This is a genomic window from Micromonospora marincola, assembly GCF_056150385.1.
Genome location: NZ_JAXCFT010000006.1, coordinates 56,129 through 113,169, shown reverse-complemented (window position 1 = coordinate 113,169; position 57,041 = coordinate 56,129). Strand labels below are relative to the sequence as shown.

Here is a 57,041-nt window from a genome sequence, read left to right as displayed (position 1 = left end):
CCGATGATGATCGGCTTGGTCCAGCCCGGGACGAGCCGCGGCACGTTCGACATGATGATCGGCTCGCGGAAGACCACGCCGCCGAGGATGTTGCGGATGGTGCCGTTCGGCGACCGCCACATCTTCTTCAGGCCGAACTCCTCCACCCGGGCCTCGTCCGGGGTGATGGTGGCGCACTTGACGCCGACGCCGTGCTCCTTGATGGCGTTCGCGGCGTCGACGGTGACCTGGTCTTCGGTCTCGTCGCGGTACTGGATCGACAGGTCGTAGTAGTGCAGGTCGACGTCGAGGTAGGGCAGGATCAGCTGCTCCCGGATCTGCTTCCAGATGATCCGGGTCATCTCGTCGCCGTCGATCTCCACGACCGGGTTGTTTACCTTGATCTTCGCCATCGGCCGGCGCTCCTCTCGGGGGACACGTGCTCAAGCAGTACGAGCGTACTGGAAACCGCTCGGGGCGCCCCAGCCGGCCTCACCCCGGGAGAACGGGATCACCCGGAACGGGTCGCGATGGCATCCTTCCCGGATGCCGCCGACACACACGCTCGGACCTGTCACGATCACCGCGCTGCTCGACGGGACGGGCCCGTTCTTCCAGCCGCGCCGGGAGGCGTTCCCCGTCGCCACCGAGGCCCAGTGGCGCGAGGCGGACCGCCGGGACCGGAGCTTCCGGCCCGGCTGCTGGGGCCGTTGCGCGCCGCCGGCCGCCTGCGGGTGGTCGACGGCGACACCGGACTCACCCCCGGGGTACGCGTGCTGAGCACGCCCTGTCGACCCTCTCCCCCCTGGCCCTGCGCGGTCGATCATGAACTTGGCGGCAGTTTCGATCTCCGTTACTGCCGTCAACTTCATTATCAACGCGGCACGGCGCGGTGGGACGGGGTGGGACGCCGAAGGGCGGCCGGCGGGACGCCGGCCGCCCTTCGGCGGGTGGTGGTGCCGGGGTGTCAGAGGGAGGAGATGTCACCCTGCTTGGCGCGGACGGCTTCGGCGGCCTCCTTCAAGGCGGCCCGCTCGTCGGCGTCCAGGTCTGTCTCGACGACCCGCTTCACGCCCTCGGCGCCGATCTCGGCCTCGACGCCCAGGTAGACGCCGGAGATGCCGTACTCGCCGTCGACCCACGCGCAGACCGGCATGACGTCGCCGGAGTCCTCGGCCACGGCCTTCGCCATCCGGGCCGCGGCGGCGGACGGGGCGTAGTACGCGGACCCGGTCTTCAGCAGCGCGACGACCTCGGCGCCACCGTTGCGGGTCTTGACGACAAGCTCCTCGATCTGCTCGGCCGGCATGACGTCGCGCAGCGGCTTGCCGTTCACGGTGCTCTTCGACGGCACCGGAACCATGGTGTCGCCGTGCGAGCCGAGGGTCAGGGTCCGCACCGACTTCACCGGCACGCTCAGCGCCTCGGCGACGAAGTTGGTGAACCGGGCGGTGTCGAGCATGCCGGCCTGGCCGAGTACCCGGTTCTTCGGGAACTGCGTGGCGAGCTGGGCCAGCGCGGTCATCTCGTCGAGCGGGTTCGACACCACGATGACAACGGCGTTCGGGGCGTACTTGGCGACGTTCTCGGCGACCTGACGCACGATCTTGGCGTTGGTCTCCAGCAGGTCCATCCGGCTCATGCCCGGCTTGCGGGGCAGGCCGGCGGTGATGACGACGACGTCGGAGCCCTCGATGGCCTCGTACCCCTCGCCGTTCGGCCCGGTGGTGACGCCGACGACTGTGGTTTCGAAGCCCTCGACCGCGCGCGACTGGTTGAGGTCCAGCGCGAGGCCCGCCGGCTTGCCCTCCACGATGTCGGTGATCACGACGGTGTCGAAGATGTCGTACTCGGCCAGACGCTGTGCCGTGGTGGAGCCGTAGAAGCCGGCCCCGACGACAGTGACCTTCTTACCCATGGTCGTCCCACTCCCTGATACCAGTCGGTTTCCCGGACCGTATCAGCCATCCTGGCACCGATCGGGCGAGGGGCGGACGGTTATGACCTGTCTGGGTGGTCAGCCGACCCGCTCGGCCCGCTCCACCACGTTCGTGAGCAGCATGGCCCGGGTCATCGGGCCGACCCCGCCCGGCATCGGCACCACCTTGCCGGCCACCTCGACCACCTCCGGGTCGACGTCGCCGGTGTAGCGGCCCTTGCCGTCGTCGCCGATCACCCGGGTGATGCCGACGTCCACCACCGTCGCGCCGGGGGTGACCATGTCGGCGGTGAGCAGCCCCGGCACCCCGGCGGCGACGATGACGACGTCGGCGGCGCGGGTGTGGGCGGCGAGGTCGAGGGTGCCGGTGTGGCAGAGCGTCACGGTGGCGTTCTCGCTGCGCCGGGTGAGCAGCAGGCCGAGCGGCCGGCCGACGGTGTTGCCACGGCCGACCACCGCGACGTTCGCGCCGCGCAGCGGCACGTCGTGCCGGCGCAGCAGCTCGACGATGCCGCGCGGGGTGCAGGGCAGCGGGGCGTCGTAGCCGAGCACGAGCCGGCCCAGGTTGACCGGGTGCAGGCCGTCGGCGTCCTTGTCCGGGTCGATGGACTCCAGCGCCCGCTGGGTGTCCAGGTGTGCCGGGAGCGGGAGCTGGACGATGTAGCCGTGGCAGGCCGGGTCGGCGTTCAGCTCGGCCAGCGCCGCGTCGAGCTGCTGCTGGCTGGCGTCGGCGGGCAGCGTGACCCGCAGCGAGGCGATGCCGACCTCGGCGCAGTCGCGGTGCTTCCCGTTGACGTACGCCTGGGAGCCGGGGTCCTCCCCGACCAGGACCGTGCCGAGCCCGGGGGTGACGCCGCGCTCCGCGAGCGCCTTGACCCGCGCACGCAGTTCGTCCTTGATCTCCGCCGCGGTGGCCTTGCCGTCCAGGATCGTCGCCGTCACGTCGTGATCGTCTCACGCCCGCGAGCGGGCCGGACGACGACGGCCGGCGATCACGCTCCGCGACGTGGGTTCCGTCACTCAGGGTCACGAGCAGGGACCCAAACGGGACGCCGCGACACACTCCGTTACCAGCTCGGCGTACGCTGGCCGATCTTCCCGCCCACCGCCGGCGCCCAGCCCTCCCTCTGGGCGCTGCTGCTGCCCGGCCTCGTCCTCGGCTCGCTGTCGCTCGCCAGCCGCGCTGCGGCTGACCCGGACGTCGGTGTCGGAGGACCTGCGCGCCGACTACGTGCGCACCGCCCGGTCGAAGGGCCTGGTGCGGCGTCGCATCGTCGGCGTGCACGTGCTGCGCAACTCGCTCATCCCGGTGGTCACCTTCCTCGGCGTCGAACTGGGGAACCTGATGAGCGGCGCGATCATCACCGAGGGCGTGTTCAACATCCCCGGCGTCGGCTTCAACCTGTTCCGCGGCATCCGCACCGAGGACGGGCCGCTCGTGGTGGGCATCGTCAGCGTGCTCGTCGTGGTCTACCTGCTGTCCAACCTCGTGGTGGACGTGCTCTACGCCGTACTCGACCCGAGGATCCGAGATGAGTGACTTCGAGACGGTGGCGGCGACCGAGGACCAGTCGGCGCGGCGCGGCGTCTCCGGCGAACCGGCCACCCCCGACCGGGCCGGCGAGCCGCGCCGCGGCAGGTCTGCGAGAACGAGGTGCCGCACGACCTCGTCCTCGGTGACGGCCGGACCAGCGCGTGCCACTTCGCGCAGGAGGTCCACGATGACCGCTGACCCGGCCAAGGTTCGCGGCGAGACGATCCTCGCGGCCGACGAGCTGGTCAAGCACTTCCCGATCACCAGGGGTGTGCTGTTCAGGCGGCAGATCGGCGCGGTGCGGGCGGTCGACGGGGTGAGCTCGAGCTGCGCCGCGGCGAGACGCTCGGCGTGGTCGGCGAGTCCAGCTGCGGCAAGTCCACGCTGGCCCGGCTGCTGATGCGGCTGGAGACGCCGACCGCCGGGCGGGCCGCCCTGGAGGGGCGAGACCTGTTCCGGGCCGGGGGCGCGGAGCTGCGCCGGGTGCGCGGAGCTGCGCCGGGTGCGGCGGATACGCCCGGACGTCTGAACGGCCCGCCCGGGTGCGTCCGCCGGACGCACCCGGGTCCCGGGCATCAGTGGAAGAAGTGCCGGGTGCCGGTCAGGTACATGGTCACGCCTGCTTCCTTGCAGGCCGCGATCGTCTCCTCGTCGCGGATCGAACCGCCGGGCTGCACGATCGCCCGCACGCCGGCGTCGATGAGGATCTGCGGGCCGTCGGCGAACGGGAAGAACGCGTCCGAGGCGCAGACCGAGCCCCGGGCCCGCTCGTCGCCGGCCCGGCTGACCGCCAGCCGCGCCGAGTCCACCCGGTTGACCTGACCCATCCCCACCCCGACGGTGGCGCCGTCGCGGGCCAGCAGGATCGCGTTGCTCTTCACCGCGCGGACCGCCCGCCAGGCGAACGCGAGATCGCGCAGCATCGCCTCGTCGGCCGGGTCGCCTGTGGCAAGCGCCCAGCCGGCCGGGTCGTCGCCCGGCGCGTCGACCGCGTCCCGCGCCTGCACCAGCACGCCGCCGGTCACCGGCCGCCACTCCGCCGGCCGCGGCGCGAACGCCGGCGCGCGCAGCAGCCGGAGGTTCTTCTTCGCCCGCAGCAGCTCCAGCGCGCCCTCGTCGAAGCCGGGCGCCACAAGCACCTCGGTGAAGATCTCCGCGACCTGCCGGGCCAGCTCCACGCCGACCGGACCGTTCACCGCGATCACGCCACCGAACGCGGAGACCGGGTCGCAGGCGTGCGCCTTGCGGTGCGCCTCGGCCACGTCCGCGCCGACCGCGATGCCGCACGGGTTGGCGTGCTTGATGACCGCCACCGCCGGCTGGCCGGGGAAGTCGTGCACGGCCCGCCAGGCGGCGTCCGCGTCGACGTAGTTGTTGTACGACATCTCCTTGCCATGCAGTTGCTCGGCCTGAGCCAGCCCGGCCGGGGCGCCCGGGTCGGTGTAGAGGGCTGCCGACTGGTGCGGGTTCTCGCCGTACCGCAGCACCGCCCGGCGACGCAGCGCCAGGCCGGCGAACTCCGGCCAGCCGTCCTCGGCCGGCGCCACAGTGCTCGCGAACCAGTCGGCCACCGCCACGTCGTAGTCCGCGATGTCGGCGAACGCCCGGGCCGCGAGCGCCCGGCGGCGGGCCAGCGTGAAACCGCCGTCGGCGAGCGCGGCCACCACCGCCGGGTACGCGGCCGGGTCGGTCACCACCGCCACCGAGGCGTGGTTCTTCGCGGCGGCCCGGACCATCGCCGGACCACCGATGTCGATCTGCTCGACGCACTCGTCCGGAGCCGCGCCGGAGGCGACCGTGGCCTGGAACGGGTAGAGGTTGGAGACCAGCAGGTCGATGCCGGCGATGCCGTGCTCGTCGAGCTGGCCGGCGTGCGCGTTCTTCCGCAGGTCGGCGAGGAGGCCACCGTGGATCTTCGGGTGCAGCGTCTTCACCCGGCCGTCGAGGATCTCCGGGAAGCCGGTGACCTGCTCGACCGCGGTGACAGGCACGCCCGCGCCGGAGATCGTCGACGCGGTGCTGCCGGTCGACACGATCTCCACGCCGGCCTCGTGCAGAGCGCGGGCCAGCTCGACCAGGCCGGTCTTGTCGTAGACGCTTACCAGCGCGCGCCGGATCGGGCGGCGGCCGTCCTCTGTCGTGCTCACGGAATGCTGACCTTTCTGCCGGTGATCGTCCAACCTTCACGGACCAGGCGGCCGACCTGCTCGACGAGCTGGCGCCGCTCGGCGGACTTGATGCGCTCGGTGAGCGTCTCCACGTCGTCGCCGTCGAGCACCGGTACGGCCACCTGGGCGACGATCGGGCCGGTGTCCATCCCGGCGTCGACGAAGAACAGGGTGGCCCCGGTGACCTTCACGCCGTAGGCAAGCGCGTCGCGAGGGCCGTGGATGCCGGGGAACGCCGGCAGCAGGGTGTTGTGCGTGTTGAGGTAACGGTCGCCGAACGCGGTCAGGAACTCCGGCCCGACAAGCTTGAGGAAGCCCGCGCTGACGACCAGGTCGGGCCGGTGCTCGGCGACCCGGGCGGTGAGCGCCTTGTCCCAGTCGCCACGGGTCGGGTGGTCTCCGACCCGCTCGACGAAGGACGGCACGCCGGCCGCGGCGGCCCGGTCCAGGCCGGCGATCCCGTCCCGGTCGGCGCCCACCGCCACCACCCGGGCCCCGTAGCCGGGGTCGGCGGTGGCGTCCAGCAGCGCCTGGAGGTTGCTGCCGGAACCGGAGACGAGGACGACGAGGCGGGCGACGGACGCGGGCTCGGTCACGCGGCAACCCTATCGGGCAGGCCGGCCGGTCCGGCTGGCGGGCGGGACCCGTCGGGTGATCTCCCCGGTGGCGCCGTCGCGGTACGCTGCCGGTCGCCCGGTGTCCGGCGTACGCCCGACCCGCACCAGTCAGAATCGGCACGCCGCCGTGCCGCCGGACCGAGGAGTCACCCCCATGCAGCCCGGATACCCCCAGCAGCAGCCGCCGCAGATCGACAACAACATGACGATGTCCATCGTCATGATCTTCCTGTTCTGGCCGCTCGCGATTCCGGCGATCATCAACGCGTCGAAGGTCAACCCGCTGCTCCAGCAGGGTGACTACGCTGGCGCCCAGGCCGCCGCCGCCGAGTCCAGGAAGTGGTCCAAGTGGGCCCTGATCGTCGGCCTGATCTGGATCGGCATCATTGTGGTGTGCTGCCTGGCCGGTGGCCTGGCGGGTCTGGTCGGCGGCAGCACCGACACGAACTGACCGACAGCCGACCCTAATCTGAGGAGTTCCCTGACATGCAGCCCGGTTACCCCGGACAGGACCCGTACGGCCAGCAGCCGAACCAGGACCCGACCGCCCAGCCGCACGACCCGTACGGCCAGCCGCCGCAGCCCCCGCAGTACGGACAGCAGCCGACCTCGGGCCAGCCGTACGGCCAGCCCACCTCCGGCCAGCCCTACGGCCAGGACCCGTACGCGCAGCAGCAGCCGTACGGCGCCGCGCCGCAGTACCCGGCCGCCGGCTACCCGGCCGGCCCCGGCCAGGGTCAGGGCCAGAACAACACCATGGGCCTGATCGGCATGATCGTCGGCATCGCCTCGATCGTGCTCGGCCTCTGCTGCCCGCTGCTGGGCGTCCCGGCCGGCATCGCCGGCGTGGTGCTCGGCGTGCTCGGCCAGAAGAAGGTCCAGGCGGGCGAGGCCAGCAACCCGGGCCAGGCCAAGGCCGCCCTGATCTGCGGTGGCGTCGGCGTGGTCCTCGGCATCATCAGCGCCATCGCCGGCACCCTGATCAACGCGGGCAACTTCGGCTCCTGACCGCGAATCGGAGGGGCGTCCGGCATCCGCCGGACGCCCCTCGCGCCCGTCGCCTCCCCGCGCCGCGCAGAACGCGGCCTGATGCACGGAAAGAGTGGCCATCCCAGGCGGAATGGCCACTCTTTCCGTGCATCAGCGTGCGGAGTTCAGGGGTGGGGCGGGGCGGGGTCGGGCGGGGGGATCGGGCGGGGGTGAGGGTGGCTCGGGGCGGGGGCGGCGGCGGGGCGGCGGGGTAGGGCGGGCCAGGGTGCGGGTGGCGGCGGCGCCGATCATCGCGCCCACGGCGATCACAAGCGTGGCCACGCCGGCCACCGGCCAGGGCGACGGGCCGATCTCGGCCAGCCGGCCACCGCCGAGCGGCCCGCCGGACGCCGCCGCGGCCAGCCCCAACAGCGCGCCGGCGACCGGGCCGGCGAGCGCGGCCGGGACCAGCAGCTCCGGCCATCCGACCTCGGCGCGTTCCTCGGCCGCCACGCGCAGCAGCCGCCGCGCCAGCAGCCAGCCGGCCGCCATCGCGGCCAGCACCGGCACCGCGAGCAACGCGGCCTCGAGCCCGTCCACCGGGCCGCGCGGCAGGCCGGCCAGCAACGGTACGGCCGGCAGCGCGCCGACCGACACCTCGCTCGTGCGTACCGCGGTGTCGGTGCCGACGGCGAACCCGGGGCCGAGCAGGTAGCTGGCCGACCAGGCGGCGGCGTTCGGCGCGTAGGCCAGGCTGACAAGCGTGATGCCCGCCTGACCGGCCACCCCGGTCCGGTACGCCCCGATCATGTCGGCCGCGTCCCCGCCGCCGGTGGCCACCGCGAGCCCGGCCGCCCCGGCGCTGGCGGCGAGCAGCAGCAGGGCCGCGACGAGCCCGGCGCGCAGCCCGTCGCGGATCACCGGTGGACAACGCCTCGCCAGCAGCGCCCAGACGCCCGTGGTGCGCAGCGCGCCGACAAGTGCGGCCGGGGCGGCGAACGCGGCGAACGTGAGCGCGGCGGTCACCGGCGAGACCCGCAACCCGCCCACCCCGACGGCGAGCGCGGCGAGTGCGCCGAGCAGCGCGTACCCGATGCCGACCGCGACCGCGACGGTGAGTGCCCGCCGGGGTGAGCCGGTGCCGCGGGCGCCCACGGCCCGGCTGACGTGCACCCCGGCGCGGGTGAGCCGCCAGGCGACGAGCACGCTCAGGGCGAGCGGCGCCAGGCCGAGCGGCCCGGCGGCGGTCTGCAGCGGCACCCCGTGCCCGAGCAGCCAGCCGGCCAGGCCGGCGCGCACAGCGCCGGAGAACGAACCGGCGTCCTCGGTGAGCTGGGCGAGGCCGAGCACCACGGTGACCGGCAACCAGGAGGTCACCGCGGCCCAGAGCGCGGCCACGCCGGCGGCGACGGGCAGCGGGGCCCGGCCCCGGGCCGGCTCGCCCGGGCGGGGCGCGGGCACGCGCGCGGCTGGGCGGGCACGGACTCGCGGCCGGGCGCCGGCAGCCGGACCCGCGGCCCGGCGGGGCTGGTCAGGGGTGGCACGTGACATCGCCGTCTACTCTGGCACGCCGCGCGACGGACGGCAGTCCGATACCGGGTCGGGACGGTGGCGAGTTCGCCGAACCTCCGGATCGGCTGGGGTGATCCGGTCTAGCCTCGGCTTCATGGCGCGACCTTTCCGGTCGCGGCACCGACCGCCCGGAGGAAGCCGTGAACGCTCCCTACCCACCGCCCCCGCCGCCACCGGCCGCCGGGCGGGACCGGAGCACGCTCTGGGGCGTCCTCGGCATCGTGCTCGGCCTGCTCTGCTGCGGCATCCTGGGCATCGTCCTCGGCTGGTTGTCGATCCGGGACGCCCGGCGCTTCGGCAAGTCGCCGCTGCTCGGCTGGCTGGCCATCGCGTTCGGCGTCGTCAACATCATCGCCAGCGCGATCGTGCGGGCCCGGGGCAACTTCTACTACCCGTACTGGTACCGCTGACCGACGAGGGGGCCGACCGGAACCGGTCGACCCCCTCGGCACGCACGGGCCGCTCAACGGCCGGACATGATCTCCCGCATCAGGTTGGCGGTCTCGGTCGGGGTCTTGCCGACCTTGACGCCGACCGCCTCCAGCGCCGCCTTCTTGCCGTCGGCGGTGCCGGCCGAGCCGGAGATGATCGCGCCGGCGTGACCCATGGTCTTGCCGGGCGGAGCGGTGAAGCCGGCGATGTAGCCGACCACCGGCTTGGTGACGTTGGCCTTGATGAACTCGGCCGCGCGCTCCTCGGCGTCGCCGCCGATCTCACCGATCATGACGATCGCGTCGGTCTCCGGGTCCGCCTCGAACGCGGCGAGCGCGTCGATGTGGGTGGTGCCGATGATCGGGTCACCACCGATGCCGACGCAGGTGGAGAAGCCGATGTCGCGCAGCTCGTACATCATCTGGTAGGTGAGCGTGCCGCTCTTGCTCACCAGGCCGATCCGGCCGGCGCCGGTGATGTCGGCCGGGATGATGCCGGCGTTCGACGCGCCAGGCGAGGCGATGCCCGGGCAGTTCGGGCCGATGATCCGGGTCCGCTCGCCCTGGGCCACGTTGTACGCCCAGAACGCGGCGGTGTCGTGCACCGGCACGCCCTCGGTGATCACCACGGCCAGGTCGATGCCGGCGTCGATCGCCTCGACCACCGCGGCCTTGGTGAACTGCGGCGGCACGAAGATGACCGTGACGTCGGCGCCGGTCTCCTTCATCGCGTCCGCGACGGAGGCGAAGACCGGCAGCTCGGCGCCGTCGAAGTCGACTGTGGTGCCGGCCTTGCGCGGGTTGACGCCGCCGACCACTGTGGTGCCCGCGGCGAGCATCCGCCGGGTGTGCTTGGAACCCTCCGAACCGGTCATGCCCTGCACGATGACCTTGGAGTCCTTGGTCAGCCAGATAGCCATTGTCAGACCCCCGTAGCTGCCAGCTCGGCGGCCCGCTCGGCCGCGCCGTCCATGGTGTCGACCCGCTGGATGAGCGGGTTCGCCGCGCCGTCGAGGATGGCCCGACCGGCCTCGGCGTTGTTGCCGTCGAGGCGGACCACGAGCGGCTTGGTGGCCTTCTCGCCGCGCTGCTCGAGCAGCGCCAGCGCCTGCACGATGCCGTTGGCGACCGCGTCGCAGGCGGTGATGCCGCCGAAGACGTTGACGAAGACGCTCCGCACCGACGGGTCGGAGAGGACGATCTCCAGGCCGTTCGCCATCACCTCGGCGCTCGCGCCGCCGCCGATGTCGAGGAAGTTGGCCGGCTTGACGCCGCCGTGCCGCTCACCCGCGTACGCGACCACGTCGAGCGTGGACATGACCAGGCCGGCGCCGTTGCCGATGATGCCGACCTCGCCGTCGAGCTTGACGTAGTTGAGGTTCTTCTCCTTGGCCGCCTGCTCCAGCGGGTCCACCGACGCCTGGTCGACCAGGGCCTCGTGGTCCGGGTGCCGGAACCCGGCGTTCTCGTCCAGGGTGACCTTGGCGTCCAGGAGCAGCAGCTTGCCATCCTTGGTGGTGGCCAGCGGGTTCACCTCGACCAGGGTGGCGTCCTCGGCGACGAACGCCTGCCACAGCCCGACCGCGACGTCGACGATCTGGTCGGCGACCTCGGCGGGGAAGCCGGCCGCGGTGACGATCTCGCGGGCCTTTGCCTCGTCCACGCCGGTGTTGGCGTCGATCGGCGCCTTGACGACCTTGTCGGGGGTCTCGGCGGCGACCGCCTCGATGTCCATGCCGCCGGCCACGCTGGCGATGCAGAGGAAGGTGCGGTTCGCCCGGTCGAGCAGGTACGAGAAGTAGTACTCCTCGGCCACGTCCGCGGTCACCGTGATCATGACCTTGTGGACGGTGTGGCCCTTGATGTCCATGCCGAGGATGTCGGTGGCCCGGGCCACCGTCTCCTCCGCGCCCTCGGCCAGCTTCACGCCGCCGGCCTTGCCGCGGCCACCGACCTTCACCTGTGCCTTGACGACCACCCGGCCGCCGAGGCGTTCGGCGATCGCGCGGGCCTCCTCCGGGGTCGTGGCGACGCCGCCGGCCAGCACGGGCAAGCCGTGCCGCTCGAACAGGTCCCGCCCCTGGTACTCGTACAGGTCCACGATTGCGCGTCCCGTCCCGTCTCCGCGGCGCGCCGTCGCGCCGCCACCAGCGTTGGAAAATCAGTTTGACGCCTGTCATCAGAACAGACAGGCCATTTGCCGCAGCCTAACGAGATGGGAACCGGGGGCAACCGAGCGGGTGCGCGGTGTGCGGTAATGCACAGCCTCGCCGGATGCCGGGTCGGCGCGTGGAGTGCGGCGTCAGCCGTCCGGGGGATCTCCCGGCCGGGGCGTAACCCCCGGTCAGGGGCGTCGTTGAGTGTGATGTCGGAGCGCTGGTCAAGCGCGATGACGGGAGCGGCCGATGCCCTGTCGGTCGAGGGGTGGCGGCGGGGCATCGTGCATAGAGGGGCCGGGCGTGTGAGGGGTGCGTCCGGCCCCTCCCCCTGCCCGCGTTCCGGTGCCGGCGCTCAGCCGACCGGCTGGGCCACGTTCTCCCGCACCCAGTCCACGATCGATCCGGTGGTGGCGCCCGGGGTGAAGATCTTCGCGACCCCGAGCCGCTCCAGCTCCGGGATGTCGCCCTCCGGGATGATGCCGCCGCCGAAGACCACGATGTCGGCGGCCTCGCGCGTGGCGAGCAGTTCGAGGACCCGCTTGAAGAGGGTCATGTGGGCGCCGGAGAGCACCGAGAGGCCGACCGCGTCCGCGTCCTCCTGGATCGCCGTCTCGACGATCTGCTCGGGGGTCTGGTGCAGACCGGTGTAGATGACCTCCATGCCCGCGTCCCGCAGGGCACGGGCCACGACCTTCGCGCCCCGGTCGTGGCCGTCCAGGCCGGGCTTCGCGACGACGACCCGGATACGAGAGCTCATCTACGTACACCTTTCACCGGCGGCACTCCTGACCTGAACGAACGGTAACCCGGCCGGGTGGGGTGCCGGAACCCGGGCCGACCCCTACCGCCCGATCACGTACGCCGGAAGCCGGACACCTCCGCCGAATGGTCACCGTCCGCTACGAATGGACGGTGGAGGGGCCATCCGACCAGCGGCACGAAACCTGACAAGGGCGGACGGAAACGGACATAAAGAATCGCCGGTTCGGCGCTTCGGCTTGTGACAGGAGTGGCGGTTGGCTAACGTGTGCACGGTTGTCATCGAGTCCACGGACGGGTGACGACGCGACACCGGAGGTTCGACCGAGCTTCACCGAACGGTCCGAGGTCGCATCGGATCCCCGACAACGGAGGGTGTGCGTGCGCCAGCGCCTGTCGTCTGAGCCCGATAGATATCGCGGCCGTCGCCGCGTACCCACCCCCCCGCGGAGCCGTTACGCGGCGGTCGTCACCACCGCCTTCGTCGGCGCCGGCATCGTCGCCCTCGGCGCGAACGCCCTCCCCGACGCCAAGAGCGTCAGCCCCTCGGTCCTCGACGAGCTCCGGCAGGCCTCGATCGCCAGCCAGGACGCCGCGGCCCGGGCCGACAGCGCCGACCGGGCCACCCGTGACGAACGTTCGAGCGACGCGACCACGGACGCCACCGAGCAGGACCCCTACCTCCTCCCCCTGCACGGCTACGACTTCAAGTCGCCCTACGGCGTGCGCTGGGGCAAGCTGCACACAGGCGTCGACCTGGTCGCCCCGGAGGGCACCCCCTACCAGGCCATCCACTCCGGCACGGTCACCAAGGCCGGCTGGTTCGGCGGCTACGGCTACGCCGTGATCGTCAGGCACGCCGACGGCACCGAGGCCATCTACGGCCACTCCTCCGCCGTGACGGTCAAGGAGGGGCAGCAGGTGAAGGCCGGTGACCAGCTCGGCCTCGTCGGCAACACCGGTCACTCCTACGGCTCGCACCTGCACCTCGAGGTGCATGTCAACGGCCAGCCGCTGGACCCGGTGCCGTGGCTCCAGGAGCGCGGAGTGGACATCAAGCTCGAAACCGAGGCACTCTACGGCGACGTAGCCGCCTCCTGACTCTTCGCACCGCCCGATGACCGCCCGGATCCCGCGATCCGGGCGGTTTCGCGTATCGGCACGTTGACCGCGTCACACCCGTGGATGTGAGCGGGCCCACAGCCCTCGGTGATCGACTCTTCCGGCGAACCACCCACCCGGCGCGAAAGCCGGACACGATCCCGGGACGCCCCCGCCGCCGCCACGAACCCGCCACCGGTCCACCCATGCGCCGACACCAGTATTTCGAGGTCCACCCGCCCCTCGACTGGTGAAGGTTCCCGTGCCGCACATCAGCCCCACCCCCGCCCGGCACCGGCGCACCGGCCGGCGTACCGCGTACCTGGTCACCGCCGCGGTGGCCCTGCTCGGTCTCGGCGTCGGCGGCGCCGCGGTCGTCACCGCCGACGACCCGCCCCCCACCCCGGCCGCGATCGACCTCGACGCGCGGGCGCGCGCCGACGCCGCCGCCCGGGCCGACCGGTCGGCCCGCGAGCCGGCCGCTCCGGTCACCCCGTCCACCGGCCCGGCCAGCCCGTCCCCGAGCCCGAGCCCGAGCCCGAGCGCGACCACCCCGAAGCCGAAGAAGACGGCGAAGGCGACAGCGAAGCCCAAGCCCAAGAAGGCCGCGCCGAAGCCGAGCTGGGTCATCCCGATGAAGGGCGCCGACATCACCTCCTGCTACGGGCAGCGGTGGGGCACCCTGCACGCCGGCATCGACTTCGCCATGCCCGCCGGCACCCCGATCCGGGCCGCCGCGGCCGGCACCGTGGTCAAGGCCGGCGACGTGGGCGACGGGTACGGCAACTCCGTCTTCGTCGACCACCACAACGGCTACCTGACCCACTACGCCCACCAGAGCCGGCTCCTCGTCGACGTCGGCGACCGGGTGACGGCCGGTCAGGTCATCGGCTACGAGGGCGCCACCGGCGACGCCACCGGCCCGCACCTGCACTTCGAGGTGCACAAGGACACCATGTGGAACCAGATCGACCCGGCGCCGTTCCTGCGCGCCCGGGGCATCGACGTGGCCTGCTGACGGCGGGGGCCGGTCCGGCGCGACGCCGGGCCGGCCCCGCGCTCAGAGCTTGTCGATCGGCGCGTGCCGCAGCACCAGCCACATGGTCTGGTCACCGAAGTCGATCTGGGCCCGCGCGCCCGGCCCGGCGCCCTCCACCGCCACCACCCGGCCCAGGCCGTAGCGCTGGTGGTTGACCCGGTCGCCCGCCGAGACCTTCGGGGCCTGCTTCAACTCGCTCGCGGTGGCCAACCGGCTGGCGTCCACACCGAGACGCTTGGCGAGCTGGGTCGCCTTGGGCGTGCCGCCGGTGAAGCCACCCGACGACCGGTCCGCCCGGCCGCCGACACCGGCCCCGCCACCACCCCACGAGGTGTACGACCCCTCGGTGCGCTCCCAGCGCACCAGCTCCGGCGGCAACTCCTCCAGGAACCGCGACGGCGGGTTGTAGGCCGGCGCGCCCCAGGCCGAGCGGGTGACCGCCCGGGACAGATAGAGCCGCTGCCGGGCGCGGGTGATCCCCACGTACGCCAGGCGCCGCTCCTCCTCCAGCTCGCGGGTGTCGCCGAGCGAACGCAGGTGCGGGAAGACGCCGTCCTCCAGGCCGCTCAGGAAGACCACCGGGAACTCCAGCCCCTTGGCGGTGTGCAGCGTCATGAGGGTGACCACGCCCTGGTGGTCGGGATCGTCGGAGGGGATCTGGTCGGCGTCGGCGACAAGCGCCACCTGCTCCAGGAAACCGGCCAGGGTGGCCCGCTCGTCCTCGGCGCCGAGCGCCTCGACCCGCTCGGTGTATTCCCGGGCGACGCTCACCAGCTCCTGGAGGTTGTCCACCCGGCCGGCGTCCTGCGGATCGAGGCTCTCCTCCAGCTCGGCCAGGTAGCCCGAGCGGGTCAGGATCGCCTCCAGGACCTCCTCCGGGGTGCCGGTGGCGGCCAGCTCGCGCGCGGCGTCGAGCAGCGCGACGAACTCGGCGATGCCGTTGGCGGCCCGGCTGGAGATCCCCGGCGCGTCCTTCGCCCGGCGCAGCGCGGCGCCGAACGAGACGCGGTCCCGCCCGGCCAGGGCCTCGACGCACGCCTCGGCCCGCTCGCCGATGCCCCGCCTGGGGGTGTTGAGGATCCGGCGCAGGCTTACCGTGTCGTCGTCGTTGACCACCGCGCGCAGGTAGGCAAGGGCGTCGCGGACCTCCTTGCGCTCGTAGAAGCGCACCCCGCCGACCACCTTGTAGGGCAGGCCGACCCGGATGAACACCTCCTCGAACACCCGGGACATGGCGTTGGTGCGGTAGAAGACGGCCACGTCGCCGGGACGGGTGTCACCGGCGTCGACCAGCCGGTCGATCTCCCGCGCCACCCAGTCCGCCTCGGCGTGCTCGGTGTCGGCGACGTAGCCGACGATCTGCTCGCCGGCGCCGGCGTCGCTCCACAGCCGCTTGGGCTTGCGCGAGGTGTTCCGGTCGATCACCGCGTTGGCCGCGTTGAGGATGGTCTGGGTCGAGCGGTAGTTCTGCTCCAGCAGGATGGTGCGCGCGTCGGTGAAGTCCCGCTCGAACTCCAGGATGTTGCGGATGGTCGCGCCACGGAAGGCGTAGATGGACTGGTCGGCGTCACCGACCACGCACAGCTCGGCCGGCGGGATCCCCTCGGTGCCGGAGACCAGTTCCTTGATCAGCACGTACTGGGCGTGGTTGGTGTCCTGGTATTCGTCCACGAGCACGTGCCGGAACCGGCGACGGTAGCTCTCCGCCACGTGCGGGTGCGACTGGAACAGGTGCACCGTGGTCATGATCAGGTCGTCGAAGTCAAGCGCGTGCGCCTCGCGCAGCCGCCGCTGGTAGAGCGCGTACGCCTCGGCGAGCGCCCGCTCGTTGGGCCCCTTGGCCCGGCCGGCGAACTCCTCCGGGTCGACCAGCTCGTTCTTCAGGTTGGACACCTGGGCGGCCAGGCCCCGGGCCGGGTAGCGCTTCGGGTCGAGGTCCAGCTCGCGGGCCACCATCTGCATAAGCCGCCGCGAGTCGTCGGCGTCGTAGATCGAGAAGGTCGACTTGAGACCGGCGTGCTCGTGCTCGGCACGCAGGATCCGGACGCAGGCCGAGTGGAACGTCGACACCCACATCAGCCGGGCCCGTGGGCCGACAAGCGCGGTCACCCGCTCCTTCATCTCGCCGGCGGCCTTGTTGGTGAAGGTGATCGCGATGATCTCGCCGGGGTGCACGTCCCGGGCGGCGAGCAGGTAGGCGATCCGGTTGGTGAGCACCCGGGTCTTGCCCGAGCCGGCGCCGGCCACGATCAGCAGTGGGGAGCCGGCGTGGGTCACCGCGTCCCGTTGGGGGCCGTTCAGGCCGTCGAGGAGGGCCTGCGGATCCGACCGCGCGCCCGCGGAACGGCGCGGCGGGGTCGGCCGGGACTCCGGCGCGGGCGGGGACGCGGGAATGTCGAAGAGAGGATGCATCGCAGCACGAGTCTATGCCGTCGGCCGGACACTTCCCGACGCCGCAGGTGTCGCGGCGGAGGAACGGCCCTCACCAGGTCGGCTGACAAAGAAGCTCCCCGCTCCCGTACGGGAGCGGGGAGCAACGGCTAGCCAGCGTGATCGGGTTACTTCTTGTTGATCCAGTACCCGCCCAGCTCCTCGCTCGACGTGCAGTGGACCTCGGACGCGCTCCCGTTGGGGGCACGCCACGGGCCCACCCGGGTCCGGCTGGAGGCGCCGTGGTTGTACCAGCAGGTGATGGCGGCCTGGTACTGCCCGGTGCCCGAGCTGCAGTAGGCCCAGTAGCCGTTGCTGACGGCCGTCGAGTTGCCGCAGCCGGACGGCGCAGCCTGGGCGGCGGAGCCGAAACCGGCGACGATACCGCCGGCCAGCATCGCCGTTACCGCCACCGAACGCATGGTGCGTGTCCAGTTCTTGGCCATACAAAATCCCCCGTTCCTGGTGCTCCGACTCCGGAGCGACTTCGACCATCGGCGCATTCAGCCGACGATCTTCAAATAGCTGACGCCACGCTACCGATCATGGCCGCCGCTGTCCATGCCCTGCTTCGGCCGAATTTCAGCCCCTTAGCGGTGGGATCGACCGTGCCCGGTCTCCGCTCCGGCAGCCCCGGGAGATGGAACCGCAACGAACTCCCGTCGCGCCTGCCGGGCAACCACATGGCGGAGTCCTTGCGCGCCGACCGTGGGGCTGGGCATACTCGACGGCGTGTCCGATCAGCGCTTCTACTTTTACGACGGCACCGGGAGTCCGGCAGCCGTGGGTCGCGCCTGATCGTCAGACCTACGAAAAGCCCCGGGCTCCCGAGCCCGGGGCGATTTCGTCCCGGGATCCGGGCACCGGGCCCGATCCTTGAGAGGGACGACGATGATGACTGACGTGGTGGAGTCCAACGGCAGCCTGGCGCGGCACGACCGACCGACCGGCGGCGACCCGACCGGCGCTGCGTCAGCGCGTACCGGCACCGACGACTCGGCGGCAGCCGAGCGGATCGGTGAGATCCGGCGGCGGATCGACGAGATCGACAACACGCTCATCGCGCTCTGGCAGGAGCGGGCCGCGCTCTCCCACGAGGTCGGCGCGACCCGGATGGCCTCCGGCGGGACCCGGCTAGTGCTCTCCCGCGAGCGGGAGATCCTGGAGCGGTTCCGGGCGGAGCTCGGCACCGACGGCACGCAGCTCGCGCTGCTGCTGCTGCGCGCCGGTCGCGGCCCGTTGTGACCCGGGCGGCGCCGGAGACGACGAACCGCCTGCCGGCGTCGAGGTGACGCCGGGCAGGCGGTCCGGTCTGGTTCAGGCCACCCCGTGGGTGACGACGATCTCCCGCTTCTCGGCGAAGTGGCAGGCGCTCGGGTGGTCCGAGCCCCGCCGGATCTCCAACAACGGCACCTCCTGGGCGCAGACGTCCTGCGCCTTCCAGCAGCGGGTGCGGAACCGGCAGCCCGAGGGCGGGCTGACCGGCGAAGGCACGTCGCCCTGGAGCCGGATGATCGCCTTGCTCTCCCGCAGGGTCGGATCCGGCACCGGCACCGCCGACAGCAGCGCCTGGGTGTACGGGTGGGTCGGCCGCTCGTAGATCTCGTCCTCGGTGCCCACCTCCACCATCTTGCCCAGGTACATCACGGCGACCCGGTCCGACAGGTGCCGCACGACCGACAGGTCGTGGGCGATGAAGACGTACGACAGGCCGAGCTCGGCCTGGAGCTTCTCCAGCAGGTTCATCACCTGGGCCTGGATGGAAACGTCCAGGGCCGACACCGGCTCGTCGCAGACGATCACCTCGGGACGCAGCGCCAGCGCCCGGGCGATGCCGATGCGCTGCCGCTGACCGCCGGAGAACTGGTGCGGATAGCGGTTGATGTGCTCCGGGTTGAGGCCGACCAGGTCGAGCAGCTCCTTGACCTTGCCGCGCCGACTGCCGCGCGGAGCCACCTCGGGGTGGATCTCGAACGGCTCGCCGAGCAGGTCGCCGACCGTCATCCGCGGGTTGAGCGAGGTGTACGGGTCCTGCATCACCAGCTGGATCTGCCGGCGCAGCCGCCGCAGCGCGCCACCGGAGAGCTTGGAGATGTCCTGACCCTTGTAGAGCACCTGACCAGCGGTCGGCTTCTCCAGGTTCATCAGCACCCGGGCAAGCGTCGACTTGCCGCAGCCGGACTCGCCGACCACGCCGAGCGTCTCGCCGGCCTTGAGGTCGAAGGAGACGCCGTCGACCGCCTTGACCTGACCAATGGTCTTCTTGAACACGACGCCCCGGGTCACCGGGTAGTGCTTGACCAGGTCACGAACCTCGATGATGTTCTCAGTCACGGTTCACGAGCTCCTCGGCGAAGTGGCAGGCGCTGGTCCGGCCGTTGCCCAGTTGGAGCAGCGGCGGGACCTTCTCCCGGCACACCGGCTGCGCCATCGGGCAGCGCGGGTTGAAGGAGCAGCCCGGCGGGATGTTCATCAGGTTCGGCGGAAGCCCCTTGATGGTCCGGAGCTCCAGCCCCTTCTCGTCCATCCGTGGGATCGAGTTGAGCAGGCCGAGCGTGTACGGATGTCCCGGCTTGGCGTACAGGTCGTAGACGTCGGCTTCCTCGACGATTCGGCCGGCGTACATGACCGCGATCCGGTCGGCCACGTCGGCGACCACGCCGAGGTCGTGGGTGATCAGGATCATGCCCATCTGCCGCTCCCGCTGGAGTTCGCCGAGCAGGTCCATGATCTGGGCCTGCACGGTCACGTCCAGCGCGGTGGTCGGCTCATCCGCGATCAGCACCTCGGGATCCAGCGCCAGCGACATGGCGATCATGGCGCGCTGCCGCATACCGCCGGAGAACTGGTGCGGATAGTTGCTGAACCGACCCTTGGCGTTGGGGATCTTCACCTGGTCGAGCATCTCGATCGCACGCTTCTTGGCGTCCGAGCGGCTCAGGCCGCGCCGGACGCGGAACTGCTCGGCGATCTGGAAGCCGACTGTGAAAACCGGGTTGAGGGCCGAAAGCGAGTCCTGGAAAATCATGGCGATGCCCTCGCCACGGATCCGTCGCCGCTGCTCGGCGGACTGCTTGAGCATGTCCTTGCCGTGGAAGCGGACCTCGCCGCCGGTGACGAACCCGGGCGGGGTGTCCAGGATGCCCATGATCGTCTGCGCCGTGACGCTCTTGCCGGAGCCGGACTCGCCGAGCACGGCGAGGGTCTCCCCCGCGTCGACGTGGTACGTCACACCGTTGATGACCTTGGCGACGCCGTCCCGGGTGCGAAACTCCACCCGCAGGTCGTCGACCTCCAGCAGGCGACCCGAGGGGCGGCCGGATCCGCCGGCGCCGGCCGCAGACTGCTCGGACACGAGAATGTCGGACAACTCAGTTCCCCTATCGGAGCTTCGGGTCGAGGGCCTCGCGGACCGCCTCGCCGAGCATGACGAAGCTCAGCACGGCGGTGACGAGGAACGCGGCGGGGAAGAACAGCAGGAACGGCGAGACCCGGAGGAAGTTCTGCGACTCGCTGATCATGATGCCCCAGGAGACCACCGGGCTTTTCAGGCCGATGCCCAGGAACGAGAGCGTGGCCTCGGCGCCGATGAACGAGCCGACCATGATCGTGCCGTAGACCAGCAGGGGCGCCAGGCAGTTGGGCAGCAGGTGCTTCATGATGATGCGACCGGTGCCGGCGCCAAGTGCCCGTGCGGCGACGATGTAGTCGGCCTCCTTGGTGGCGAGCACCGAGGAACGCATCAACCGCATAACCACCGGCCAGCTCAACACGGTCAGGGACAGGATGACCAGCCCCATGATCGTCCACTCGTCGTTGTCGGTGCCGGATCCGTTGAACGTGGTGAGGATGACGATCCCGCCGAGCACGAACGGCAGGCCGAAGAAGACGTCCGCGATCCGGGACAGCAGCGTGTCCACCCATCCGCCGCGGTAGCCGGCGAGGATGCCCATGGCACCGCCGATCAGCAGCGTCAGCACGGTGGACACGATGGCCACGATGATCGAGGCTCGGGCACCGTAGATGGTGCGGGCGTAGACGTCGCGACCCAGCACGTCATAGCCGAACCATCCGCCGGCGGCGGGGTCGACCAGGCTTCGGTCCAGGGAGCCGGTCTCGGGGTCTCCGGAGGTGAACAACGAGGGGAACGCGCTCATCACGACGAACAGCAGGATGAGCGCCGTCGAGATCCAGAACAGTGGCTTGCGGCGCAGGTCGATCCAGGCGTCGCCGAGCAGGCCCCGTGGCTCGTGCTGCTTGGCGCTGTCGGGCAGGCCGGCGTTGACGGGCGCACCGGAACCGGCCTCGGTGGGCATGGTCGCGGGCGGCGTCGCCACGACCGACGCGGTATTCGGGTCACTCATGCCCGCACCTCGCTGCGCTCGGCGCGGGCGTGGTTGCCCGCGCAGACTGCTGGGACGATTTGTTCGCTGCGGCGGTCACTCATAGCGGATCCTCGGGTCGAGGGCGGCGTAGAGCAGGTCCACCAGCAGGTTCATCAAGAGGTAGACGAGCACGAGCACCACCACGATGCCGACAACGGTAGCGCTCTCCTTCGTCACGATGGAGCGCAGCACCTGCCGGCCGATGCCGTTGATGCCGAAGATGCCCTCGGTGATGATCGCGCCCCCCATCAGCGCGCCGAGGTCGGTGCCGAGCAGCGTGACGACCGGGATTAGCGAGTTGCGCAGCAGGTGCACGCCGACCACCCGGCGCATCGGGAGGCCCTTGGCGATCGCGGTGCGGACGTAGTCGGCGCGGCGGTTCTCGGCGATGCTCGTTCGTGTCACCCGGGCGATGTACGCCATCGAGACGCTGCCGAGCACGAAGCCGGGCACGATCAGCTCGCTGAACCGCATCTCGCTGGAGACGGTGGGGGTGATGATGCCCCACTTCACGCCCAGAATCCATTGAAGCACGAAGCCGATGACGAAGACCGGCAGGGCGATCAGGAAGAGGGTGGAGACGAGGACCAGGTTGTCCAGGAAACCGTTGCGCCGCAGACCGGTCAGGACACCCGCGCCGAGACCGATCACGGCCTCGATGGCGAGGGCAACCACCGCCAACTTCAGGGTGTTCGGGTACGACGTGGCGATGATGTCGAGGATCTCGCGACCGCCGTATGTGATACCGAAGTCACCCTGGAAAAGGTTCTTCATGTAGCTGGCGTACTGCACCCAGATCGAGTCGTCGAGATGGTATTTCTCGGTCATCATGGCCCGGTAGTTCGGCGGGCAGCCGCGGTCGCCGCACTTGCCGGCGAAGGGGTCACCGGGCACCGACCAGACGAGCCAGTAGATCAGGAACGTCGTGCCGATGAACACCGGCACGAGTTGCAGCAGCCGTCTCAAGAGATAACGGCCCATGGGGTGGTCCTCCAGACAGGGAGCGCCGGGCACCCGACGCGGTGACGACAACGTGCGAGGGGTTCGTTGTACACCCCCTCGCGGAACGGCCCCGGGCCGGGCTCACCGGTTAGGCGAGCCCGACCCGGGGTCAGACCGTTCGGATCAGAGCTCGACCGAGGTGATGTCGAGTTCGCCGACGTTGGTCAGTTCCAGCTTCTTGATCTTCTCCGAGTGGCCGGACTGCTCGCCGCTGAAGTAGATCGGGATCGCCGGGACGTCCTGGTCGATCAGCTTGGTGGCCTCGGCGAACTTCTTGTGCGCCTCCTCGAGGCTGGGGGCCGCGGAGGCCTCCTTGGCGAGGGCGTCCACCTGCGGGTTGCTGTACTTGCCGTCGTTCGAGGAACCGCCGGTCACGTAGAGCGGGTTGATCCAGTTCTCCACGTCCGGGTAGTCCTGCTGCCAACCGGCGCGGTACATGCCGTCCATCTTGTAGGCGTTGATGTTGGCCCGGAAGACCGCGAAGGTCGGCACGCCCTCGGCGACCGCGTCGATACCCAGGTTCGTCTTGATCTGCTGGGCGACGGCCTCCATCCAGTCCTTGTGGCTGGCGTCCGCGTTGTAGTACAGCTTCAGCTTGCCCTGGAAGCCGCCGGCCTCCTGGAGCAACTGCTTGGCCTGGGCCGCGTCGAACTTGCAGGAGGTGCAGTCGCCAGGCGTGGCGCCCGGGCTCAGCGGGTTGGCCCAACTGTCGGCCGGCTTCCGGTTACCGAAGAAGATCTTGTCGGTGATGGACTGCCGGTCGATGGAGAGCGAGATCGCCTTGCGCAGCTTGGCGTTCTGGAAGCGCTTGTCGTAGATCGGGAACGCGATGATGCCGTTCGACGGGATCGTCGTCGAGATCGCGCGGTCAGCCAGGTCGGCCTTCCACTTGTCACCGGCCAGCGCGGCGACCGGGACCTGCTGCTGGAAGTCCAGGTTACCGGCGAGGAGGTCGCTGTAGGCAGCGGTGTCCTGCTGGTACATCTTGACGGTGACGTCCTTGATCTTCATCTTGTCACGCAGGCTGTAGTCGTCGTTGCGCGTGAGCTTGATCTCGACGTCGTCCTGCCAGGAGACGAGCTTGACCGGGCCGTTACCGATCGGCTTCTTGCCGAAGTCCGCCGGGTTGGTGGCGAAGAACGCGTCCGGCAGCGGCATGAAGGCGCTGTAACCGAGCTTGGTCGGGAACACGGCGGTCGGCGCGGCGAGCGTGACCTCGAAGTTCGTGTCGTCGACGACCTTCAGGCCGGACATCTCCTTGGCCTTCGGCTCCGGGGCCTTCTTCGGGCCGTCCGGGCCGTCCGGGTCCTCGGTGTAGACGTCGTCGAAGCCCTGGATGTCGGAGAAGAACGAGGCGTTCTGCGCGCCGTTCGGGCCGTATGCCGCCCAGTTCCAGGCCTTGACGAAGCTCTCCGCCTTGACGGTGGTGCCGTCGTGGAACTTGGTGTTCGCCTTGATCTTGATCTTGAAGACCTTCGAGTCGCTCGTGTCGATCGACTCGGCAAGCAGGTTCTGCGGCGCCCCACCGTTGTTGGGGTACTCGACCAGGCCACTCCACAGCCAGTCGACGATCTTGCCGCCACCGGTCTCGGTGGTGTTCGCCGGAACCAGGGGGTTCTCCGGCTGGGTGCCGTCGATGACGATGGCGCCGTCCGCGCTCGCGCCGGAGCCGTCACCGTCGTCGTTGTTCCCGCTCGAGCAGCCGGACGCGATGAGCGCGAATGCCGCGCCCACCGCGAGCGCGCCACTCGCCCGCTTCGAGACTCTCATTCCGAGGGGCCTCCTCTTTCTAACCTGGTTCCGTCGTGGGTTTCACGCACGTGTGGGGGGTGACACCACCGACGACCCGAATCACAGGCCGTCGGTTTACCGCAGAGGAAATCGGGACACCCCTGGGGTACCGATCCGCCGGGCGCCACACCCTTCGACGAGGACATCGCGCAGGATCGACGACCACGGGGCGGCGCGGGTAGCGGCGTTCCGTGGTCGGTGGACCCGACGAGATGCCTCACACCGGGGGGTGAGGTGCTGCCACTGTGACACCCACCGGCCCATTCCGTGAAGGTGCCGTTATCAAGCCGTTAGTTGCTCGCCACGTTGCCGATACTTGAGAAAAGATCACAAACGGCGCGGATCGCACGGCCCTGAACAGGGAAGACGCGGCCATACCGATCGACATCACCCGGCCGTCCGGCTCGGTGAGCGCGCTCCCGCCCGCGGCGACGCCCTCCGAATTGATGGCAATCACACCGAGTTTTACCCATCCGGCTGATGGCTTCGTCCGCTGTGCGGACATCGCCATCGGCCGGGTGGACGAGCTGTCCGCGGGTGAGTCAGACCAGCCGGCGATCGGCGGCCCACCGGGACAGCTCGTACCGGTTCGACATCTGGAGCTTGCGCAGCACGTTGGAGACGTGCGTCTCGACCGTCTTGATCGAGATGAAGAGCTCCTTGGCGATCTCCTTGTACGCGTACCCCCGGGCGAGCAGCCGCAGGACCTCGCGCTCCCGGTTGGTGAGTTGGTCCAACTCGGGGTCGGCGACCGGCGCGTCCGGCCGGGACGCGAACGCGTCGAGCACGAACCCGGCCAACCGTGGACTGAACACGGCGTCCCCGTCGGCCACCCGGCGGATCGCGTCGGTCAGCTCCTCCGGCGAGATGGTCTTGGTGACGTAACCCCGGGCGCCGGCCCGGATCAGCCCGATCACGTCCTCCGCCGCGTCGGACACGCTCAACGCCAGGAACTTCACCTGCGGGTGGGTCCGCCGCATCGCCTCCAGCACGGCCCGACCGCCGCCGTCCGGCATGTGCACGTCGAGCAGCACCACATCCGGGCCGGTGGCCGCGATCCGGGTCACCGCCTCGGCCACCGAACTGGCCTCGCCCACGACGTCGACCCGGGTGCCCAGCTCGGCGCGGACGCCGGCCCGGAACATGGCGTGGTCGTCGACGAGGAACACCCGCAGCGGGCCTCGCGGCGTCGCGCCCTCGACCGGTTCCTGCTCGGACATGGTCACCTGTCCCTTTCCGCCGTGGCGCCGGAGCCGCTGATCGGCAGGATCAGCCGGACCTCGGTCCCTTCTCCCGGCTCGGACCGGATCTCCGCCCGGCCACCGTGCCGTTTCATCCGTCCGATGATCGAACCGCTGACGCCGTGCCGGTGATTCTCCACCGTATCCGGGTCGAAGCCCTTCCCCCGGTCCCGGACGAACACGCTCACCTGCTCCGGCTCCACCTCGGCATAGAGCGACACGGTCTGCACCCCGGCGTGCCGGGCCGCGTTGACAAGCGCCTCCCGGGCCGCGGCGACGAGCGCGCCGACCCGCTCGTCGGTCTCCCGGTCGCCGACCACCACCGCCTCGACCGTGATCGCGAACGTGTCCTCCACCTCGGCGGCGGCCTGCTCCAGCGCGGCGGCGAAGCGCTCCGTCGGCGAGGCGGTCGGCTTGTAGAGCCAGTTGCGCAGCGAGCGCTCCTGGCCCCGGGCCAGCCGCTGCACCGTCTTGACGTCGCTGGCGTTGCGCTGGATCAGCGCGAGCGTGTGCAGCACCTGGTCGTGCACCATGGCGGCCAGCTCGGCCCGCTCCTGCTCACGGATGCGCCCCTCCCGCTCCGACCGGAGCTGGTTCCAGGTGCGCCAGAGCACCGGACCGGTGACCACACCCACGCCGGCGAGCCCGACAAGCGCGAAGATGACGCCGTTGAGCACCGCGTCGAAGTTCTGCGCCGGCGAGTAGACCGCGGCCACGCCGATGATCCCGACCGCGACGAGCACCCCACCGCCGATGAAGCGGAGCACGAACGCCCGGCGGTCGCTCTCCTCCACCACCGCGCCCAGCCAGGGCACCGCGGAGTCGCCCCACTGCCGGCGCCGCTCCGGGCCGGACTGGTGCCAGATCACACCGGCGCCCACCGCGATGATCGCAACCAGCCAACCGGCGGTGCCGGCCGCGCCGACCGAGTCGAACGCGACCACCTGGAGCAGCAGCACGCCCAGCCCGATCGCCACGAACGGCAGCAGTTGGGCGAGGTCGCGGCGCGGCGGGGCGGCGGCGTCGCCGGGCCGGGGCGGGACCACCGCCCAGAAGGCCGCGTAGAGCAGCAGCCCGAGACCGCTCAGCCCGAGCAGCACCATGAACGCCACCCGTACCCGGAGCACCGGGATACCCAGGTGGTCGGCGATGCCGGCGGCGACCCCGGCGCCCAACCGGTGCTCGGTGGCCCGGTAGAGACGCGGGGGGTGCGGCGTGACGGTGCTGCTGATCGGAAGCTCCCGGGTCGCGCGGAGGTGCCGGCGGCGGCCGACGCTCCGATCGTCACACGGCGGGAACGCCCCGGACCACGGGGACGCCCCGGACATTCGCCACCGCCGGATCTCAGGGTGGGGTCAGGGTCGGGTCCTGAGGTCGGCCGGGCGGCCGGGGCAGCAGTATCGGAGGCATGACCGAGGACGCCGCCCGTCCGCCCCGCCCCTGGGCGGCAGCACAGGACGATTCGTCGCCGCCCCCACCGGGGCCGGCACCCGCCGCCGACGGCGCGCCACCGCCCGGCGGCGACGCGCCGTTCGCCGGCCCACCACCCGGTGGGTACGCCCCACCGCCCGGCGCCGCCGGATTCACCACCCGGTACGGCCTGGTCCGTCCCCGGGAGGGCCGTTACCTGGCCGGGGTGTGCGCGGCCATCGGCCGGGCCACGAACACCGACCCGGTGCTGTGGCGGGTACTCCTGGCCGTGCTCGGCTTCTTCGGCGGCATCGGCATCTTCGTCTACGTCGCCGCGTGGCTGATCATCCCCGGCGAGGGGGACACCGCATCCCCGGTGGAGTCGATGCTCGGCCGGGGCCGCTCCAGCATGTCGCCGGTCACCGTGATCGTCCTCGGCATCGTGGTCGCGGTCGGCTTCGGATACGTCGTCACCGACGGATTCCGGGCCATCCTGCTCGGCGCGGTGATCCTGATCGGGGGCGCGCTGATGCTCAACCGCGACCAGCGCGGACCCGCCTTCCGCACCGGCGCGCCCGGCCAACCGCCCGGCCCGGCCCCCGGCCCGGCGCCGACAACCGCCTGGCCACCGGCGACCGGGCCGGTCACCGCGCCGCAGGCCGCGTCCTGGGCCGGTCCGCCGGCCGCACCGGGGGCGCCGTGGGCCGGCGAGTCCGCCGGGTACGCGACGCCGGCCAGGACGGCCACCTCGTCCCGAACCGGCGAACCGGCCGAATCCGCGTCGCCGGCATGGCCCGCCGGCCCGGCCGAGGGTGGAACAGGCTCCCCGTCCGCGATCCACCCCGAGCCGGCCTACCCGCCCGCGCCGACCGAACCCGGTTACCCGCCCACGCGCGCCGGGGCCGGCTACCCGACCACGCCGCTGTCCGCCCCGGGCTGGCCGGCCGCGGCCAGCACCCGGCCGACCCGGTCCGAGCCGGTGACCGCCGCACTGCCCACAACGGCCGGGGACACCGACGCGTGGCCGACCTCCGGCGCGGCCCCGGCGTGGCCGGCCGCGCCGACCACCGGCGCCCCGGCGGGCGAGCCGGTCGCCGCGCCGCCGCCCACGCCGGCCGGCGCGCCCCTACCGCCGGGCGGCTACCGACCGCCGTTCGCTCCGCACGGCCCGTACGCCGGCTCGCCTCCCGTCGCGGCGCCGGCCCGGCCGCCCCGGCCGCCGAAGCGGCCGAAGGAACGCTCCCCGCTCGGTGCGATCACCTTCTCGCTGATCTTCCTGGCGCTGGGCCTGGTGGCGATGTTCGACCTGCTGGACGTGTTCCCCATCGGCGCCGCCGGCTATTTCGCCGCGACGCTCGCCACCATCGGCCTCGGACTGCTCGTGGGCACCTGGTTCGGTCGGGCCCGCTGGCTGATCGCTCTCGGTCTGGTGACCGCGGCGGCGCTCGGCGTCGCCACCGTCGCCGAGTCCTACGACCGGGTCCGGGGCATCGACGGCAACGTCACCTGGGCGCCGTCCGACCGCCGCGACCTGGCCGACCGGTACGAGAACAACTTCGGCGACGCGGTGCTCGACCTGCGGGCGATCGACTTCGACAAGCAGGAGACCCAGGTGACCGTCGCGGTCAACTTCGGCAAGGCGACAGTGGTCGTGCCGCCGAACGTGGACGTGACCACGGTGGCCGACGTCAACGCCGGTGACGCCTCCGTCTTCGGCCGGCGCACCGGTGGGCTCAACGGCCGGCTCTGGGAGAGCACCGACGCCGGCGCGGACGGTCCTGGCGGGGGCACGCTCCGGCTCTACGTCCACGTGAACGCCGGAAACCTGGAGGTGTCCCGATGAAGGCCCACCGCACGGACCTCGTGTCGTTCGCGTTCGGCCTGATCTTCCTGGGGCTCGCCCTGTGGTGGCTGCTGGCCCGGATCCTCGGTCTGTCGGTGCCCCCGGTCGGCTGGTTCCTGGCCGGCGGGCTGGTCGTGATCGGATTGCTCGGCCTGGTCGGCGCGCTGCGCTCGGTCCGCGGCCCGGACCAGCCGGCCCCGCCGGACCAGCCGGGGCAGGCGGCCCAGCCGGGGCAGGCGGGCGGGCCGGAGACGACAGTGGCGGCGCCGTACCGCGACGGCACCCCGGCCGGCACCGACGCGGCCTCCGCCGGCGCCGACGAGTGGGCCACCGGCGCGGTGACCGACGTGCCGGCACCGGCGTGGGAGGACCGGCCCGGCGACAGTACGCCGGTCCGCCCACCGGCCGAACCGGCGACCGAGGAACTGTCCACCTTCGAGCCCGAGGGCCGGTCCGGACCGGCCACCCGCGAGCTGCCTCCGGCCCGCCCGGAGGGCGACGAACCGCGCGCCTCCGGGGGACCGCCGGTCTGACCGCGCCGGTGGGACGGCGCGGAGTCGCGGCCTATGCTGGCCGAGGGAGATCTCGCGTTCGTCGTCCGGTCCGTGTCACCCGACCACGCAGGGTGCTCCCGGTCCCGCCCGGTCGGCCGGTCGGGTCGCCGAAGCGGCCCCAGTCCGTCCCTACCTCGTCAGGAGCTCGCCCGACATGACCCAGTCCCCCGCCGTGCGCGTCACCGGCCCGTCCGGCGCGGTCCGCCTCGGCGAGCGCGCCGCCCGTACGCTCGTCGCCGAGTTCGCCAGGCGTAACGACCCGAAGGCCGGCCTGCTGGTCGGCGCCACTCCGGAGTCCGCGGTGCTGGCCGCGGCGATCGAGGCGCTGCTCCCCGGCGACCGGCTGGTGGTGGCGCCGGCGGACGGCGCCGCGGCGGGGGCGCTGCGGGAGCACGTGACGGCCCAGGGCCGCTGGGTCGCCGACCGGGTACGCGTGGTCGACGCGCTCGCCGAGGCGGACGCGGCGGCGGTGGTGATCGTCGCCGAGCCGTTCACCGGCACCGCCGAGGAGGCCCGCGCCGCGGTGGACGGGCTCTCCAAACACCTCGCCGAGGGCGCGGTGCTGAGTGTCGCCGCGCCGCTGTTCCGCACCGAGGGCGCCGGCCAGGAGCTGGACCGGCAGGGTGTGCTGCACGGCGTCCGCACCGACGTGGTGCTGCGCAACTCCCCGCCGGTACGCGTGCACCACCTGCGCTTCACGTCGGCACCGGCCGCGCTGGCGGCCTCGCTGTCGCCGGCGTACCGGCCGTCGAGCGTGCCGTTGACCGGCCGGATGCACATCGACTCCAACGGGGTGGCCGCCGCCGGCATCACGCTCGGCCTGGCCGCCCTGGCCCGAGCCGCCCGGCCGAAGTCCCGGCTCTGGCTGTTGCCGGCGCTCGCCGCGGCCCCGGTGGCCGCGTTCTTCCGGGACCCGGAGCGGGACGTCCCGGAGGACCCGTCGGCAGTGGTCGCCTCGGCGGACGGCCAGGTCCTGTCCGTGCAGCGGCTCACGGACGAGCGCTTCGGCGACGACGAGTGGCTGCGGATCGCGGTCTTCCTGTCGGTGCTTGACGTGCACGTCAACCGCACCCCGGTGGCCGGCAAGGTGGTCGACTACTTCGTGGCCGACGGCGGCTTCGTCAACGCGATGAAGCCGGACGCCGAGCACAACGTGGCGGCGTACACGGTGCTGGACACCGACCACGGCACGGTGGTCGTGGCCCAGCGCACCGGGCTGATCGCCCGCCGGATCGTGCAGCGGGCGCCGGTCGGCTCACTGCTGGCGAAGGGCGAACGCTTCGGGCTGATCCGGTTCGGCTCGCGTACCGACATCTACCTGCCGGCCGACGCGGCGGAACCGCTTGTCGGCCCCGGCGACAAGGTGATCGGCGGTTCCACTGTCATCGCCCGCTGGCGCTGACCCGCCGGACATGCGAGAAGGGCGCCGCTCGTGCGAGCGGCGCCCTTCTCGTCGTACGTGTTGTGTGCGCCTCAGGCGGCGCGACGCTGGTGCAGCCAGAGCAGCGGGCCGCTGACCAGGTAGCCCACCACCACGAGGGCGAAGGTGAGCCGGACGTCGACGAGCGCGCCGACCACGGGGGCGAGCCAGAGCCACGGCGGCAGCTTCAGCAGCCGAGCCAGCTTGGCGTACGGGAAGCTGGACACCATGGCGAAGGCGAGCAGCGCCACGCCGGCGACCATGACCAGGCCGGGGACCGGCACGCCGATCGCCACGGTCAGGGCCAGCACCATCGCCGCCATGGTGGTCGGCACGCCGCAGAAGAAGCGGCCGTCCTTGGGCGAGACGTTGAACCGGGCGAGCCGGATGGCCGCGCACGCCGCGACCAGGGCGCAGGCGACCGCGGCGGCAGCCGGCGGCGCCGAGCCGGCCAGGGAGGCGTAGACCACCACCGGCGCGGCGAGGCCGAACGAGCACATGTCGGCAAGTGAGTCCATCTGCGCGCCGAACGGGCTGGCCACCCCGAGCTTGCGGGCCAGCGCGCCGTCGAGGCCGTCGAACGCGACGCACGCGATCAGGCAGACCGCGGCGATCCGCACCTCGCCCTGCATGGCCAGGAAGATGGCAAGCATGCCGAGCATCAGGCTGCTCAGGGTGCACGCGTTGACAAGCGCGAACTTGGCACGCCGCGCGGCGGTGCGGTCACCCGGCAGCAGCGGGATCGACATCGCCGGGGAATCGTCCACCGGCGCGACCGGGGCGAGCGCCGGGCTGATCGGGCGTACCGCCTCGTGGTCGGTGTCGAGCCGGCCGTAGCGGAGGCGCTGGCGGTCGGCGTAGCGGCGGTCGGGGGTGACCAGGTCAGTCCCGGGGCCGGCCAGGCCGTCCCGGCGGCCCACCCGGACCAGCAGCACCTGGCGGGCGAACGTGCTGCTGCGGCGCAACCGGCCCGCCCAGCGACGCCCTGCGGGGCGCGGACTGTCAGTCGTACGACGCCGGCGCCATGGGGCTCTCGGCACGTTTCCTCCATCACCGGATCGACTGGCCGCCCACGTCGGGGCGGGTGTCCGGCTGTCTCGTGCCGGACCTTTCGGGCCCGGCAGCCCATTTGCGGAGTACACCATTGCACAGGGGACAAGGGCTTGGCGATAGCTGCCGGCGGTACTTATAACTCCCCTAACCGCGCGAACCCCTCAGTTATTCCCATCTCGGGTTACAACGCCCATTTTTCTTGGCCCGTCCCAACTGCTGACTGTACCGGAGGTGGCCCAGGGCGGCTCGGTGAGCGGTTCAGCTCACCCGCAGCCGGGTCGCCCGTCGAGCCACGTCGGTCATCGACAGACCGGTCACCTGCTCCCGGGGGAACCAGGCGGCCCGAGCGGTGGAGCCGCCGGCCGACTCGGTGACCACCGCCTCGGTCGGCACGTCCACCCGCACCCGGTAGATCACCCGGACGCCGTGCCAGTCCAGCGGCCGGCCCTCGGGGCCGAGTGCGGCGGGATTGTGCAGATTGTCCACGGCCAGCAGGTCGACCACCCGACCCAGCTGCCCGGCCTCCTCGACCAGTTCGCGGAGCAGCCCGGCGGCCGGCTGCTCCCCGTGGTCGGTGCCGCCGCCGGGCAGGTGCCACCGGCCCGCGCCCGGGTACCCCTCGGCGATCATCGTCAGCAGCACCCGGTCGTCCGGGTCGGTGACCAGCCCGTACGCGGCGAAGCGCTGCCGGCGGTCGGAGGTCGACGCCGCCGGCCCGGCCGGGGCGATCGGTCCGTTCGGGGCGGTCGAGGCCCTCGGGGCCACCGGTCCGCTCGGCGCCGTCGGTCCGCCCGGGGCCATCGGTCCACCCGGGGCCGTCGGCGGCGTCCGGGGCAGGTCTGCCGGCAGCGGCGACACGGGCAGGCCGAGCAGTTCGGCGGTGAACGGCATCAGCGGCCGGGTGGCGGCCTCGTCGGGGGTGAACCAGCCCACCTCGTCGGTGCCACCGGCCGTCTCGGGTCGCAGCCGCCCACCCCGGGCCTCGACCTCGAAGATCAACCGGTCCGTGTGCATCGCGACACCCTCGGCGCGGAAGATCGCCACGTCGGCGACCGCAGCCCGGACCACGCCGACCGCCACGGTCAGCCCGGTCTCCTCGGCGAACTCGCGGACCACGGCGTCGGCCGGGTGCTCGGCGTGCTCAACCCCGCCGCCCGGAAGCTGCCACACCCCCGGGGACGGACACCTGACGCTCCCGCGCGCCAGCAGCACCCGCCCGCGGGCATCCCGCAGAATCCCGTACGCCCCCACCCGCCGCCGCTGCTCCACCCCGTGCCTCCCCCGCACCGCGCCCACCCCGTGCCCACTCCGTCGATCATGAGGTTAGTGGCAGCGGGGCGGACATTTCACCCCGCCAACCTCATGATCGCCAGAGTGCGGCCACGGGGTGGGGTCAGTCAGAGGAGATGGGCGGCCTGGACTGCTTCGGCGGTCACCTCGGTCAGGCGGTCGGTCGGGATCGCGTCGAGTTCCTCGCGGCGGAACCAGCGGGCCTCGCACGTGGAGCCGCCGACGTCCGCCACGGTCGGCGGGGCGGGCTGGTCGACCACCACCCGATAGAAGGCGCGGACGCCGTGCCAGTCGATCGGGTAGCCCTCCGGGCCGAGCGAGGCGGCGTCGCGATGGCTGGCCACCCCGAGCAGCTCGACCAGGCGGCCGGTCTGCCCGGTCTCCTCGACCAACTCCCGGATCAGCGCCGCGGCGGGCTGCTCGCCGTAGTCGGTGCCGCCGCCGGGCAGGTGCCAGCAACCGGCGCCCGGGTAGCCGTCGGACACGCGGGTCAGCAGCACCCGCTCCTCCGGGTCGGTCACCACCGCGTACGCGGCGAAACGCTGCGCCCGGTGCAGCCCGTCCGGACCGGGGACGGCGTAGAACGAGGGGAACTCCGGGACCTCCTCCGGCACGATGTCGTCGCTTGAGGTGGGCAGGCCCAGGGCACGTGCGGTGAACAACCGCAACGGCAGCTCGCGGGCCTCGTCGAGGGTGAACCAGCGGGCCAGGTCGGTCGGGCGGTCGATCCGCTCGGTGAGCGTCCCACCGCGGACCGAGACGGTGTAGAGCAGGCGGTCGGTGTGGATCGTGATGCGCCGTTCGGGCAGCGCCCGCATGTCGGCGAGCACGTCCTGGAGGCCGGCGACGGCGACCGAGAGCCCGGTCTCGGCCGCGGTCTCCCGGACGACTGTGTGCTTGGGGTCCTCACCGTGGTCGACCGCCCCTCCGGGGAGCGACCAGGTGCCGGGGGTGCCGGAGCGCTCCGATGCGCGGACCAGCAACACTCGGCCGTTTGAATCAGCACAAACTGCGTATGCCGCGATCCTGCGCAGCGGCTCCAGCGAGGTGGTCACGGGAGCAAATTCTCCCCGGCGCGGGTTACCTCCATCGAAAAGAGTCAGATTCCTGACTCTTTTCTGGCGCATCAGGGATGGATCAGGGTAGGCGTCCGGGCAGTCACCGAGGTCGCTCGCCGCCCGGCGCGGGACCGTGGACACATGACCTACAGGAACCCTTCCCAGGCCCCGTACAAGCAGCTCCGCCGACCGGTGAGCGACCGCATGATCGCCGGCGTGGCCAGCGGTGTCGGCCGCTACTTCGCCCTCGACCCCACCCTGGTGCGGGTGGTCTTCGCCACCGCCACGGTGCTCACCGGTGGGCTGGCCGCGCTCGCGTACCCGATCATGTGGTTCCTGATGCCCGAGGAGCCGGCCGGCGCGCCCGCCTGGCCGCACCCGCCGGGCACCGCGCCCGGCTGGCCGCCGGTTCCGCCGACCGGGCCGGTTCCGCCGACCGGGCCGGGGACGGCGCCTCGGCCGGAGGCCGGGCCGCCACCGGCCGCGTGACCCGGCGTCACTCCCACTCGATGGTGCCCGGCGGCTTGCTTGTCACGTCCAGCACGACGCGGTTGACCTCGGCCACCTCATTGGTGATCCGGGTGGAGATCCGGGCCACCACGTCGTAGGGCAGGCGGGACCAGTCGGCAGTCATCGCGTCCTCGCTGGAAACCGGGCGCAGCACCACCGGGTGCCCGTAGGTGCGGCCGTCGCCCTGCACGCCGACGCTGCGGACGTCGGCCAGCAGCACCACCGGGAACTGCCATACCCCCCGGTCCAGGCCGGCCGCGGTGAGCTCCTGCCGGGCGATCAGGTCGGCCTTGCGGAGCAGGGCGAGGCGCTCCTCGTCGACCGCGCCGATGATCCGGATGGCCAGGCCCGGGCCGGGGAACGGGTGCCGCCACACCATCGCCTCGGGCAGCCCCAACTCCAGGCCGATCGTGCGGACCTCGTCCTTGAACAGCGTGCGCAGCGGCTCGACCAGGGCGAACTTCAGGTCCTCGGGCAGACCGCCGACGTTGTGGTGGCTCTTGATGTTGGCGGTGCCGGTGCCGCCGCCGGACTCCACCACGTCCGGGTAGAGCGTGCCCTGGACCAGGTATTCCACGTCGCCGTGCGCGGCGATCTCCCGGGCGGCGGCCTCGAACACCCGGATGAACTCCCGGCCGATGATCTTGCGCTTCTGTTCCGGATCGGTCACCCCGGCGAGCGCGCCGAGGAACCGCTCCCGGGCGTCGACCACCTTGAGCTTGATCCCGGTCGCCGCCACGTAGTCCTTCTCCACCTGCTCGGCCTCGCCGGCCCGCAGCAGCCCGTGGTCGACGAAGACGCAGGTGAGCTGGTCGCCCACCGCCCGGTGCACAAGCGCCGCCGCGACCGCCGAGTCGACGCCGCCGGACAGGCCGCAGATGACCTCCTTGTCACCGACCTGCTCGCGGATCCGGGCGACCTGCTCGTCGATGATGTTCTCCGGCGTCCACTCCGGCACGACCCCGGCGATGTCGTAGAGGAAGCGGGTAAGCATCTCCTGCCCGTGCGCGGTGTGCCCCACCTCGGGGTGGAACTGCACCCCGGCCCGCCGGCCGGCCACGTCCTCGAACGCGGCGACCGGGGCCCCGGCCGACTCGGCGGTGACCGTGAAGCCGGCCGGCGCCTCGGTCACGCAGTCGCCGTGGCTCATCCAGACCGGCAGGTCCGCCGGCAGGTCACGCAGCAACACACCGGGTTCGGTCAGGCGCGGACGCAGCGGGGTGCCGCCGTACTCCCGGTTGCCGGTCCGCGTGACCGTGCCGCCGAGCGCCTGGGCCATGGCCTGGAAGCCGTAGCAGATGCCGAACACCGGCACGTCGGCGTCGAACATGCCGGCGTCGATCTGCGGGGCGCCCGGAGCGTAGACGCTCGACGGGCCACCGGACAGGATGATCGCGGCCGGGTTCTTCGCCAGCATCTCGGACACCGGCATGGAGTGCGGGACGATCTCCGAGTAGACCTTCGCCTCGCGGACGCGGCGCGCGATGAGCTGGGCGTACTGGGCTCCGAAGTCCACCACGAGGACGGGGCGAGGCGTGCTCATGTGCGCAAAGCCTACCGACAGTCACGGCAGCCGTGGACGCGCCCCGGCGGCGCGTCGCTCCGAAGGTGTTAAGCGGGGCCCCCGCCTCTACCGGAGGCGTTAATAGGGGCCCCCTCCTTTCACCGCAGCGCGGCGGGGGCGTGCGGGGGCACCGCGGGGGTGTGTGGGGGGACGGGGGCGACACGGGTGTACGGGGAGCCGAGTGCTGGGCGGGGGTCGGCCTCGCCCCGGTTGGGCCAGAACGACATGGCACGCTCCGCCTGCGCGGTGATCGTCAGCGACGGGTTGACGCCCAGATTCGCCGAGACCGCCGCGCCGTCCACCACGTGCAGCCCCGGGTGGCCGTACACCCGGTGCCACGGGTCGACGACGCCGTCGGCCGCCGTCGCGCCGATCACCGCCCCGCCGAGGATGTGCGCGGTCACCGGAATGTTGAACGGCTCGGTCACCGCGCCGCCGGGGGTGCCATCGATCTCCTCGGCGAGCAGCCGGACCGCCTCGTTGCCGACCGGGATCCAGGTCGGGTTGGGCGCGCCGTGGCCCGGGCCGGAGACCAGGCGGCGACCCCGCCAGCGGGTGGTGAGCGAGTTGTCGACCGACTGCATGACGAGCGCGATGACTGTGCGTTCGGACCAGCCGCGGACCGACAGCATCCGCGCGGCCAGCCCCGGCTGCCGGACGATGCTGCCCAGCCAGCGCCGGACCCGGTGCGGCCCGCCGTCGACCAGCAGCGACTGGAGCAGTCCCATGGCGTTGGAGCCCTTGCCGTAGCGGACCGGCTCGATGTGGGTCTGCGGGTCGGGGTGGAACGAGCTGGTGATCGCCACGCCCTCGGAGAAGTCGAGGCCGCGCCGCCGGGCCGCCCCGGCGGCCACCGAGGCGCCGAGGATCGCCTCCGAGTTGGTGCGGGTCAGCTCGCCCAGCCGGGGCGAGAGCCCGGGCAGCGCGCCGGTCGCCCTCATCCGGTGCAGCAGCCGCTGGGTGCCGAGCGCGCCGGCGGCGAAGACCACCTGGTCGGCGTGGATCACCTCGCGACGCCTGCGCAGCCAGGCCCCGGTGCGCTCGGTGTGCACCGCGTAGCCGCCCGCCGGGTCGGGCCGCACGGCGGTCACCGTGGTCAGCGGGTGCACCTGCGCGCCGATCCGCTCGGCCAGCCAGAGGTAGTTCTTGACGAGCGTGTTCTTCGCGCCGTGCCGGCAGCCGGTCATGCACGAGCCGCAGTGGCTGCACCCGGTGCGGTCGGGCCCGACCCCGCCGAAGTACGGGTCCGGCACCCGCTGCCCCGGCCGTCCGATGTGCACGCCGACCGGGGTCGGGTGGAACGTGTGCGCCACCCCCATCCGCTCGGCCACCGCCCGCATGGCCCGGTCCGCGCCGGTGTCGACCGGGTACGCGGTGACGCCGAGCATCCGTTTCGCCTGGTCGTAGTGGCGGGCCAGTTCGTCGCGCCAGTCGGTGATGTCCCGCCACTGCGGGTCGGCGTAGAAGGCGTCCAGCGGCTCGTAGAGCGTGTTCGCATAGACGAGCGAGCCGCCGCCGACCCCGGCGCCGGAGAGCACGAGCACGCCGCCGCCGGTTTTCCGGTCGGCGGAGCGGAGCAGGGTGATCCGTTGCAGCCCGAAGCAGCCGAGCCGCGGCGCCCACAGGAACCGCCGTGCCTGCCAGGACGTCTTCGGGAACTCCTCGTCGGCGAAGCGCCGGCCGGCCTCCAGGACGCCCACCGAGTAGCCCTTCTCGGCCAGCCGGAGCGCGGTGACGCCGCCGCCGAAGCCCGATCCGATGACGACCACGTCGTAGCGCATGAACGCATCATTACCGACGGGTAGCTATGGCGCCAGGACGAGTTTTTCGCAGATCATGCAGAGCGCTCGACCGCCGGTGCAACCTTCGGTGCCCCCGGCCGCGTCGAACTCCACGGGGAGAGGACGGAAACGTGACGAGACGACGCCTGCTGGGCCTGGCCGTCCTGGTGGTGGCTCTGTTGGTCGCCGGCGGCGCGGTGGTGACCACCCGGCTGGTCGGGCACCACTCGCCGACCCGGGCCGCCGCGCCGGCCACCTCGCCACCCGGCTCACCCACGCCGGCCCCCACCACGGGCAGCCCGAGCCCGCCGCCCGGCGCCGACCTGACCGGCCCGCTCACCCTCATGCTCGTCGGCGTCGACACCCGGGTCAGCATCCCCGGCTGGGAGCCGCACGCCGACGCCGTGCTGCTGCTGCACGTGCCCGCCGGGCTGGACCGGGCGTACCTGTTCTCCCTCCCCCGCGACCTGGTGGTCGACATCCCGGCCTACCCGAAGGCCCGCTACCCGGGCGGGAAGACCAAGCTCACCCACGCGATGAGCTACGGCAGTCGCGTCCCCGGCGACAAGGCCCACCCCAGCACCGCCCAGGGGTACGAGCTGCTGCGTACCACCGTCTCCCGCTACACCGGGCTGCGCATCGACGCCGGCGCCGTGATCACCTTCGGCGGCTTCGACAAGCTTGTGGACACGCTCGGCGGCGTCGACCTCTACGTCGACCAGAAGGTCGCCTCCCGGCACCGCCGCCCGGACGGGAAGATGCGACCGCTGAGCGGAGGCGGCTACCACGGGCCGCAGATGGTCTACCAGAAGGGCAACCGGCACCTCGTCGGCTGGCAGGCGCTCGACTACGCGCGGCAGCGCTACACCGCAGGCGGCGACTACACCCGGCAGCGACACCAGCAGCAGCTCATCCGCGCGCTGGCCGGCAAGCTCGTCGAGCAGGGCACGGCCCGCGACCCGCAGCGGGTCGAGCAGGTCGTCGCCGCGCTCGGCAAGACCCTGGTGTACGTCGGGGGCGGGCGGAAGCTCATCGACTTCTCCTACGCCCTGGGCGGCCTGCCGACCGACCGGATCACCCTGGTCGGGCTCCCCGGCTCCGGGGTGGGCAGCGGCGGGTCCTACCGCGGCGAGCAGCTTCAGAAGCTGGGCCGCGACTTCCTCCCCGCGCTGCGCGGCGGCCGGGCCGAGGCGTACCTGTCCGCGCACCCGTCCCTGCGCGTCAAGACCTGAGGTGTTAGGCGGGGGCCCCTTTTATGCAGAAAGCGTTAACAGGGGCCCCCGCCTTACTTCGGCTTGGGGGCGGCGGGGCGCTCGGTGCCGAACAGCCAGGCGTCGAAGAGCTTGTCGAGCTTCTTCCCGGACACCCGCTCCGCCAGCGCCACGAAGTCCGCAGTGGTGGCATTGCCGTCCTTCCGCTCCGCCGCCCAGGTGCGCAGGATCGTGAAGAACGCGGTGTCGCCCACCGCCACCCGCAACGCGTGCACGGTCATCCCGCCCCGGTCGTAGACCGAGCTGCCGAACAGGTTCTCCACCCCCGGCTTGCCCGGCGGCGTCCGCCATACCAGGTTGGAGGCGCCCGCGTACTTCTGCTCGAACGTGCGCTGCACCGTCGACTTTCCCGTGTGCTCGGCCCACAGCCACTCCGCGTACGTGGCAAGCCCCTCGTTGAGCCAGATGTCCTGCCAGCGCCGGATCGAGACGCTGTCGCCGTACCACTGGTGGGCCAGCTCGTGCGCCACCACGTCGGTGTTGTCGCCCCGGCGGAAGAAGCTTGACGCGTAGACCGGCCGGCTCTGCGTCTCAAGCGCGTACCGGATCCGGCTGTCGGCCACCACCACGCCGCCGTACGCGCCGAACGGGTACGGCCCGAAGATGCTCTCCAGGTAGTCGGCGACCTCGACGGTGCGGGCGATCGAACGATCAGGCGCGCCCTCCGGCAGTTGCGTGGTGACCGCGCTCCAGACCGGGCGGCCCTTGTGCTCGCCCGTGGTCACGCGGAACTTCCCGATTACCACAGTGGTCAGGTAGCTGGCCATCGGCGAGCCCTCCGACCAGCGCCAGGTGGTCCAGCCACCGGCGGTCGTCTTCTCCTTCGGCACCCCGTTGCCGACCGCCGTCAGCCCCTTTGGCACGGTGATCTCGACCTCGTAGGTGGCCTTGTCCGACGGGTGGTCGTTGACCGGAAACCAGGTGCTCGCCGACTGCGGCTGGCCGAGCGCGATCGCCCCGTCGACGGTGTGCAGCCAGCCGCCCTCGCCGAGCGTCTCGCTGCGCAGGGCCTCGGGCCGGCCGTCGTACCGGATCTCGGCGACGAACCCGTTGCCGGAGGCGAGCCCGGTGGCAGGCGTGACGACAAGCTCGTCGTCGGTGCGGGAGTGCCGGGCGGCGGCGCCGTCCACGGTGACCGCGCGGACGGTCAGCCCGGCCAGGTCCAGGTTGAACGCGGAGAGGTCGGCGGTCGCGGTGGCCCGCACCGTGGTGGTGCCGGTGAGCTTGTCGGTGTCCGGGTCGTAGCGCACCTTGATCGTGTAGCTCGCGACGTCGTAGCCGCCGTTGCCGTAACGGGGGAAGTAGGCGTCGCCAGCGCCGGCCGCACCGGGCGCGAAGCTGCGGGTGGCGGTCGGACCGGGTTCGGTGGGCGCCGCGGCGCTCCGGTCCGGCTCGGCCGATCCGCAGCCGGCCAGCAGCAGCGTCCCGCAGGCCAGCAGCCCGAGCCGTCGTCGTCCGCCGCGCCGCGCCATCGCCTCGATCCTTCCCCGGACCCTGTTCGGCGGCCCCGCCCCGGGGCCGCTTCGCCCGCGGCAGCCTACCCAGTGCCGATCACGCCCGCGTCACGGCAGCCCGCCGTCGCGGCGGGCGCGCGTCAGGGCAGGCCCGGCGGCGTCGCGCCGACCAGCCAGGCGTCGAGGAGCGCCCGCAGCGGCCGGGCCGCGGCCCGCTCCGCGTACCCGATGAAATCGGCGGTGGTGGCGTTGCCGTCGCGTCGCTCGACCAGCCACCCGCGCAGCACGCGGAAGAACGTCTCGTCGCCTACCGCGCGGCGCAGCGCGTGCACCGCCAACGCGCCCCGCTGGTAGACCGCGTCGCCGAACATGCCGGCCCGGCCCGGGTCGACCGAGGGCTTCGACCAGTCGGTGGCGGCATACCTGTCGGCGACGGTCCGCGCCACGGTCCGCCCGCCGTCGTGCTCGGCCCAGAGCCATTCGGCGTACGTGGCGAAGCCCTCGTTGAGCCAGATGTCGCTCCACCGGGCCACCGACACGCTGTCGCCGAACCACTGGTGGGCCAGCTCGTGCGCGACCACCTCGGTGTTCGGCCGGTCGCCGCGGAAGAAACCCGGCCCGTACACCGGGCGGGTCTGGGTCTCCAGGGCGTACCGGATCCGGTCGTCGGCGACCGCCACCCCGCCGTACGCGTCGAACGGGTACGGCCCGAAGCGCGCGGCCAGGAAGTCGGCGACCTCGCCGGTGCGGGCCACCGACGCGGCGGCCGGCCCGTCCGCGGGCAGCGCCGCGGCGACGGCGGTGACCATCGGCTTCCCGTCGTGGGTGCCGGTGGCGACCCGGTAGTCGCCGATCACGAGCGTGGTCAGGTAGCTGGCCATCGGCGAGCCCTCCGACCAGCGCCAGGTGGTCCAGCCGCCGGTGCTCGTCCGTGGCTTCGGGACGCCGTTGGCGAGCGCGGCGAGCCCGTCCGGCACGGTGACCGCGACGTCGTAGGTGGCCTTGTCCGACGGGTGGTCGTTGACCGGGTACCAGGTGCTCGCCGACTGCGGCTGGCCGAGCGCGATCGCCCCGTCCGGCGTGTGGTGGAAGCCGCCGTCGCCCAGTTGGGCGTCGGGCAGCGGCCGGGGCACCCCGCCGTACGCCACCTCGACGGTGAACCGCCTCCCGGCCGGCAGCCCACGTGCGGGCGTGACGACCAGTTCCGTGTCGTCGTGCCGGTGCTTCGCCGGCTCGCCGTCCACGCGGACCTGGTCCACGTCGAGGCCGGCGAGGTCGAGGTGGAACCGGGACAGCGCGGTGGTGGCGGTCGCGGTCAGCGTGGCGGTACCGGTGAGCCGGTCGCCGGCCGGGTCGTAGCGGACGTCGAGCGCGTAGTGCCCGACGTCGTAGCCGCCGTTGCCGGCCCCCGGCACGTACGGGTCACCGGCGTCCGCCGCACCCGGCCGGAACCCGCCGTCGTCGGTGCCCGTGCACCCGCCGGCAGCGAGCGCCACCGCCAGCACGCCCGCCGTCCAGACCCGCCTGCGCGTCATGCACCGACCCTAGGCGGCCGGACGGCGTCGGCCGGCGGAGTTGCGGCGAAGTGGCCGCCGGTCAGGGGCGGTCCAGGACCAGGCTGACCTTCTGGAACTCCTTCAGGTCGCGGTAGCCGCACTTGGCCATCGCGCGGCGCAGGCCGCCGAAGAGGTTGAGCTGGCCGTCCGGCTCGTCGGCCGGCCCGAACAGCAGCTTCTCCATCGAGCCGAGCGGCTCACCGGCCACCTCGAACGCGCCCCGGGGCAGCGACGGGTGGCTGGCCGCGGAGTGCCACCAGGCGCCGCCGGCCGGCGCCTCCGCGCAGAGCGAGAGAGGCTCGCCGAGCATCACCGCGTCCGCGCCGCAGCCGAGCGCCTTGGCGATGTCGCCGGAGGTCTGCATGTCGCCGTCGGCGATCAGGTGCACGTACCGGCCGCCGGTCTCGTCCAGGTAGTCGCGGCGGGCCGCGGCGGCGTCGGCGATCGCGGTGGCCATCGGCACCCGGATGCCGAGCACCGACTCGGTGGTCGACCAGTCGTCGCCGCCGATGCCCACGATCACGCCGGCCGCGCCGGTGCGCATCAGGTGCAGCGCGGTCTTGTAGTCGGTGCAGCCGCCGACGATGACCGGCAGGTCGAGGTCGGCGATGAACTCCTTGAGGTTCAGCGGCTCGTCGGTGGTGGAGACGTGCTCGGCGGAGACGAGGGTGCCCTGGATGACCAGGATGTCCACGCCGGCGTCGAGGATCACCGGAGCCAGCGCCAGGGTGTGCTGCGGCGAGACCCGGACCGCCACCGTGCCGCCACCGGCCCGCAGCTCGCGGACCCGCTCGGCGATCAGCTCGGGGCGGATCGGCTCGGCGTAGACCTCCTGGAGCCGCTTGGTGGTGCGGGCGTCCTCGCCCAGGCCGGCCAGCTCCTCCAGGATCTTGGTCGGGTTCTCGTACCGGGTCCAGAGGCCCTCGACGTTGAGCACGCCGAGGCCGCCCAGCTCGCCGAGGCGCACCGCGGAGGCGGGGCTCATGGTGGCGTCCGAGGGGTGCGCGACGCAGGGGATGCCGAACGGGTAGGCGTCGAGCTGCCACGCGGTGGAGACGTCGTCGACGTCCCGGGTACGGCGGCTCGGCACGATGGCGATGTCGTCCAGGTGGTAACCGCGCTGCGCGGTCTTGCCCAGCCCGATCTCGACCACGTCACGCATGGGTACTCCAGGTGTGTTCGGGGGTGGAGGGGGGGGTCAGCGGGAGTGGTAGTTGGGTGCCTCGACGGTCATCTGGATGTCGTGCGGGTGGCTCTCCTTGAGCCCGGCCGCGGTGATCCGGATGAGCTGTCCACGCCGGTGCAGCTCCGGGATGCTCTCCGCGCCGACGTATCCCATCGCGGCGCGCAGCCCGCCGGTGAGCTGGTGGGCGACCTGGGCGAGCGGACCCCGGTAGGGCACCTGACCCTCGACGCCCTCGGGGACCAGCTTGTCCTCGGCCATCACGTCCTGCTGGAAGTAGCGGTCCTTGGAGTAGGACTTGCCCTGACCGCGGGACTGCATCGCGCCGAGCGAGCCCATCCCCCGGTACGCCTTGTACTGCTTGCCGTTGATGAAGATCAGCTCGCCGGGGCTCTCCTCGCAGCCGGCCAGCAGGCTGCCGAGCATCACCGCGTCGGCGCCGGCCACGAGCGCCTTGGCGATGTCGCCGGAGTATTGGATGCCGCCGTCGCCGATCACCGGCACGCCGGCCGGCCGGGCGGCCCGGGCCGCCTCCATGATCGCGGTGACCTGGGGCACGCCCACGCCGGCCACGATCCGGGTGGTGCAGATGGCACCCGGGCCGACGCCCACCTTGACGCCGTCGGCACCCGCGTCGACGAGCGCCTTCGCGCCCGCGTACGTGGCGATGTTGCCGCCCACGATGTCGACTGTCACGTCCCGCTTGAGCCGGGCGACCATCTCCAGCACGGCCCGCTGGTGACCGTGGGCGGTGTCCACGATGACCACGTCGACACCGGCGTCGACCAGGGCGCGGGCCCGCTTGTAGCCGTCCTCGCCCACGCCCACCGCGGCGGCGACCCGGAGCCGGCCCGCCTCGTCCTTGGTGGCGTTCGGGTACTGCTCGCTCTTGGTGAAGTCCTTGACCGTGATCAGGCCGCGCAGCTTGCCGGACCCGTCGACGATCGGCAGCTTCTCCACCTTGTGCCGGCGCAGCAGGGCGAGCGCGTCGTCCTTGCTCACCCCGACCGGAGCGGTGATCAGCGGGGTGCGGGTCATGATGTCGCGGACCGGCGTGGCCGGGTCGGAGACGAAGCGCATGTCACGGTTGGTGACGATGCCTACCAACTGCCCCTGGCCGTCGACGAGCGGGACGCCGGAGATGCGGTAGCGACCGCAGAGCGCGTCCACGTCGCGGAGCGTGTCGTCCGGGCTGGCGGTCACCGGGTTGGTGATCATGCCGGACTCGGAGCGCTTCACCAGGTCGACCTGGAGCGCCTGGTCCTCGACGGACAGATTGCGGTGCAGCACGCCGATGCCGCCCTGGCGGGCCATGGCGATCGCCATCCGCCCCTCGGTGACGGTGTCCATCGCGCTGGAGAGCAGCGGCACGGTCAGCTCGATGTTGCGGGTGAGCCGGGTCCGGGTGTTGACCCGGCTGGGCACCACGTCCGACTCGCCCGGCTGGAGGAGCACGTCGTCGAAGGTCAGCCCGAGCGGCACCACCCGGGCGGAGCCGGCCGGCAGCTCGGGCAGATGGCCGCCCAGCTCGCCGTCGGGGCCGGTCGGGATCTCGGTGCTGGGCGAATTCTCCACGATTGCTCCCCTAGGTGACGGCGCGTCGCCTCATCGTACCCATTGGCCCGGCCGGCTCCGGCCGGTGGCGGGCCCTGCGTAGGCCGGGCCACAGCCGGGCCGGGGGCGGGCTTTCCGGCGGCCCGGGGTCTACGGTGAGAGGGTGCACGACGAGCCCATCGACCCGTTCAACGGCGACCCGGCCGATCCGGCTGCCGGCCTGCACGATTCCGGCGAGGAGGACGCACTCGACCCGCTGACCGAGGTCGAGCGACAGGACGTGCTCGAGGATCTGGCCGACCTGGAGATCTACCAGGCCCTGCTCCAGCCGATCGGGGTGCGTGGCCTGGTGATCGAGTGCGAGGACTGCCGCGAGCCGCACTACTTCGACTGGGACCTGCTCCGGGGCAACCTGCGGCACCTGCTCAACTCGGGCCGCCCCCGGGTGCACGAGCCGGCCTACGACCCGGATCCCGACCACTACGTGAGCTGGGACTACGCCCGCGGCTACGCCGACGGCGTGCACGACACGCTCACCGAGGGCACCGACGACGCCACCGCGGAGTGACGTTCCGCCGCTGATCAGGCCACCAGGCCGGCCCGGAAACCGGCCGCCACGGCGTGCGCCCGGTCGCGTGCGCCGAGCTTGCGGAACAGCCGCCGGGCGTGCGTCTTGACGGTGTCCTCGGAGACGAACAACTCCCGCCCGATCTCCGCGTTGCTCTTGCCCTCGGCCATGCCGAGCAGCACCTGAAGCTCGCGCTCGGTGAGCCCGACCGCGCTGCGCGGTGACCGCGCCGGGCGCTGGCCGGGGCCCGGCTGGGGCGCCTCCGGCCCCTCATGCGCCGGGTCGTTGGCGTCCTCACCACGCTGCACCGGCACCACCGTGGGCAGGCCCGCGGGATCTGTCGGCGCTCCTGGCCAGCCCGGCCCACCGGGGGTACGCCCCGGCGCCGTCGCCCGGGCCGGCCCGCCCACCGCCGCCGCGTCCCGGGCGGTGTCGGCCACCCGGTTCCGATTGGCGCGTCCGGGGGCGGAGAGCAGCAGCAGGGCCTTCGCCACCGCGCTGGTCAGGTCGTGGTCGGCGTTCTGGATCAGACCGCGCGCCCCGGCGCTGATGATGGCCGCCGCCGACTCCGACTCCTCGGCGCCGAGCAGCAGCACCGCGGCGTGCGGGGCGCGGGCGAGCACCCGACGCACGAAGCCGGCGCTGTCCGGCCGGGTCAGAGCGGTGTCGGCGAGCACCACATCCACCGGGCGCTCGGCCAGCCGCAGCATCACCTCGGGATCGGAGACAGCCGTCCGGACGACGCCGGCCAGCCCGAGCCGCGCCGCCGCGGAAGTCAGATGCTGGGCCGCCAATGGTGTCCGAACGCACACGAGAACGCTACGCACAGTGGGCTCCTCTCCGACTCAGAGCAGACCACGTGCGGGTGGGGTCGGGAGGGGGTTCCGGGCAATCATCCGAACTTTTCCGACATATGGGTCATATGCCGCTGGTTGTCCGAGGTTTTCGATCACAGATGTGTGAGCCGGGGACGGCTCGGGTACCGAGACGTTCATCCGGAACCGGCATCCCGCGCGGACCGCCGCCCGGTAGCTGGCCACGAACATTCTCCGCGGTGCCGCGCGGGAGGAGGGGTGCTGATGTCGAACGTACGTAGGCTGCCTGGACCCATCGTCGACCTGTGGGACTGGCAGCGGCTCGGCGCGTGCCGGGGCCGCGACAGCGCCCAGTTCTTCCACCCGGACGGCGAGCGCGGCTCGTCCCGGCTGCGCCGCGAATCCGGCGCGAAGTCGGTCTGCCGCGCCTGCCCGGTGCGCGCCGAGTGCGCCGCCCACGCCCTCGCCGTCCGCGAGCCGTACGGCGTCTGGGGCGGGTTCAGCGAGTCCGAGCGGCTGCGGCTGCTCGCCCTCGGCTGGGAGGACCTGGCCGACCGCCGGCAGTCCCAGGTGGACGTCGCCCGGCTGGAGGCCCGCCTCGGCCGGTCCCACAAGACCGCCGTGCCGGACCAGCGCAAGGTCGCCTGACCCGGATCACACTTCCCGACGCCGCGCCCCGAACCTCCGGGGCGCGGCGTCGCGCCTGTCCCCCGCCTCGCGCTTCGGCGCAGTGAGGCCAGGAGCCCTCGCTCAGCGCCTTTGGAGTTGAGAGCGCCAACGACTCAGCCGGCTACGCGGGCGGAGCACCCGAGCCGGACCGTGCGGTTGCTTGGATGATCCAGGCCGAGATGCGCCGATCCGGGATGTCGTTCCTGGGATCGGTGTGGGACGGGGTCAGGGCACGGTCACCTTGACGGTGTGCCAGCCGGTCGCGCCGTCCGGGGCCAGCGGGCTGCGCCGCTCCGGCTGCGTCTCGCCGGCCGCGTCGGTGGCGCGTACCGCGAGGGTGTGCTCGCCCGGCGTCGCCTCCCAGCGCCACGACCACTGGACCCAGGTGTCCGACGACACCGCCGGGGCCAGCGTCGCCTCGCGCCAGGGACCGTCGTCGACGCGTACCTCGACGCGGCGGATGCCCCGGTGCTGCGCCCACGCCACGCCGGCGACCGTCACCGGGCCGGCGGCGGGGCGACTGCGTGCGCGCGGGGTGTCGATCCGGGACTGCGTCTTCACCGGACCCTGGGCGGACCAGCCACGCGGCACCCAGTACGCGTCGAAGTCGGCGAAGCTGGTCAGCTCCAGCTCGGTCACCCACTTGCACGCCGAGACGTACCCGTAGAGGCCGGGCACCACCATCCGCACCGGGAAGCCGTGCTCGATCGGCAACGGCTCGCCGTTCATCCCCACCGCGAGCAGCGCGTCCCGCCCGTCGCGCAGCACCGATGTGGGGGTGCCGCAGGTCCAGCCGTCGACCGCGCGCCCGACCACCTGGTCCGCGCCGTCCTCCGGGTCGGCCTCGTCAAGCAGTTCCTTGAGCGGTACGCCGAGCCAGCGGGCGTTGCCGATGAGGTCGCCACCCACCTCGTTGGAGACGCAGGCGAGCGTCACGTAGCGCTCGACCATCGGCCGGGCGAGCAGGTCGTCGAAGCTCAGCTCGATCGGGTTGCGGACCCGCCCGTGGATGCGTAGCCGCCAGGTGACCGGGTCCACCTGCGGCACCACGAGCGCGGTGTCGATCCGGTAGAACTCCCGGTTGGGCGTGACGTAGGGGGCGAGCCGGGGCAGGGACAGATCCGCGCCGGCCGGCACCTGTGGCGCCGGTGTCGCGGGCAGCGTCACCGCCGCCCGGGCCGCCGAGACGCCCCGCCGGCCGGCCAGCCAGTGACCGCCGAGCCCGGCCACCGCCGCCGCGCCGGTCAGCAGGCCGGCGCCGCGCAGGAACCGGCGTCGGGACTCCGCGTCACGACTCTCCAGTGGCTCCCAGCCACCCGGAGTCTCCTCCTCGCGCGCGAGCGCGGCGACCGCCGGAGGCGGCGGCGGCCGGTGCCGCGGCGCGGGTCCGGGGACCGCCGGAGGCGGCGTGGGCCCGGGCGACGGCCTCCGCTCTGTGACCGCCGGAGGCGGCGTAGGTCCGGGCGACGGCGGCGCGGGTCCGGTGGCGCCGCCGGAGAACGTCGCCGGGGCGGCCGGGTCGCGGTCCGGCCGCAGCGGGCCGGCCATGAAGGCCCAGAGCGTGAGCCCGCCGAGGGCGGCGCCGACAAGCGAGGGCAGCGCGTCGAACCCGTTCGCGCCGGCCCGGGTCAGCGCGGCGGCGACCCCGAGCACGGCGAACGCGCCGATGCCGGCCAGGCCGACGGCCAGCCGCCGGGCCGCCGCCACACCGAGCAGCGCCGCGAAGCCGGCCAGCAGCAGCGCGGTCCCGACCAACAGCGCGATCTTGTCGTACGTGCCGAAGAGGTCGATGGCGAACTGCTTGAGCGGCTCGGGCACCAGGTCGACCACGAGGCCGCCGACGGCGATCAGCGGGGCGGACCGGGGACCGGTCAGGACGGCCACCGGCTCGGCGATGCCGAGTGCCACCACGGCGGCGACGACACCGGCCAGGGCCGCGGAACGGCGGGAGATCGTGCTCACGCAGCCCAGTCTGGTCGACCGGCCGGGTCCGCCGCCAATTCCGTCAGCGTTCCGTAAGCGAATACGGCTCAGGGCACACCGCCGGCTCGGCGGTGTGCCCTGAGGTCGGGCCGTACTCCTCGGGTCAGAAGCCCGGGCCGTGCTGGTGGCCGTGGCCGTGCGAGTGACCGTGCCCACCGGCGGCGGCCGGCTCCGGCTCGGCCGGCTTCTCCACGATGAGGCTCTCGGTGGTGAGCAGCAGGCCGGCGATCGAGGCGGCGTTGGTGACCGCGTTGCGGGTCACCTTCACCGGGTCGAGGATGCCGGCCTTGGCCAGGTCGACGTATTCGCCGACGGCGGCGTCGAGGCCGGTGCCCCACTCCTGGCCGGCGACCTTCTGCACCACCACGTAGCCGTCGTGGCCGGCGTTCTGGGCGATCCAGCGCAGCGGCTCGACGAGCGCCTTGCGCACGATCGAGACGCCGACCTTCTCGTCACCGGTGAAGCCCAGGTCGTCGTCGAGAACCGGCAGGATCTGGGCCAGAGCGGCGCCGCCACCCGGGACCGTGCCCTCCTCCACCGCGGCCTTGGTCGCGGCGATGGCGTCCTCGATGCGGTGCTTGCGCTCCTTCATCTCGACCTCGGTGGCCGCGCCGACCTTGATCACCGCGATGCCGCCGGAGAGCTTCGCCAGCCGCTCGGCCAGCTTCTCCCGGTCCCAGTCGGAGTCCGAGGCCTCGATCTCCTTGCGGATCTGGGCGACCCGGTCGGCGACCTCGGCGGACTGGCCGCCACCGTCGACGACAGTGGTGTTCTCCTTGTCGACCACGACGCGACGGGCGGTGCCGAGCACCTCCAGGCCGACCTGGTCGAGCTTGTAGCCCAGCTCCGGGGCGACCAGCTCGGCGCCGGTCAGGATCGCCATGTCCTGGAGCATCGCCTTGCGCCGGTCGCCGAAGCCCGGGGCCTTCACCGCGCAGACCTTGACGGTCTTGCGGATGGCGTTGACCACGAGCGTGGACAGGGCCTGGCCCTCGACGTCCTCGGCGATGATGAGCAGCGGCTTGCTGTTCTGGAGGACCTTCTCCAGCAGCGGCAGCAGCTCCTCGATCGCCGAGATCTTCTGCGTGGTGATCAGGATGTACGGGTCCTCCAGGACCGCCTCCTGCCCCTCCGCGTCGGTGACGAAGTTCGGCGAGATGAAGCCCTTGTCGAACTGGAGACCCTCGGTCACGTCCAGCTCGGTGGTGAGCGCGGAGCCCTCCTCGACGGTGATCACACCGTCGCGGCCGACCCGCTCCATCGCCTCGGCGATCAGCTCGCCGATCGTGGCGTCCTGCGCGGAGACGGTCGCCACCTGCGCGATCGACTCCTTGCTGGCCACCTCGGTGGCCTTGCCGAGCAGCGCCTCGGAGACCTTGGCCGCCGCCGCGTCGATGCCCCGCTTCAGGCCGGTCGGGTTGGCGCCCGCGGCCACGTTGCGCAGGCCCTCACGGACCATGGCCTGGGCCAGCACGGTCGCGGTGGTGGTCCCGTCGCCGGCGACGTCGTTGGTCTTGGTCGCCACCTCCTTGACCAACTGCGCGCCGAGGTTCTCGTACGGGTTGGTGAGCTCGATCTCCTTGGCGATGGTCACGCCGTCGTTGGTGATCGTGGGCACACCGAACTTCTTGTCCAGGACGACGTTGCGCCCGCGGGGGCCGAGGGTGACCTTGACCGCGTCCGCGAGGGCGTTGACACCGTGCTCGAGCAGGTGCCGGGCGTCATCCGAGAAGCTCAGGATCTTTGCCATCAGTATCCCTTCGAAGCGTCGTTGCCCCGGCCCGGCGAGCCGGACCGGGGCAACGACACTGATCGGTTGCTTACTTCTCGATGACCGCGAGGACGTCGCGGGCGGAGAGCACCAGGTACTCCTCGCCGGCGTACTTGACCTCGGTGCCGCCGTACTTCGAGTAGAGGACGGTGTCGCCGACCTTCACGTCGACCGGCACGCGGTTGCCCTTGTCGTCGATCCGGCCCGGGCCCACAGCGAGGACGGTGCCCTCCTGCGGCTTCTCCTTGGCGGTGTCGGGGATCACGATGCCCGAGGCGGTGGTGGTCTCGGCCTCGTTCGCCTGCACCACGATGCGGTCCTCGAGCGGCTTGATCGCAACCTTGGTCGCGGTAGTCACGGGCATACCCTCCTGGGGTACTTGGTGTCGTTACCGGTCGGCACGCCGACCAGCGTCAATCTGCCACATGCCACCGGGCGGGGCCGTCGTCGCGGGTGCCGGTCCGCCTGGCGTTCAACCCCCGGGCACCAGGGCCCGGGCGTTGGCACCCTCAGGGTGAGAGTGCTAATCGCAGGTTATTCCTCGGCTAGCACTCCGTCAAGGAGAGTGCCAGCGCGTCGTCCGCCGTGTCGCCCCGCGAGGCCGGCCGGGACAATGGCCGGGTGGATCTCGACCAGCTCGCCGCCCTGCGTACCGCCGAGGGGTCGGCCGCGCTCGCCGCGGCGGAGCGGGTGGCCGGCGGTGACCCGCTGACGGCGGCCGACGCGCTGCGCTCGGCCGGAATCCCGGGCGACCTCGCGGCGGCGGCCCTGACCCAGGCGGAGCTGCGCCGCCTGGCGGCCGGCAAGTTCGGCGCGGCGGCGGCCCGGATGTTCCTCACCCGGCCCGGGCTGGAGCAGGCCACCCGCCGGGTGGTCGCCGACCGGCGGGCCGCCCGGTTGCGCGCCGCGGGCGTGACCACGCTCGCCGACCTCGGGTGCGGGCTGGGCGCCGACGCGCTCGCCGCGGCCCGCGCCGGCATCCGGGTGTACGCGGTGGAGGCCGATCCGGTGACCGCGGCGATGGCCGCCGCGAACGCCGAGGCGGCCGGGCTGGCCGGGTTGGTGACGGTCGAGTGCGGTGACGCCACGGCGTTCGACGTGAGCCGGGTCGACGGCGCGTTCTGCGACCCGGCGCGACGGCGCACCGGCACCGGCCGGCGCATCTTCGACCCGAACGCCTACTCGCCGCCGTGGGGCTTCGTCACCGACCTGGCCGCGCGGGTGCCGCACACCGTGGTCAAGGTGGCGCCCGGCCTGGACCACGCGCTGATCCCGGCCGGCGCCGAGGCGGAGTGGGTGAGCGTCGACGGCGACCTGGTGGAGGCCACCCTCTGGTGCGGCGCCCTGTCCGACGTCCCGCGCCGCGCCACCCTGCTGCGGGAGAAGGAGGGGCCCCCGGTTAACGCCTCCGGTATAGGCGGGGCCCCTTCTTATCACCTCACCGGCACCGGCGCGGACGAAGCGGAGGTGGGCGCGGTCCGGCGGTTCCTCTACGACCCGGACCCGGCTGTGGTGCGGGCGCACCTGGTCGCGGAGCTGGCCGCCGACCTCGACGGCACCCTCGCCGACCCGTCGATCGCCTACCTCTACGCGGACGCGGCGCGCCGCACCCCGTTCGCCCGCTGCCTGGAGATCACCGACGTGCTGCCGTTCTCACTGAAGCGGCTGCGCGCCCTGCTGCGGGAGCGCCGGGTCGGCCGGGTGGAGATCCGCAAACGCGGGTCGGCGCTGGAGCCGGAGAAGCTGCGCCGCGACCTGCGGCTGGCCGGCGACGAGGCGGCCAGCCTGGTGCTGACCCGGGTGGCCGGCGCGCCCACGGTGCTGATCTGCCGGCCGGTACCGGCCGCCGGCTGATCGCCGTCCCCGACCGGCCGTTCCGGCTCGCCGCGGAGCGACGGCCCGGACGTTCCGGCTCGCCGCGGAGCGACGGCCGGGTTAGCTTGGCGGTCATGGCGGGACAGGGCACTCCGGCGACCGCGCTGCTGACCCGGCGGAAGATCGCGCACAGCACACATCCGTACGACGTCTCGCCGGACGCGCCGAACTACGGCGCGCTTGTCGCCGCCGCGCTCGGGGCGCCGCCGGAGCGGGTGTTCAAGACGCTTGTCACAGACGTCGACGGCGGGCTGACCGTGGCGGTGGTGCCGGTGACCGGCGAGTTGGACCTGAAGGCGCTGGCCGCCGCCGTCGGCGGCAAGCGGGCCGCACTTGCCGACCGGATCGCGGCCGAGCGGGCGACCGGGTACGTGCGGGGCGGGATCAGCCCGCTCGGGCAACGCCGGGCGCTGCCGACCGTGATCGACACCTCCGCGCTGGCGCACCAGACGGTGTACGTCTCGGCCGGCCGCCGGGGTTTGCAGGTGCAGCTCGCCCCGGCCGATCTGGTCGCGCTGACCGGGGCCGTGACCGCCCCCGTGGCTGGGCGCTGAACGAGCGGTTCTTCCCTTGGTGTCGACCGGGTGACAACCGCGTTGCTGAATTGTTACCGCCGCCAACAAACTTCTGACCTCGGCACTCTTGCGGAGGGCGGGAAGCGCGGAATACGTTGCCGGACACAACAAAACAACCGAACGCAACTCCCCCACCCCCGAAAGGACCCGTGCACATGCGCAAGGGCTTCCTCACCTTCGCGGCCGTCAGCCTCCTCGCGACCGGCGGCCTGGCCGCCTGCGGTGACGACGGCGGTTCCGACCAGTCCGGCGGTTCGAACGACAAGAAGCCGAAGATCGGCGTGATCCTGCCGGACAGCAAGTCCTCCGCCCGCTGGGAGGGCGCGGACCGCAAGTACCTCAAGGAGGCGTTCGACGCCGCCGGGGTCGAGTCCGACATCCAGAACGCGCAGAACGACAAGACCGCATTCCAGACCATCGCCGACCAAATGATCACCAACGGCGTCAACGTGCTGATGATCGTCAACCTGGACTCCGGCACCGGCAAGGCCGTGCTCGACAAGGCCAAGTCGCAGGGCGTCGCCACCATCGACTACGACCGGCTGACCCTGGGCGGCTCCGCCCAGTACTACGTCAGCTTCGACAACGAGGCCGTCGGCAAGCTCCAGGGCGAGGGCCTGAGCAAGTGCCTGACCGACAAGGGCGCCAAGAACCCGGCGATCGCGTACCTGAACGGCTCGCCGACCGACAACAACGCGACCCTGTTCAAGAACGGGTACGACTCGGTGCTCAAGCCGAAGTTCGACTCGAAGGAATACACCAAGGTCGCCGACGACTCGGTGCCGGCCTGGGACAACGCGCAGGCCGCGACGATCTTCGAGCAGCAGCTCACCAAGGCCAGCGGCAAGATCGACGGCGTGCTCGCCGCCAACGACGGCCTCGGCAACGCGGCCATCTCGGTGCTGAAGAAGAACAAGCTCAACGGCAAGGTCCCGGTGACCGGTCAGGACGCCACCAAGGAGGGCCTGCAGAACATCCTCACCGGTGACCAGTGCATGACCGTCTACAAGGCGGTCAAGAAGGAGGCGGACGCCGCCTCCGAGCTGGCCATCGCGCTCGCCAAGGGCGAGAAGAAGGACACCGGGCAGACCGTCAAGGACCCGGAGGGCAACCGGGACGTCCCGTCCGTGCTGCTGGAGCCGAAGGCCATCTACAAGGACAACGTCAACGACGTCGTGGCCGACGGTTACGTCACCAAGGAAGAGCTCTGCACCGGCGCGTTCGCCAAGCTCTGCACCGACGCCGGCGTGAGCTGACCCACCCGCATCAGGCGGCGCCGCCCGGCACGGGAACGACTTCCGTGCCGGGCGGCGTCCACGCCGGACGGGATCCGAGACCTCCCTCCGCCCAAAGGAGACCCCCGTGTCCGCAACCCCCCTGCTGGAGCTACGCGGGATCGACAAGAGCTTCGGTCCCGTCCAGGTGCTGCGTGACGTCGCCTTCACCGCGCACCCGGGCGAGGTGACCGCGCTCGTCGGTGACAACGGCGCCGGCAAGTCGACCCTGGTCAAGTGCATCAGCGGTATCTATCCCACCGAGGCCGGCGAGTTCGTCTTCGACGGCCGGCCGGTGAGCATCAACAGCCCCCGGGACGCCGCCGCGCTCGGGATCGAGGTCGTCTACCAGGACCTGGCGCTCTGCGACAACCTCGACATCGTGCAGAACATGTTCCTCGGCCGGGAGAAGCGCAGCGGCATCGTGCTCGACGAGCCGACGATGGAGCAGATGGCCGCCGAGACGCTTGCCAGCCTGAGTGTCCGCACCGTGAAGTCGCTGCGCCAGCACGTGGCCAGCCTCTCCGGCGGCCAGCGACAGACCGTCGCCATCGCCAAGGCCGTGCTCTGGAACAGCAGGCTCGTCATCCTGGACGAGCCCACCGCCGCGCTCGGCGTCGCGCAGACCGCCCAGGTGCTGGAGCTGGTCCGCCGGCTGGCCGACAACGGCCTGGCCGTGGTGCTCATCTCGCACAACATGAACGACGTCTTCGCGGTCTCCGACCGGATCGCCGCGCTCTACCTCGGCCAGATGGTCGCCCAGGTGAAGACCACCGACATCACCCACTCGCAGGTGGTCGAGCTGATCACCGCCGGCCGCTCCGGCGACCTCGGCCTCGCCGGCGAACCGGGCAGCAACGGCACCGGCGCCGCGCCCGCCGACACCACCCCAGGAGCCGTCCGATGACCGCCACCGTCGTGAAGAAGGAAGGCCCGGCCGGCGTCACGCCGACGCCGACCGTGGGCAGCCACGTGAACAACTACTGGCGCCGGGTACGCGGTGGCGACATCGGCGCCCTGCCCGCCGTGGTGATGCTCCTCGCGCTCGCCGTGGGCTTCTCGATCGCCCGCCCGTCGTTCTTCACCGCCGGCAACCTCGCCAACCTGTTCACCCAGGGCGCGGCCGTCACGCTTATCGCGATGGGCCTGGTCTTCGTCCTGCTGCTCGGCGAGATCGACCTCTCCGCCGGCTTCGCCAGCGGCGTCTGCGCCGCGATCCTGGCCAACACCGTCACCGTGCTCGGATACCCCTGGTACGTGGCGGTGCTCGCCGCCGTCGGCACCGGCCTGGTCATCGGCATCGTGCTCGGCCTGCTGGTCGCGAAGGTCGGCATCCCGTCCTTCGTGGTCACGCTCGCCGGGTTCCTCGCCTTCCAGGGCGTCGTGCTGACGCTCATGGACGAGGGTGCCAACATCGCGGTCCGGGACGACGTGCTGGTGGCGATCGCCAACCGCAACCTCCCGCCCGTGCTGGGTTGGGCGCTGGCCGCGGTGGCCGTCGCCGGGTACGCGGCCGTGCAACTGCTGCGATACCGCAACCGGTCCAGCCGTGGCCTGGTCACCGACCCGATCGCGGTGGTGGCCGCCCGGATCGGTGGCCTCGCCGTGATCCTCGGCATCGCGGTCTACGTGCTCAACCTGGAGCGCAGCCGGAACGTGCTTGTCACCTCGCTCAAGGGCGTACCGATCGTGGTGCCGATCATCGCGCTGCTGCTGATCGTCTGGACGTTCGTGCTCCAGCGCACCAGCTACGGCCGGCACATCTACGCGGTCGGCGGCAACGCCGAGGCGGCCCGCCGGGCCGGCATCAACGTCGACAAGATCCGCATCTCCGTCTTCGTCATCTGCTCCGGGATGGCCGCCGTCGGCGGCATCGTGGCGGCCAGCCGGGCCAACTCGGTCGACCCCAACACCGGCGGCAGCAACGTGCTGCTCTACGCCGTCGGCGCGGCGGTGATCGGCGGCACCAGCCTCTTCGGTGGCAAGGGCCGCGTCCTCGACGCCGTGCTCGGTGGCGCGGTGGTCGCGGTGATCGACAACGGCATGGGACTGATGGGGTACAGCTCGGGCGTCAAGTTCGTGGTCACCGGCGTGGTCCTGCTCGCCGCCGCGACCATCGACGCGCTGTCGAGGCGGCGGGCCGCCGCCACCGGCACGCGCTGACCCCGGGCGCGGACACACCATGGCAGTGGCAATGCGCGCGGGTCCCAGCCAGGACGAGATTCGCCGGCAGAACCTGGGCGCATTGCTCCGCTACGTGCACGTGCACGGCGCCACCACGCGCGCCGAGCTGACCACCGCGCTCGGGCTCAACCGCAGCACCATCGGCGCGCTGACCGCGGACCTGGCCGGCGCCGGTCTGGTGAGCGAGGGAACACCGAAGGAGACCGGCCGGGCCGGACGACCGTCACTCGTCGTCCGGCCCGAGTCGGGCCGGGTCTACGCGTACGCGTACAGCGTCGAGGTGGACCGGCTGCGGGCCGCGCGGGTCGGGCTCGGCGGTGAGGTGCTCGACCGTCGCGAGCTGGACCGGCCGCGCAACCTCGTTGCCGGGGAGGCCGCCCCGCTGCTTGCCGGCGCGGTCAAGGAGATGCACCAGACGGTGCCGGCGGAGTCGTTCTGCGTCGGCGCCGGGGTCGCGGTCTGCGGCATGGTGCGCCGCGACGACGGGCTGGTGCGGCTCAGCCCGACCACCGGTTGGGTGGACGAGCCGATCGGCGCCGCGCTCGCCGCCGAGCTGGGCATCGACGTACCCATCACGGTGGGCAACGTGGCCGACGTGGCCGCCTTCGCCGAACACGCCCGCGGCGCGGCCACCGGCTGCGACAACGTCATCTACCTGTACGGGGACGTGGGCGTCGGGGCCGGCATCATCGCCGGCGGGCGGCGGCTGA

51 protein-coding genes and 2 pseudogenes (2 of these 53 running past the window's edge) are annotated in these 57,041 nt (G+C 72.3%); 22 read left to right on the top strand and 31 right to left on the bottom strand.

Translation table 11 applies throughout. From position 1 onward, the window contains the following. Window positions 1-392, bottom strand: partial view of an NADP-dependent isocitrate dehydrogenase gene (locus SM450_RS16260; protein WP_474620563.1) — the 5' end (the start) only. 826 nt of this gene lie to the left of the window's left edge; the window shows 392 of its 1,218 coding nt (coding positions 1-392); the start codon lies at window positions 390-392; its stop codon lies off the left edge, out of view. 133 nt (window positions 393-525) lie between these two features. On the opposite strand from SM450_RS16260, the gene SM450_RS16255 reads away from it, so the two are divergent. Next, a complete protein-coding gene (locus tag SM450_RS16255; protein WP_474620562.1) occupies window positions 526-759 on the top strand; it encodes a hypothetical protein in 234 nt (77 codons plus the stop codon). Window positions 760-946: 187 nt separating this feature from the next. On the opposite strand, the gene SM450_RS16250 is transcribed toward SM450_RS16255, so the two are convergent. Next, window positions 947-1,897: a malate dehydrogenase gene (locus SM450_RS16250; protein WP_474620561.1), complete on the bottom strand. Its 951-nt coding sequence runs from the start codon at window positions 1,895-1,897 to the stop codon at window positions 947-949. A 99-nt stretch (window positions 1,898-1,996) separates the two neighbouring features. Next, entirely contained in the window at window positions 1,997-2,860 is an 864-nt protein-coding gene (locus tag SM450_RS16245; protein ID WP_474620560.1) for a bifunctional methylenetetrahydrofolate dehydrogenase/methenyltetrahydrofolate cyclohydrolase, read from the bottom strand. A 123-nt stretch (window positions 2,861-2,983) separates the two neighbouring features. Here SM450_RS16245 and SM450_RS16240 point away from each other — a divergent pair. Together SM450_RS16240 and SM450_RS16235 are read left to right on the top strand one after the other, a co-directional pair. After that, window positions 2,984-3,458: pseudogene (locus tag SM450_RS16240) on the top strand (ABC transporter permease); the annotation flags it as partial. A 181-nt stretch (window positions 3,459-3,639) separates the two neighbouring features. Further along, window positions 3,640-3,941, top strand: a pseudogene (locus tag SM450_RS16235) (ATP-binding cassette domain-containing protein); the annotation flags it as partial. Between the two features lie 86 nt (window positions 3,942-4,027). On the opposite strand, the gene purH reads toward SM450_RS16235, so the two are convergent. After that, complete coding sequence (purH, locus tag SM450_RS16230) at window positions 4,028-5,599, bottom strand: bifunctional phosphoribosylaminoimidazolecarboxamide formyltransferase/IMP cyclohydrolase (protein ID WP_474620559.1); 1,572 nt, start codon at window positions 5,597-5,599, stop codon at window positions 4,028-4,030. After that, entirely contained in the window at window positions 5,596-6,216 is a 621-nt protein-coding gene (purN, locus tag SM450_RS16225) for a phosphoribosylglycinamide formyltransferase (RefSeq protein ID WP_474620558.1), read from the bottom strand. The genes purH and purN overlap by 4 nt, the downstream gene beginning before the upstream one ends. A 175-nt stretch (window positions 6,217-6,391) precedes the next feature. On the opposite strand from purN, the gene SM450_RS16220 reads away from it, so the two are divergent. Both SM450_RS16220 and SM450_RS16215 read left to right on the top strand, forming a co-directional pair. Continuing rightward, window positions 6,392-6,688: a CD225/dispanin family protein gene (locus SM450_RS16220; protein ID WP_474620557.1), complete on the top strand. Its 297-nt coding sequence runs from the start codon at window positions 6,392-6,394 to the stop codon at window positions 6,686-6,688. A 35-nt stretch (window positions 6,689-6,723) separates the two neighbouring features. Next, a complete protein-coding gene (locus SM450_RS16215; RefSeq protein ID WP_474620556.1) occupies window positions 6,724-7,245 on the top strand; it encodes a DUF4190 domain-containing protein in 522 nt (173 codons plus the stop codon). Window positions 7,246-7,377: 132 nt separating this feature from the next. Here the strand turns inward: SM450_RS16215 and SM450_RS16210 are convergent, their stop codons facing one another. Beyond that, on the bottom strand, window positions 7,378-8,757 hold the full coding sequence (locus SM450_RS16210) for a cell division protein PerM (protein ID WP_474620555.1): 1,380 nt from the start codon (window positions 8,755-8,757) through the stop codon (window positions 7,378-7,380). A gap of 161 nt (window positions 8,758-8,918) precedes the next feature. Here SM450_RS16210 and SM450_RS16205 point away from each other — a divergent pair, with 161 nt between their 5' ends. Beyond that, on the top strand, window positions 8,919-9,188 hold the full coding sequence (locus tag SM450_RS16205; RefSeq protein WP_474620554.1) for a DUF4190 domain-containing protein: 270 nt from the start codon (window positions 8,919-8,921) through the stop codon (window positions 9,186-9,188). Window positions 9,189-9,241: 53 nt separating this feature from the next. Here the strand turns inward: SM450_RS16205 and sucD are convergent, their stop codons facing one another. The 3 genes from sucD to SM450_RS16190 all read right to left on the bottom strand — a co-directional run bounded on the left by sucD (window position 9,242) and on the right by SM450_RS16190 (window position 12,125). Continuing rightward, window positions 9,242-10,129, bottom strand: a complete 888-nt coding sequence (gene sucD, locus SM450_RS16200) for a succinate--CoA ligase subunit alpha (protein WP_474620553.1) — start codon at window positions 10,127-10,129, stop codon at window positions 9,242-9,244. A 2-nt stretch (window positions 10,130-10,131) separates the two neighbouring features. Further along, complete coding sequence (gene sucC / locus SM450_RS16195) at window positions 10,132-11,310, bottom strand: ADP-forming succinate--CoA ligase subunit beta (protein ID WP_474620552.1); 1,179 nt, start codon at window positions 11,308-11,310, stop codon at window positions 10,132-10,134. A 410-nt stretch (window positions 11,311-11,720) separates the two neighbouring features. Continuing rightward, window positions 11,721-12,125 (bottom strand): cobalamin B12-binding domain-containing protein, encoded by a 405-nt coding sequence (locus SM450_RS16190; protein ID WP_474620551.1) that lies wholly within the window; start codon window positions 12,123-12,125, stop codon window positions 11,721-11,723. A gap of 383 nt (window positions 12,126-12,508) precedes the next feature. Here SM450_RS16190 and SM450_RS16185 point away from each other — a divergent pair, with 383 nt between their 5' ends. Both SM450_RS16185 and SM450_RS16180 read left to right on the top strand, forming a co-directional pair. Further along, the gene (locus SM450_RS16185) at window positions 12,509-13,228 is read left to right on the top strand and encodes a M23 family metallopeptidase (RefSeq protein ID WP_474620550.1); all 720 of its coding nucleotides are present in this window, start codon (window positions 12,509-12,511) and stop codon (window positions 13,226-13,228) included. Between the two features lie 250 nt (window positions 13,229-13,478). After that, window positions 13,479-14,246 carry a M23 family metallopeptidase gene (locus SM450_RS16180; protein ID WP_474620549.1) on the top strand — a complete coding sequence of 256 codons (768 nt, stop codon included), beginning with the start codon at window positions 13,479-13,481 and terminating at the stop codon, window positions 14,244-14,246. Window positions 14,247-14,288: 42 nt separating this feature from the next. Here SM450_RS16180 and pcrA read toward each other — a convergent pair whose 3' ends face one another. Beyond that, window positions 14,289-16,679, bottom strand: coding sequence for a DNA helicase PcrA (gene pcrA / locus SM450_RS16175; RefSeq protein WP_474620548.1), 2,391 nt, complete (start codon window positions 16,677-16,679; stop codon window positions 14,289-14,291). Between the two features lie 146 nt (window positions 16,680-16,825). Beyond that, entirely contained in the window at window positions 16,826-17,143 is a 318-nt protein-coding gene (locus SM450_RS16170; RefSeq protein WP_474620547.1) for a hypothetical protein, read from the bottom strand. 445 nt (window positions 17,144-17,588) lie between these two features. On the opposite strand from SM450_RS16170, the gene SM450_RS16165 reads away from it, so the two are divergent. Continuing rightward, window positions 17,589-17,942: a chorismate mutase gene (locus tag SM450_RS16165; RefSeq protein ID WP_474620546.1), complete on the top strand. Its 354-nt coding sequence runs from the start codon at window positions 17,589-17,591 to the stop codon at window positions 17,940-17,942. A gap of 72 nt (window positions 17,943-18,014) precedes the next feature. On the opposite strand, the gene SM450_RS16160 is transcribed toward SM450_RS16165, so the two are convergent. From SM450_RS16160 to SM450_RS16130, 7 genes are all read right to left on the bottom strand, one after another. Beyond that, a complete protein-coding gene (locus SM450_RS16160) occupies window positions 18,015-19,031 on the bottom strand; it encodes an ABC transporter ATP-binding protein (protein WP_474620545.1) in 1,017 nt (338 codons plus the stop codon). Further along, complete coding sequence (locus SM450_RS16155; protein WP_474620749.1) at window positions 19,024-20,052, bottom strand: ABC transporter ATP-binding protein; 1,029 nt, start codon at window positions 20,050-20,052, stop codon at window positions 19,024-19,026. Before SM450_RS16155 ends, SM450_RS16160 begins: the two co-directional genes overlap by 8 nt. 25 nt (window positions 20,053-20,077) lie before the next feature. Next, window positions 20,078-21,061: an ABC transporter permease gene (locus SM450_RS16150; RefSeq protein ID WP_474620544.1), complete on the bottom strand. Its 984-nt coding sequence runs from the start codon at window positions 21,059-21,061 to the stop codon at window positions 20,078-20,080. Window positions 21,062-21,136: 75 nt separating this feature from the next. Further along, a complete protein-coding gene (locus tag SM450_RS16145; RefSeq protein ID WP_474620543.1) occupies window positions 21,137-22,063 on the bottom strand; it encodes an ABC transporter permease in 927 nt (308 codons plus the stop codon). Window positions 22,064-22,207: 144 nt separating this feature from the next. Beyond that, the gene (locus SM450_RS16140) at window positions 22,208-23,854 is read right to left on the bottom strand and encodes a peptide ABC transporter substrate-binding protein (RefSeq protein WP_474620542.1); all 1,647 of its coding nucleotides are present in this window, start codon (window positions 23,852-23,854) and stop codon (window positions 22,208-22,210) included. 563 nt (window positions 23,855-24,417) lie between these two features. Next, entirely contained in the window at window positions 24,418-25,095 is a 678-nt protein-coding gene (locus tag SM450_RS16135; protein WP_281586695.1) for a response regulator, read from the bottom strand. Between the two features lie 2 nt (window positions 25,096-25,097). Next, window positions 25,098-26,291 carry an ATP-binding protein gene (locus tag SM450_RS16130; RefSeq protein ID WP_474620748.1) on the bottom strand — a complete coding sequence of 398 codons (1,194 nt, stop codon included), beginning with the start codon at window positions 26,289-26,291 and terminating at the stop codon, window positions 25,098-25,100. Between the two features lie 233 nt (window positions 26,292-26,524). Here SM450_RS16130 and SM450_RS16125 point away from each other — a divergent pair, with 233 nt between their 5' ends. From SM450_RS16125 to SM450_RS16115, 3 genes are all read left to right on the top strand, one after another. Then, window positions 26,525-28,369, top strand: coding sequence for a PspC domain-containing protein (locus SM450_RS16125; RefSeq protein WP_474620541.1), 1,845 nt, complete (start codon window positions 26,525-26,527; stop codon window positions 28,367-28,369). Next, complete coding sequence (locus SM450_RS16120) at window positions 28,366-28,902, top strand: hypothetical protein (protein ID WP_474620540.1); 537 nt, start codon at window positions 28,366-28,368, stop codon at window positions 28,900-28,902. Before SM450_RS16125 ends, SM450_RS16120 begins: the two co-directional genes overlap by 4 nt. A gap of 175 nt (window positions 28,903-29,077) precedes the next feature. Then, complete coding sequence (locus SM450_RS16115) at window positions 29,078-30,325, top strand: phosphatidylserine decarboxylase (RefSeq protein ID WP_474620539.1); 1,248 nt, start codon at window positions 29,078-29,080, stop codon at window positions 30,323-30,325. A 71-nt stretch (window positions 30,326-30,396) separates the two neighbouring features. On the opposite strand, the gene SM450_RS16110 is transcribed toward SM450_RS16115, so the two are convergent. From SM450_RS16110 to SM450_RS16100, 3 genes are all read right to left on the bottom strand, one after another. Further along, entirely contained in the window at window positions 30,397-31,308 is a 912-nt protein-coding gene (locus SM450_RS16110; protein ID WP_474620538.1) for a CDP-alcohol phosphatidyltransferase family protein, read from the bottom strand. 346 nt (window positions 31,309-31,654) lie between these two features. Continuing rightward, entirely contained in the window at window positions 31,655-32,665 is a 1,011-nt protein-coding gene (locus tag SM450_RS16105; protein WP_474620747.1) for an NUDIX hydrolase, read from the bottom strand. Between the two features lie 128 nt (window positions 32,666-32,793). Then, window positions 32,794-33,741 (bottom strand): NUDIX domain-containing protein, encoded by a 948-nt coding sequence (locus tag SM450_RS16100; RefSeq protein ID WP_282289719.1) that lies wholly within the window; start codon window positions 33,739-33,741, stop codon window positions 32,794-32,796. Between the two features lie 144 nt (window positions 33,742-33,885). Here SM450_RS16100 and SM450_RS16095 point away from each other — a divergent pair, with 144 nt between their 5' ends. Next, window positions 33,886-34,233 carry a PspC domain-containing protein gene (locus tag SM450_RS16095; RefSeq protein WP_474620537.1) on the top strand — a complete coding sequence of 116 codons (348 nt, stop codon included), beginning with the start codon at window positions 33,886-33,888 and terminating at the stop codon, window positions 34,231-34,233. Between the two features lie 7 nt (window positions 34,234-34,240). Here SM450_RS16095 and guaA read toward each other — a convergent pair whose 3' ends face one another. Both guaA and SM450_RS16085 read right to left on the bottom strand, forming a co-directional pair. Continuing rightward, window positions 34,241-35,797: a glutamine-hydrolyzing GMP synthase gene (gene guaA, locus SM450_RS16090; protein WP_474620536.1), complete on the bottom strand. Its 1,557-nt coding sequence runs from the start codon at window positions 35,795-35,797 to the stop codon at window positions 34,241-34,243. 119 nt (window positions 35,798-35,916) lie between these two features. Then, window positions 35,917-37,599, bottom strand: a complete 1,683-nt coding sequence (locus tag SM450_RS16085) for an FAD-dependent oxidoreductase (protein WP_474620535.1) — start codon at window positions 37,597-37,599, stop codon at window positions 35,917-35,919. Between the two features lie 131 nt (window positions 37,600-37,730). Here SM450_RS16085 and SM450_RS16080 point away from each other — a divergent pair, with 131 nt between their 5' ends. Continuing rightward, window positions 37,731-38,831 (top strand): LCP family protein, encoded by a 1,101-nt coding sequence (locus SM450_RS16080; protein WP_474620534.1) that lies wholly within the window; start codon window positions 37,731-37,733, stop codon window positions 38,829-38,831. 53 nt (window positions 38,832-38,884) lie between these two features. On the opposite strand, the gene SM450_RS16075 is transcribed toward SM450_RS16080, so the two are convergent. The 4 genes from SM450_RS16075 to guaB form a co-directional block, all read right to left on the bottom strand. Beyond that, complete coding sequence (locus SM450_RS16075) at window positions 38,885-40,342, bottom strand: M1 family metallopeptidase (protein WP_474620533.1); 1,458 nt, start codon at window positions 40,340-40,342, stop codon at window positions 38,885-38,887. A 122-nt stretch (window positions 40,343-40,464) separates the two neighbouring features. Beyond that, window positions 40,465-41,859 carry a M1 family metallopeptidase gene (locus SM450_RS16070; protein ID WP_474620532.1) on the bottom strand — a complete coding sequence of 465 codons (1,395 nt, stop codon included), beginning with the start codon at window positions 41,857-41,859 and terminating at the stop codon, window positions 40,465-40,467. 61 nt (window positions 41,860-41,920) lie between these two features. Further along, window positions 41,921-43,042, bottom strand: a complete 1,122-nt coding sequence (locus SM450_RS16065) for a GuaB3 family IMP dehydrogenase-related protein (protein ID WP_474620531.1) — start codon at window positions 43,040-43,042, stop codon at window positions 41,921-41,923. Between the two features lie 36 nt (window positions 43,043-43,078). Further along, window positions 43,079-44,638, bottom strand: a complete 1,560-nt coding sequence (gene guaB / locus SM450_RS16060) for an IMP dehydrogenase (protein ID WP_474620530.1) — start codon at window positions 44,636-44,638, stop codon at window positions 43,079-43,081. A gap of 142 nt (window positions 44,639-44,780) precedes the next feature. On the opposite strand from guaB, the gene SM450_RS16055 reads away from it, so the two are divergent. Then, window positions 44,781-45,185 carry a DUF5319 domain-containing protein gene (locus SM450_RS16055; RefSeq protein ID WP_474620529.1) on the top strand — a complete coding sequence of 135 codons (405 nt, stop codon included), beginning with the start codon at window positions 44,781-44,783 and terminating at the stop codon, window positions 45,183-45,185. 14 nt (window positions 45,186-45,199) lie between these two features. On the opposite strand, the gene SM450_RS16050 is transcribed toward SM450_RS16055, so the two are convergent. After that, complete coding sequence (locus SM450_RS16050; protein WP_474620528.1) at window positions 45,200-46,012, bottom strand: helix-turn-helix transcriptional regulator; 813 nt, start codon at window positions 46,010-46,012, stop codon at window positions 45,200-45,202. Between the two features lie 252 nt (window positions 46,013-46,264). Between SM450_RS16050 and SM450_RS16045 the strand changes: the two genes are divergently transcribed. Further along, window positions 46,265-46,648 carry a WhiB family transcriptional regulator gene (locus SM450_RS16045; RefSeq protein WP_281586681.1) on the top strand — a complete coding sequence of 128 codons (384 nt, stop codon included), beginning with the start codon at window positions 46,265-46,267 and terminating at the stop codon, window positions 46,646-46,648. A gap of 246 nt (window positions 46,649-46,894) precedes the next feature. On the opposite strand, the gene SM450_RS16040 is transcribed toward SM450_RS16045, so the two are convergent. The 3 genes from SM450_RS16040 to groES form a co-directional block, all read right to left on the bottom strand. Continuing rightward, on the bottom strand, window positions 46,895-48,631 hold the full coding sequence (locus tag SM450_RS16040) for a sulfite oxidase (RefSeq protein WP_474620527.1): 1,737 nt from the start codon (window positions 48,629-48,631) through the stop codon (window positions 46,895-46,897). Between the two features lie 124 nt (window positions 48,632-48,755). Further along, window positions 48,756-50,402, bottom strand: a complete 1,647-nt coding sequence (gene groL / locus SM450_RS16035) for a chaperonin GroEL (protein ID WP_474620526.1) — start codon at window positions 50,400-50,402, stop codon at window positions 48,756-48,758. A 70-nt stretch (window positions 50,403-50,472) separates the two neighbouring features. Continuing rightward, a complete protein-coding gene (groES, locus tag SM450_RS16030) occupies window positions 50,473-50,787 on the bottom strand; it encodes a co-chaperone GroES (protein ID WP_088998427.1) in 315 nt (104 codons plus the stop codon). A gap of 257 nt (window positions 50,788-51,044) precedes the next feature. Between groES and SM450_RS16025 the strand changes: the two genes are divergently transcribed. The 6 genes from SM450_RS16025 to SM450_RS16000 all read left to right on the top strand — a co-directional run. After that, the gene (locus SM450_RS16025) at window positions 51,045-52,277 is read left to right on the top strand and encodes a THUMP-like domain-containing protein (RefSeq protein WP_474620525.1); all 1,233 of its coding nucleotides are present in this window, start codon (window positions 51,045-51,047) and stop codon (window positions 52,275-52,277) included. A 95-nt stretch (window positions 52,278-52,372) separates the two neighbouring features. Beyond that, on the top strand, window positions 52,373-52,852 hold the full coding sequence (gene ybaK / locus SM450_RS16020; protein WP_474620524.1) for a Cys-tRNA(Pro) deacylase: 480 nt from the start codon (window positions 52,373-52,375) through the stop codon (window positions 52,850-52,852). 176 nt (window positions 52,853-53,028) lie between these two features. Then, window positions 53,029-54,129, top strand: coding sequence for a sugar ABC transporter substrate-binding protein (locus SM450_RS16015; protein ID WP_474620523.1), 1,101 nt, complete (start codon window positions 53,029-53,031; stop codon window positions 54,127-54,129). A 106-nt stretch (window positions 54,130-54,235) separates the two neighbouring features. Beyond that, window positions 54,236-55,054, top strand: coding sequence for an ATP-binding cassette domain-containing protein (locus tag SM450_RS16010; RefSeq protein WP_474620522.1), 819 nt, complete (start codon window positions 54,236-54,238; stop codon window positions 55,052-55,054). Further along, complete coding sequence (locus SM450_RS16005) at window positions 55,051-56,310, top strand: sugar ABC transporter permease (protein ID WP_474620521.1); 1,260 nt, start codon at window positions 55,051-55,053, stop codon at window positions 56,308-56,310. Before SM450_RS16010 ends, SM450_RS16005 begins: the two co-directional genes overlap by 4 nt. A gap of 31 nt (window positions 56,311-56,341) precedes the next feature. Further along, window positions 56,342-57,041 carry the 5' portion of an ROK family protein gene (locus SM450_RS16000; RefSeq protein WP_474620746.1) on the top strand. Its footprint extends 476 nt past the window's final position, so 700 of the gene's 1,176 nt are visible here — the first part of the coding sequence; the start codon lies at window positions 56,342-56,344; its stop codon lies off the right edge, out of view.

What these genes read in the sequence shown, in the direction of transcription:
- SM450_RS16135 (WP_281586695.1), bottom strand. Translation starts at nt 25,095, where the DNA reads ATGTCCGAGCAGGAACCGGTCGAGGGCGCGACGCCGCGAGGCCCGCTG.
- guaA (WP_474620536.1), bottom strand. Translation starts at nt 35,797, where the DNA reads ATGAGCACGCCTCGCCCCGTCCTCGTGGTGGACTTCGGAGCCCAGTAC.
- SM450_RS16145 (WP_474620543.1), bottom strand. Translation starts at nt 22,063, where the DNA reads ATGGGCCGTTATCTCTTGAGACGGCTGCTGCAACTCGTGCCGGTGTTC.
- SM450_RS16250 (WP_474620561.1), bottom strand. Translation starts at nt 1,897, where the DNA reads ATGGGTAAGAAGGTCACTGTCGTCGGGGCCGGCTTCTACGGCTCCACC.
- SM450_RS16210 (WP_474620555.1), bottom strand. Translation starts at nt 8,757, where the DNA reads ATGTCACGTGCCACCCCTGACCAGCCCCGCCGGGCCGCGGGTCCGGCT.
- groL (WP_474620526.1), bottom strand. Translation starts at nt 50,402, where the DNA reads ATGGCAAAGATCCTGAGCTTCTCGGATGACGCCCGGCACCTGCTCGAG.
- SM450_RS16075 (WP_474620533.1), bottom strand. Translation starts at nt 40,342, where the DNA reads ATGGCGCGGCGCGGCGGACGACGACGGCTCGGGCTGCTGGCCTGCGGG.
- SM450_RS16215 (WP_474620556.1), top strand. Translation starts at nt 6,724, where the DNA reads ATGCAGCCCGGTTACCCCGGACAGGACCCGTACGGCCAGCAGCCGAAC.
- SM450_RS16070 (WP_474620532.1), bottom strand. Translation starts at nt 41,859, where the DNA reads ATGACGCGCAGGCGGGTCTGGACGGCGGGCGTGCTGGCGGTGGCGCTC.
- SM450_RS16255 (WP_474620562.1), top strand. Translation starts at nt 526, where the DNA reads ATGCCGCCGACACACACGCTCGGACCTGTCACGATCACCGCGCTGCTC.
- SM450_RS16045 (WP_281586681.1), top strand. Translation starts at nt 46,265, where the DNA reads ATGTCGAACGTACGTAGGCTGCCTGGACCCATCGTCGACCTGTGGGAC.
- SM450_RS16150 (WP_474620544.1), bottom strand. Translation starts at nt 21,061, where the DNA reads ATGAGTGACCCGAATACCGCGTCGGTCGTGGCGACGCCGCCCGCGACC.
- SM450_RS16085 (WP_474620535.1), bottom strand. Translation starts at nt 37,599, where the DNA reads ATGCGCTACGACGTGGTCGTCATCGGATCGGGCTTCGGCGGCGGCGTC.
- SM450_RS16115 (WP_474620539.1), top strand. Translation starts at nt 29,078, where the DNA reads ATGACCCAGTCCCCCGCCGTGCGCGTCACCGGCCCGTCCGGCGCGGTC.
- SM450_RS16220 (WP_474620557.1), top strand. Translation starts at nt 6,392, where the DNA reads ATGCAGCCCGGATACCCCCAGCAGCAGCCGCCGCAGATCGACAACAAC.
- pcrA (WP_474620548.1), bottom strand. Translation starts at nt 16,679, where the DNA reads ATGCATCCTCTCTTCGACATTCCCGCGTCCCCGCCCGCGCCGGAGTCC.
- SM450_RS16140 (WP_474620542.1), bottom strand. Translation starts at nt 23,854, where the DNA reads ATGAGAGTCTCGAAGCGGGCGAGTGGCGCGCTCGCGGTGGGCGCGGCA.
- SM450_RS16120 (WP_474620540.1), top strand. Translation starts at nt 28,366, where the DNA reads ATGAAGGCCCACCGCACGGACCTCGTGTCGTTCGCGTTCGGCCTGATC.
- SM450_RS16125 (WP_474620541.1), top strand. Translation starts at nt 26,525, where the DNA reads ATGACCGAGGACGCCGCCCGTCCGCCCCGCCCCTGGGCGGCAGCACAG.
- SM450_RS16095 (WP_474620537.1), top strand. Translation starts at nt 33,886, where the DNA reads ATGACCTACAGGAACCCTTCCCAGGCCCCGTACAAGCAGCTCCGCCGA.
- groES (WP_088998427.1), bottom strand. Translation starts at nt 50,787, where the DNA reads ATGCCCGTGACTACCGCGACCAAGGTTGCGATCAAGCCGCTCGAGGAC.
- ybaK (WP_474620524.1), top strand. Translation starts at nt 52,373, where the DNA reads ATGGCGGGACAGGGCACTCCGGCGACCGCGCTGCTGACCCGGCGGAAG.
- SM450_RS16005 (WP_474620521.1), top strand. Translation starts at nt 55,051, where the DNA reads ATGACCGCCACCGTCGTGAAGAAGGAAGGCCCGGCCGGCGTCACGCCG.
- SM450_RS16170 (WP_474620547.1), bottom strand. Translation starts at nt 17,143, where the DNA reads ATGGCCAAGAACTGGACACGCACCATGCGTTCGGTGGCGGTAACGGCG.
- SM450_RS16190 (WP_474620551.1), bottom strand. Translation starts at nt 12,125, where the DNA reads ATGAGCTCTCGTATCCGGGTCGTCGTCGCGAAGCCCGGCCTGGACGGC.
- SM450_RS16065 (WP_474620531.1), bottom strand. Translation starts at nt 43,042, where the DNA reads ATGCGTGACGTGGTCGAGATCGGGCTGGGCAAGACCGCGCAGCGCGGT.
- SM450_RS16015 (WP_474620523.1), top strand. Translation starts at nt 53,029, where the DNA reads ATGCGCAAGGGCTTCCTCACCTTCGCGGCCGTCAGCCTCCTCGCGACC.
- SM450_RS16165 (WP_474620546.1), top strand. Translation starts at nt 17,589, where the DNA reads ATGATGACTGACGTGGTGGAGTCCAACGGCAGCCTGGCGCGGCACGAC.
- sucD (WP_474620553.1), bottom strand. Translation starts at nt 10,129, where the DNA reads ATGGCTATCTGGCTGACCAAGGACTCCAAGGTCATCGTGCAGGGCATG.